Raw genomic sequence first — 57,671 nt, forward strand, 5'->3', positions numbered from 1 at the left:
TTGGCTGAGCGGGGCGCGATTCTGCACCGGCTGGCCGATCTAATCATCGAGCATCGCGACGAGCTGGCCCTCGCGGACACCACCGATATGGGAAAGCCGATCACCGACACACGAGGCAACGACGTGCCGCGGTCTGCGCAGAACTTCCGTTTCTTCGCAGACCATGCGCGGCTCTCAGCCGGTGAAGCACTGCCGATGGACACCGGTCACCATGCCTACACCAGATTCGAGCCGGCGGGTGTCGTCGCCGCGATCGCACCGTGGAACTTCCCGCTGATGCTTGAGACGTGGAAGGTCGCGCCGGCCCTCGCGTGGGGAAACACGGTCGTCCTCAAACCTGCCGAGGACACTCCCGCGTCGGCGACCATCCTGGCGAGACTTGCCCTGCAGGCCGGGATGCCCGATGGCGTCCTGAATGTCGTGCACGGATATGGTCCCGATTCTGTGGGATCCGCGCTCACCGGCGATCCCCGCGTTGACAGGATCACCTTCACCGGCGAAACCGGTACCGGCAGAACCATCGCGGCGGCGGCGGCGGCCCACCTGACCCCGGTAAGCCTGGAACTGGGCGGAAAGGGTGCCAACCTGGTCTTCGCCGACGCCGACCTCGACAGCGCGGTGAGCTGGTCGATCCGGGCCATCTTCTCCAATGCCGGGCAGGTGTGCCTCGCCGGTAGCCGCCTGTACGTCCAGCGGCAGGTCTACGACGAGTTCTTGGCACGTTTTGTGAGAGCCTCCGAATCGCTGATTGCTGGAGATCCGAAAGCCGTTGACACCCAGGTTGGACCGCTGGCCTCGCAAGAACACTGGAAGAAGGTCCGCTCCTACGTCGAGGGGATCCCCGCCGAAGGGGGCACCATGCGCACGGGTGGTCAGGGCGAGGGGTGGCTCATCCACCCGACGGTCGTAACCGACCTGCCTGCAACCGCGCGCCTCTGCCGTGAAGAGATCTTCGGCCCCGTCGCGGTCGTCGCGCCGTTCGACACCGAGGCAGACGGCATTGCTGCAGCCAACGACACACCCTACGGGCTAAACGCGATGTTGTTCACCGAGAACCTCTCGCGTGCCCACCGCGTGGCAGCCGCGCTGAACGCGGGCACCGTGTGGGTGAATTGCTTTTTCATTCGTGACCTGCGGGCGCCGTTCGGCGGGGTGGGTGATTCCGGAATCGGCCGTGAGGGTGGCACATTCAGCCGCGAATTCTTCACCGAGCCGAAGGCGGTGGTGATGGCGATCAGTGACGGTGGCACCGCCTAGGACGTCGCTGATGTAGTGACCTGCAGCGGTGCCGGAATTGGCGGTCCGTGCTCGCGACTTATGACACGGGGGGCTTGAAGTTGAACGGTGCAAATCAGCCGATCTCGGGCACCCGCCGCACGATCCGAAACACCCCGTCATGGCCCCACCGTGCTCGGCCGGCAGACGGATACTGCCCGCAGACAACCGATCGCCGACCAGCAGCAGCACTTCATCAAATCGACCCAGCTGGTATCCGTCTAAGTGCCTTGCATGTGATCCTCGTCGCCCATCCGCGCCAAACCTGCTCCCGCCCAACGAAACTCAGTCACTAGAACGGAACCGTCCTAGGTCACCTCAGCGCAAACCGCGGTGCTTCTGCTCCAGTTCCGCCCACCGGCGGCCGGTCTCCTCACCGCCAGCGACCATGTCGGGCGGAGCATCGGTGTAAGGCGGCCGACTGGGCCCGCAGTCGATCAAGCCCGCTCCGCGGAACCGGCCACGCCCGACCGGAATGCTGTAATCCATGAAGCGCGACATGTCACCGCCGAACTGCGGGGCCAACGCCCAGTTCACCTGCTCGGAAATGCGATCCGCCTGTGCCCAGTCCTCGGACAGCACGGCGCGCGACAGCGCAGCCAACGGGGACGGTGCACAGGCCACGTTCCCCGACCAGCAAGCCGTGGCCCTAGCGGGAAAGCGCTTGGCAACGCGGACCCAGTCGCTGTCGAGGGGCAGCACGGCAACCTTGTCGCCGAAGGCCTCGATGTCGCCCTCCAGTGTCGGTCCGCCTGCGTGCTTGGTCGCCACGACCTCGGGCGCATCGGCAAGTTGCCGGTAGGCCTCGACGCTAATCTTTCCTTTGAACGCGGCGGGGTTGTCATAGATGACGACCGGTACCCCGGGCAACGCCTCGGTGATATCGCGATAGAAGCGCACGATGCCGGCGTCGTCGAGCGGCAGCCACATCGGACGACCTACGAACAGTCCGTCGGCGCCCACATCGATCGCTTCGCGACCTCGTGCGATGGTGTCGCGGGTGTTCAACGTCGTCACGCCGGCGAAGAAGGGCACCCGACCCCGGATCGTCTCGGCGACGCAGGACGAGAACTGAAGCCATTCTTGATGAGTCAGCGATGCGCACTCGCCGAAGGTTCCGGTGGACATCACGAGCTCGATCCCGGCCTCGACGACCTGCTCGACCATTTTCTCGGTCTCAGCGACATTGACGCTGTTCAGGCAGCGCCAGTCATCGGCGTCGCTGGTCGCAGGCGTCGGAACGATGCCCACGATCCCTCTGATGTCTGCACGGGTGATCGTCATGGTCATACCCTCTTATTCGCCGGGGATGCCAGATCGCCTGGCACCGCGGGATACGGCTGGGTACCGAACGAGTGACGCGGCTCCTCGCGGTACATTCCGAGCACCTCGAGCATGGGAGCGTCGGTTGCGGAGAAGAGCACGGCGTCGACCTCGGAGGACCGGTTCATGTGGGCGTGCCACATCCAGTTGGGCACTACAAACGAGTCGCCGGCAGACCATTGAATTTCCTCGTCACCGACAACTGTGGTGCCTTCGCCTTCGACGACGTAGTAGACCGCACTGGAAGTGTGGCGGTGGCGTTCGGTGCACAGACCCGGACGGAGCAGCTGTGCGAAGCAGTCGATAGTGGGCAGTGTCGGGCCCCCGCTGATCGGGTGGGCGTAGTGCAGGATGACGCCGTCGAACGGGCTTCCGCTACTGTGGCGATGCGTGTCCAAGGCGGCCCGAACCTCGCTCCACGCGTAACGGAACGGAATCCGTTCACCCTGTCGAGCTTCCCACGCGGGGCGTATGTGGGAGGCGCGACTGCTGGTGAAGGCAGCAGCGTCTTCGTGCAACGGCTGCGTGCGCCCACCGAACGGTTCGAAGAACATCTGCCGCAGGTAACCCATGAGCGGTACGTCGAGGATGTCGACCCAGACGCCGCGTTTGTCGCTTTCGTTGTGGTGATCGTGCCAGGAATAGGCCGGCGTGATGATCAGGTCACCGTCCTCCATCGCAAGTTTCTCTCCGTCGACCGCGGTGAACAGGTCGGGGCTACCGTCCACGACGAAGCGCAAGGCGTTGATGGAATGCCGGTGCGCCGGGGCGATCTCGCCAGGCAGGGTGATCTGCATACCCATCGCCAAGGTCTGCGTCGTGCCGTTGACGTCAGGAGCCGGGTTGATGAAAGTGAAGTTCCTGCGGGCAGTTTCGCCGGACACCGCCGTGCACATCTCGGTCAGGGCGCGATCCGCGAGTTCCCATGACCACCGGAACGGCACACCCGCCGGGACGGGACCGTCGGTGAGCTGGACCAGCTGCGCATCGTACTGCCACTGGCCACGGAGGTGCAGTTCGTCAAGCTTCCTGTCGAACTGTGCCAGATCTGAAGCGGGCTCCTGTGTAGTCGTCATAATCCCTTGTCCTCGTGAAGAAACCGTGGCTGTTAGAGACAGGTCGCGATCGACCGCGCCGCTGGTCAACCGAAGGGTCCCGGCGGCCTCGAGCGTCGATGCCTCGGGTCGGCGGGACCACTCCCGGTGATGATGACGCAGCGCTGACGCTAGCACCGGCCGCAGCCGTCCACAAGACACTTAGTATGGTTTGTGTCTAAACAGTACTTCTCGTACTACGCCTTTTATGCAGGCGGTAGCTTCTGGCAGGCCGTCGACCGGGGGATCGTGATCCGTTTCAAAAAGAAACGCCTAATGCTGTGGATCCCACCTCTTCCTCTGCAGGGCGGGAATACACTCTGCGAAGCGGGAAGACGAGGAGGACCCTGATGGCGGCGAACGGCGACATGCTTGCGCGTATCTTCGATGCGACCACTACGACGTTGGCACGCAGTGGCGCCAAAGCGCTTTCGATGACCGACGTCAGCGCTGAAGCGGGGATCCCCCGCGGAACGCTGTATCACTATTTCGGTAGGAAGCAGGACCTACTGTATGCGGTCGGCGTACGAGTCGTGAAGCTGTTCGAAGGGGCGGTAGTCAACGCCGTCGAAGAGCGGCCCGAACTCGACGTTCGTGTCCGGGCGGTCGTAGAGGCAATGATCGACGTCGGCCGGGCGCATCCGGAAATCATGCAGGTGATTGCCCTTGAACCGGGCTTCGGAGTGGACTTCTTGCAGCAGATCTTCCCGGAATTCGTCGGCGTGCTGGAAGAGCTACTGGCGCCGGCGCTGAGCTTGACCCTTGGCGTGCGGTCCATGGGTATGACCAGTGGTCAACTCTGTGAACTCATCCTTCGAATCGTAATGTCGGCGTACGTCTTTCCGACTCGCGATGTGGCCGACCTGCCGCGCGCGATCCTGGCAATGCCATATCTGGCCCGGTGGACTCCCGACCAGTACCTGGTTTGAAACCTGAGGCGACCCCAAGCGTCGCCACGTCACTCGCCCGCGTCGGCGCGGCGCACCGTGATGGCGCTGTCAGGACACGCCTCCGCACCTCGGCAAGCCTGCGCCTCGAGTTCAGTCGGCACGCTCTCAGGTGCCACCGCGTATCCGGCGTCATCGATCGAGTAGACGTCGGGACCTTCGGCGGCACACAGGGTGTAGCCGCAGCACTTCGACCGGTCGACAGTGATCAGAAGGGGTAGCTGGCTGTCTGCCATGATGATCGGCTCCTCCGGTGGGCTGGGACGTGAAAACTACCCGAGGCAATTTCCAGCATTAGACATACTATACAGATGGTGTCTTAATCGCATATTGTCTCTCACGTGCGAGTGCGCGATCGCCATAGGAGCGCGGGCCAGCTGACCCGAAACAGCCTGCCACGGAATTGAATTCAGTGTCATCCGCCCCGGACCGCTACGTACGGGTCTGGGTGCTTTCCCTGTGGAGTGACCGCTGTGTGCGGCGTCGGCGCAGAAGGCAACCCAGTCAGCATGGCGGTGACCTCGTTCGTCTCGCTGTCGCTGGATCCGCCGTGGGGTGGCAGTCTGCCTGCCGAGCGCGTCCTTCTCCGGAGGATGCCTGCGTTCGGTATCGGGCACGGGCGACCGCTTCAGCGACATCGACCGGGAGCCTACGGGCGATGGGGTCGCGTTCGTGCCAGGTGCCTGGGGTGTGGGTGGAATGGAGGGTGTTCGATGAGGTTGCGGGCGGCGACCAACACCATCGCCGCGTTGAAGATTCATCGGCTGCACCTCAAGCCCGGCATTGCCCCACAGGTGTTACGCGGCAGCGAATTTCGTCGGCTCGAGGTGGCCGTGAGCACCAAGGTCGCGTCGGGCCCACTCGGACGGTCCGATCAGATCACCGGTGCGCGTCGGCTCCCGTGCGAAGGAACTTCAGCCAAGACCTTGACCACACGGTGACGATGAACACATAATACAAGTAATGTTCAAATAGGACTTTTCATTCAAGTAGGCCGACGCGAGAACAAGCAGGCTGGCGAAGCCCTAACCATGGTCAATTGGAGGACCCCACATGACAGCCCTCGAGGCCGAGACCACCACCGTGCTGGACGCCGTTCGGGCGCTCGTTCCCGAGATCGCCCAGCGCGCGGATGAGATCGAGGCGGCCAAGCTGATCCCAGCCGATTTAATCCAACGGCTCACGGATGCAGGGGCTTTCAGGATGTTTGTGCCTCGCCAGTACGGCGGCGAAGAGATGACCCTCCTCGAGGCCATGGCTGTCATCGAAGAGGTCGCGAAGGCCGACGCCTCGGCCGGGTGGACCGTGATGATTGGTGCTGACTTCGCGCCGGTATTCGGCCGTTTTCCCCAGAACGTCCTCGACGGAGAAATTTATCCAGAAGGACCCGACACCATGGCCCGCGGGGCGTTCGCGCCCAAGGGTGTGGCGATCCGCACCGACGGTGGCTATCTCGTCAACGGTCAGTGGCCCCTCGCCAGCGGTAGTTATGAGCACCAGTGGATGATGGGCAGCTGCATCGTGCTGCAGCAGGGCGCGCCGGTCATGACCGACGCGGGTGTGCCCGAGATGGTGCTCGCGATGGTGCCTGCAGAGCAGGCTGATTTCGTTCAGACATGGGATTCTGTTGGATTGCGCGGGACGAGCAGCAATGACTTTGTGCTCAAGGATGTATTCGTTCCCGATGAGCATGTCGGTAACTTCTTCGGACCGGCCACCGTCGACACCACGCTGTTCCGGTTGCCTATCCGCTTGGCGCTCGGCCCGACCCATGTCGCGGTGGTCGTGGGAATCGCCGAGGGTGCTCTGAGCGACCTTCGTCAGTTGGCCAAGACGAAACGACCCGCGTTCAACCCCACGATGCGACTGGCTGAAGACCCCGTATTCCAGTACCGGCTAGGGCAACTCGACGTCCGGTTGGGTTCGGTTCGTGCGCTGGCCGAGAAAGAGGTCCGGCTGATGTGGGACGCAGCGTCGGCAGGCGAACCCATCTCGCCGCTGCAGGCCACCCGCCAGCGCGCAATGGTGGCACGGGCCCACACCGAGTGTGTCGAGATCGTCAACGAGGCGTTCGGACTTGCAGGCAGCACCGCCATGTACAACAAGTCGATTTTGCAGCGACGCCTTCGCGACGTGCGGACGGCGGCGCAACACGCCGCCGCCAGTGGAGAGATCTACACGATCGTCGGGGCGCTGCTCGCGGGAGAGGACGTCCCGCCGGCCGCCTTGGCCTAGCGGTGGGACATCCGACACGATGACAACAGACGCGATGACGCCGCAGGACGTGACGCTCCACTGGGAGCTCAGCCGCCTGAACAACGCTTTCGTCTACTTTATGGACAATGGTGAATTCGATTCAATGATCCGGCTTTTCACCTCTGACGCGGTGTTTGACCGGGCCGGAATCGTCCATCACGGCCATGAGGAGATGCGTCAGGGGATGCGTGATCGGCCGAAGGTGACCACTCGTCACTTGTTGACGAACTTTTATTTGACCAAGGCCGACGACGACTCCGCGGAGGCGGTGGTCTGCGCCATGGTTTATCACGGTCCGCTCGCGAATGACGGCGAACCGGTGGTCTACGCCACTGACAACGGACGAGTCATCGAGTTTCACGACACGTACGCCAAAACCCCGGAGGGCTGGCGCATCTCGTCACGGATCGCGCGCCCGATCTTCACTCCCGAGGTATGGCCGTGACCGGCAGGACAACGGAAGCGAGTCCCATGGCTGAGAACCAGCATGATGTGTTGGCCACCGTCGAACGGTTCGTCGCCGCGCTGACGACTGGCGATGCCGCCAATCTCGACGCGCTGTTCACGGACGACGCGGTGATTTGGCACAACTACGACCAGGTCGAACAGCCGGCCAGGCAGGCGCTTGCCGCATTGGCCGGGCTGGCGGCACTTGCGCCCCGGTATGAGATTGCAGGTCGCGACTTGGTCGGCGACGCCTGCGTTCAACGCCACGCGGTCCACCTCACGCTGCCCGGAGGCCAGCAGGCCTCCATCCCCGCCATCCAGCGAATCTCCGTGGTGCACGGTCAAATTCGGCGGATCGACGAATACATGGATTCGGCCCAAATGGCGGCCGCAATGCAAGCATTACAAGCCAGCCCGCAGACCCCGGTGTGACCGGACCTATATCCCAACCACGAGAAGGACGCTCCCGATGCCCGCAATCACAGACAAGTTCACCGGTGAACCTGTCCTGAAGCTCCAGCGCCTGGGTCACGGCACCCTCGAGACCATGGATCTGGCCAGGGCGCGTCGCTTCTATGAGGAAGTGCTGGGCTTGGAGGTGATTCAGCCGAGCAGCAGGTCGATGATGATCCGGCTGGGAACCAACCACGCCTACGCCGTGGTGGAGACCGGCAAGGCGAGCACGATGACCATGCTGGCACACAACGGGCTCGACGTCGGCAGCGTGGAAGAGGTCTACGCCGCGCACGAAAAGCTGCTCGAGATCAAAGACCAGTGGGGAATCAAGCAGATCACCGAGCCCCGTCACATGCACGGCGACACGTCCTTTTACTTCACCGATCCCGATGGCAACTGGTGGGAGATCGTGGCGGTCCGCGAGAATGGCTACGCTGCAGACTTCGCCGATCGGGACCGGGATCTCACCGGTCTGCACGAGTTCGACGGCGAGACGGGAAACGTGAACTTCAGCCACACCCACGATCCCGACTTCCGCGGACGGGTCCGTCAGGTCATCGAAGCCAAAGCCGCACCCGAGAGCACCGCATAATGGGCCGGTTGGACGGTAAGGTCGCCGTCGTCACGGGCGCCGGCAAGGGAATCGGCTGCGGTATCGCTCGCCGGTTCGCCCGCGAAGGCGCCAAAGTCGTGGTCGCCGAACTGGATTCGGATGCGGGCAAGCAGGTGGTCGGGGACCTCGTTGAGCTCGGTGGCCAAGGGTTGTTCGTGCAGACCGATGTGTCCCGAAAGACCGATATCGAGGGCGCCATCGCTGCCGCCCAGGAGTCCTTCGGCGGCTTGGACATTCTGGTGAACAACGCCATCGCTCTGACGCCGGACGTCCCTTTGGAGTACAAGACGGACGAAATGCTCGAGCAGACGATGAAAGTCGGGCTCTGGAGCGTCTGGTGGGGCATGCAGACCGCGTTCCCACTGTTGAAGGACCGCGGCGGAGGCCGCATCATCAACTTCTATTCGATCGACGCGGACGACGGCCACTGGGTGCACGCTGATTACAACACCGCGAAGGGTGGCGTGCAGGCGCTGACACGGACCGCCGGGTTCCAATGGGCCCGGCACAACATCTGTGTCAACGCCATCGCTCCGATAGCCGCATCGGCCGCATTCGAAAAGATGGTGGCCGACAACCCAGAACTGGGTGCGGCGATTCCAACGATGATTCCGATGGGACGCATGGGTGATCCGGAAGAGGACATCGCCCCGGTGGTGGCTTTCCTGGCCAGCGACGAAGCCCGCTTCATCACCGGGGCCACGATCCCGGTTGACGGCGGCCTGCACGTGCCTCGGGTGAACACCAAACCACCGGATCCCTCGGTGTTCGACTCTGCGCCGGCCAGTGGGCAATAACTAAGGAATAGGAGCAAAAATGACTATAGATGAGGTGAAACACGCTCCGACCGGACCTGTTCTTTCGGACGGGACCCCGCTGTCGGAGCTGATCGACAAAGACTTCCGGGAGGTATCGCTTCGGGTTCTGACCGACCCCGAGCTTTACCAACTGGAGCTGAAACAGCTGTTTGCCAAGGCGTGGACGGTCGTGGCGCACGAGGACGAAGTCCCAAATGTCGACGACTACGTACTTCGGTATGTCGGCGAAGATCAGGTGATCGTCAGCCGGGCGGCGGATAACACCTTCACGGTGGCGCTCAACGTGTGCGCACACCGGGCTGCCAAGGTGTGCCGGTTCGAGGCCGGCAACGCCAAGACATTCCAATGTGCCTACCACGGTTGGGTTTACAAGTCCGACGGCAGCTTCGTCGGCGCACCCATCGCTCGGGAGGACATGCACGGGCTGTTGCGGCCCAAGTCTGAGCTTGGTCTGACCAAGGGTCGGGCAGAGACCTACTGCGGCATGATCTTCGTCACCTTCGACGAGAACGCCCCGACCCTGCGCGAGTACCTCGGCCCGATGACCTGGTACTGGGACCTGATGTTCGACCGCACGCCCGGTGGTATGACGGTGCTCGGCCACCCGCAGCGGTTCATCATCAAGGCGAACTGGAAGAGCGCCGCCGAGCAGTTCGCCGGAGACATCTTCCACACGCTGTCGCTGCACCGTTCGATGCAGGAACTGCAACTGCTCTCCACCGAGGGCGAGTCACAGGAGCCGGCAATGGCCGGCGTCAGCGCCAGCCACAAAGGCCATTTCGTGCGGTGCTTCGATCTGACCAACGAGCACTACGTCAATGCCCTCAAGGGCAAAAATCTTGCGGACATGTCGCCGCTGGAGCGGCTGCACCTGGTTCCCCCGCCGGGGATGTCACCGGAGATGGTAAAGGGGCTGCCAGATCGATTCGACGATGGGCAACTGAAGATCCTTGCGGGGTACACCCCGCAGGTCGGTCAGCTGTGGCCGAATACGGCTGCGCTTTGCATGCCGTTCCAATTCCCCGACGGCACCCCGTCGGCCTTCCTCAGCTGGCGGGTCTGGGTACCCAGGGGACCGGAACACTTCGAGCTGTTCCATTGGAGTTTGGTCGAACGCGACGCGCCTGAGGAGCTCCGCGACACCGTGAACCTGATGACGGCGGCCACCTTTGGTATCAGCGGTTTCGTCGAGGCCGACGACACCGACACGTGGCCCATGCAGACTTATGCCTCCAAGGGTGCGCTTGGAGCCCAGCAGAAGCTGCGTTACCAGGCGATCACCGGCGAAAACAAGCCCAGTGATTGGCCGGGTCCGGCGCAGGTCTATGCCGGGTTCCCGAAGGATGACACGCAGTGGAATTTCTGGCTGCGCTACAGCGAGTTCATGGAAGGGAGAGCGTGGTGACCACGGAAGCAACTCGAGAACGGGTGGTGCCCGCCGCACGGGCAACAATGGGGACCGTCGACTACCCGACGCCTAAGGGCAAGCGGATCAAGGTCACCGACCCGCGGCACCTTGAGATCGTCGCGTGGCTGGAAGACGAGTCGACCCTTCTCGACGAGGACGACCTGACCGGCTGGCTGGCGCTGCTCGCGCCCGACATCATCTACCGGGCACCGGTGCGGACCACCCGCGATCACCGGACCAAGGGGGTGTTCGAGGCGGAGATGTACCACTTCAACGAGAACATCATGACCCTGATGTTGAAGCTGATGCGATTGACCCAGACCGACAGCGCCTGGTCGGAGAATCCGCTGTCCCGGACGCAGCGGATCGTGCACAAGGTGCGGTCATACGAGACCGAAAAGGCAGGCGAATACGAGGTCTTCAGCTCCATCGTGCTCATCCGGTCGCGCTATGACGAGCCGGCACTGGAGTTCCTGCCGGCCCGCCGGGTCGACACCATCCGGACGGGTGACGAGTGGAAGCTCGCAGCGCGGACGGTCTATTTCGAGCAGGCCACGCTGGGGGTGCAGAACCTGGCCGTCTATTTGTAGTCCGTTACCCGTATCCGGTCCTCAGTAAAGCTGACTACCTATCGAGATGTTGGCTGAGTGTCTACCTGCATGGCCGGCACTCTGACGTCAAAGGTGTGAATTGTCTTCTGCAACAGACGAGATGCCCGGTTATTTGCCTGGCATTTGGGCAATCGATCCAGCGCGGTCCGGTCTCACCTTCTCGGTCGGCCACCTCGGGGTGCACACCGTGCGTGGGACGCTCAGCGTGTCAGGCCGGATCGTCATGGCCGAAGATCCGCTCGATTCGGCGGTTGACGCGACGATCGACCTCGGCTCGGTCAACACCGGAAGCAAGGGCCGGGACGAGGCGATCCGGTCGGCGCACCTACTCGACGTATCCAGCCGGCCCACGGCGACCTACCGGTCCCAGCGGCTGGATCTCGCCGAACCTCCCGGTGAATTCCTGCTACATGGAGATCTGGAATTGCTGGGTGTCACGCGGGAAGTACCGATGCGGATCCGGCTGCAGCGCTCCACCTCTGGTGGTTCGCACCAGCCGGTCATCACCGCGGCGGGCGAGTTCACCCGCCGCGACTTCGGGTTGATATATCAGGCCCGGCCGCGCTTCCTCGATCGCGCGATCTCGTCGAGTGTGGGCGTTAAGGTACGGCTCGAGGCGGCGTCAGCCGCCGCGACCGAAGGGATAGGACGCTGAAAATCGCAAGGATTCATCGAGGGGGCGCCGACGTCTGGGGTCTGGTGGACGTCGATGCCGGTACCGTGCAGCCGATTCGGGGTGGTATCGAGGAGTGGGGTTCGGCGGCTGCCGATGGTGCGGCGCATTTCGAGAAGGTCGGTCCTCCGTTAGCGATGACCGACGTTCGCTGGCGACCACCAATCACCCCTACGTCTACGATCATCGGGGTCGGTATGAACTACTGGTCGCACCTGGAGAAGCTGGGTGTCACCGAGCGTCCGAAGACCACCTTGGGGTTCCTCAAACCCCAAGTGGCGATCATCGGCCACGGAGACGTCCTGGCGAATCCTTCGATCACGGAGCAACTGGACTTCGAGGTCGAACTTGTTGCGGTGATGGCGAAGTCGATGAGTCACCTCGGCGAGCAGCCAACCAGCGCGGTGCTCGGCTACACAGTCGGCAACGATGTCAGTGCCCGTGACGCGGCCACGCCTCTGAGTGGTGGGCTGGACCTGTTTTCCATCAAGGCACTCGGAGGGGCGACGCCGGTGGGGCCGTGGATCACCACCAGGGACGAGTTCGGCGGGTCAGGCCAGATTGATGTCGCCATATCGTTACGCGTCAATGGTGAACTGCGCCAGCATGACCGCACCGGCAAGATGATCTTCAGCATCGACGAATGCCTTGAGTACATCATCGAAAGGATGCCGCTCACCGCCGGTGATATCGTGTTTACTGGCACGACCGACGGGGTGGGGTTCGAGGACGGCCGATTCCTTGGTGAGGGCGACGTGGTTGAGGCGGAAGTCGAAGGAGTCGGCGTACTGCGCAACGTCGTTGGCGCCAGATTAGGTTGAGATCTCAGCCCACGGCTCGTCGCTGTGAACGGAAGCGCGACTTTCTGGGTTTGAGTCCACCTGACTCACCGAGCACGACGAGAATGTCGCGGAACCTCCGATAGTCGCGCGAAGGCATGAAGTAGTGCGAAAACGCCATCCGCACGATTAAGTCCGCAATCTCATTCAGTTCGGCCGATCCATTGAGTACGGCAGGGCTGTCGACCAGTGCAGGCTCCAACGCATCGCTCAGAACACCGGAGAGCTGAGGCGCAACCCGCTTGATATAGTCCACAACGAATCCCGGTTCAAGTTCTCCGATCTGCATTGTGGCAGGGTTCTCCAACCAAAATCGCAGCATGACGTCAATGACGATCAGCAAGCGGTCAGCTGGCCGCGGGTTCGCCTCGATCGCGGCGTCGAGGACCGCCTGCAGTCGCGTGACGAAATGGTCGCCCAACGACCGAAGGAGTTCGTCCTTATTCTTGAAATACCGGTATAGCGTCCCGGTAGATACGCCGGCTTCGTGCGCGATATCGCTCATTGCTAGCTTCTTGGGGCCTTGCCGAGCAATCGCCTTCAGGGCACCGTCGAAGATACGGGCCTCGGTACCTGCCCTGGACGCCAAGGAAAAAGCCTTTCAGGAATGAAGCAGCTGCCGCTGCCGACCAACATTTAAACGATTATATCGCAGCTCGATTATTTGAAGCGGGTGTCACGGGCCAGGCCGTGAGCACCTCGCGCAGCCAGCGCAGCTCGATCAGGCCGAAGGCCGGCCGGCGGCGCTAGCCGTTGGACTGCGGACCAGCACCTGCACCCGCCACACGACGTCGCCGGCATAAGCGTTGCTGCCGGTGGAATGGGTCCAGTCTCGTTCCAGATAACGGTGTAGTGACGGAACAAGCGCGCGATAGCAAGGTTATCTTGCGCGCCAATGGTTTCACACACCGTTCAGGGTCGGCTCGGCGGCCCGCGCGGTCCCCGTCGAGGTGACTGAGGAGGAGCCCGAACCGGCAACTGATCCAGCGGAGTTCGAACCTCATCGCGGCGTTGCAGTGCTAAGCGCAGCTCAAAGCCCACCAGCTCGGGCAGGCCACCAAGCGGGGCTGGTGGGCCGCAATCCGCGGCCTCTCGCGGACGACCGGGGAACCGGCACAGTGCTCGCCCCGGCGGCGTCCCCGGTAGTTACAGCCTCTATGGCTCGCCGCTTGTCCTCGGCCCCGCGCATGCAGTCAATTACGGTCGAGTCCAACGCGCCTTGGCCAAAACCTGTTGTACACACCGAGATTCACCGCGGAGCACCCAGTTCCTGGCCGCCGTATGATGGCGGGACATATGCGCCCGTACCGCAAAGCCGCAGTCGGTGGCCAGCCGCGCAAAGCACCGCTATGTGCACGATATGTGATCGGCGCACCCAGCGGTTCTCGTGGTAGAGGGCGACGAACACCATGTCGCAGTCGGCGTCACCGAGGATGTCCATACGTTCGATCTGGTAGTCCGCGTACCTCGATAGCACCGCTTGGGTTGCCGGTACGGTGCGGGGAAACCGCGATTTCGCCAACGCGCCACTGGAATTGGGCCGGTGCGGCACATCTACCTGGGCGTCCAGCACCGCACAATCCCCACCGCGCGGATTGGGAGGCAGTTCCAGAATCGGGTCGGCGAAATCCGAGCGTCTCCCCAATCCGTCGCCCCCTCACGCAGACAACCGGTCGGTGACGGCCTGCTCGAAAACCCCAGTCTGGCGCAGAACCGCCAGACTGATCTAGGACCACTCCACCCCCTGATGGATGCTTGACAAAGTTTTGTTATGAAAATAAAGTTCTGCTACCAGACTCTACGAATCGGGGAGGGTTCTCGTGGTCCCAAGCTCACTGCAGAGGCTGCCGATCGGCGGCATGAAGACGGTGCCGTCGGCCCCAAACATTTCAGCTTCTCGGCTTTGGTAGACCGCCATGTTCTGAGCGTGGCGGTGGGAATCAGGTTGGTAGGCGGTTTGCGGGTGGGGATGAGTCGGCTGCCGAACAGTCACCTTGGGGGCCCTGCGGTCATCTTCAAGCACCGGCTGCCTACGACAAGTACGGCAAGTTGAACCTTGTGGATGTCATTGGAATGCGAGGGGACGGACGAGATCCGCTGTGGCCGCCCATCGGTACAGGTATCACCATGGCGTGTGATGTGAACGGAGGCCGGTGTTGATCTCGCCGAATACCTTCGCCAAACCGGTTCGCTCCGTGGGAGACTTTTTTGCCCTGGCGCTTGACACATTGTTGCAGATACCGCGGCGCCCGTTTGCTGGGCGCGAATTCCTTTTGCAAAGCTGGTTCGTTGCCAGGGTATCAATAGCGCCGACGATGATGTTGTCAATTCCTTTCACCGTGCTCACGGTGTTCACAATAAATATTCTGTTGATCGAGTTCGGTGCTGGAGACTTTTCTGGCAGCGGCGCGGCACTGGCCACGGTCACGCAGATTGGCCCGCTTGTCACGGTGCTGGTGGTTGCCGGTGCCGGCGCAACAGCGATGTGCGCCGACCTGGGTGCACGCACTATTCGTGAGGAACTCGACGCGCTGCGCGTGCTCGGCATTAACCCGATCGGATCGTTGGTAGTGCCCCGCGTGCTCGCGGCCACCTTCGTCTCGTTGCTGTTATCCGGCGTGGTAATCGTAACCGGCCTCGTTGGTGGGTTCGAGTTCTCCGTCTTTGTCCAGCACGTTACGCCCGGGTCCTTCGCCGCAGGATTGACGTTGCTCACCGGCGCGCGGGAGTTGGTCATCGCGCTAGTCAAGGCTGGGCTGTTCGGTCTGACCGCCAGTCTCATCGCGTGCTACAAGGGCATCTCGGTGGGCAGGGGGGCGGCCGCCGTCGGTAATGCGGTGAACGAAACGGTGGTCTTTTCCTTTATGTCGTTATTCTTCATCGACGTCGTCGTGACCGCGGTGGGCGTGAAGGCGACATCATGAGTAGCCGCACGATTGCCAGCCAGCTATTTCCGCGATTGAGCTACACACTGGATGGCTGGGTTGCGGGCTGGCGGCGCATCGGCGCGCAAGCGCGTTTTTACGCGAGAACTCTGGGCGCGATCCGGGACGCCTTGTCCTCCTATAAGCACGAGACTTTGCGCATGATCGCCGAGATGGGCTTAGGCGCCGGCGCGCTGGCGGTCATTGGCGGCACCGTGGGAATCGTTGGCTTTCTGACACTATCGGGGGGCTCCCTCGTCACGATTCAGGGCTACAGCTCATTGAGCGGTATTGGTGTGGAGGCGTTGACTGGTTTCGTTTCCGCCTACGTTAACGGCCGTATCGTCACGCCGCTAACCGCGGTAATCGGCCTGTCCGCCACCATCGGGGCCGGCACCACCGCGCAACTGGGTGCAATGCGGATTAACGAGGAAATCGACGCCCTCGAGGTGATGGGCATCCGCTCGATTGCTTATTTGGTTTCCACCCGGGTAATTGCGGGCGTGGTAGTAGTGATCCCGTTGTATTGCATAGGGCTCTGGATGTCCTTCTATGCTGCCCGGTTCGCCACAACCTCCGTGTACGGGCAACCGACGGGCGTCTACGACCACTATTTTTCGACATTTCTACAGCCCACCGACATCATCTGGTCGCTTCTGCAGGCAGTCCTGATGGGCCTCGTGGTGATGCTGGTGCATACCTACTACGGCTATACCGCTTCCGGTGGGCCCGCCGGGGTGGGCGAAGCCGTGGGTAGAGCGGTGCGTAGCTCAATGGTCTCCGCGGTATTAGTAATTTTATTCTCCTCGCTTGCCATTTACGGCAAGACCGGCAATTTCCACTTCTCGGGTGGATAGCCCTGATTATGCCCAACATCGTTAAGGGATAGCGCAATGAAACCTTCGTCTTCAGCAGACGATGCTCACCTGGGGCGCTGGGCGACCATCTCTTGCGGAGTCATCGTTGCGCTGATCACCTTAGCGACCGCATTGTTCAATGGGACATTCCGTTCCTTCGTTCCGCTGACATTGACCTCTGATCGCTCCGGCCTTGTCATGGAGCCCGGCGGCAAGGTGATGCTACGTGGCGTACAAGTAGGCCGCGTCGCCTCGGTAACCGGCGGGACCGAACCAGTCAGTCTGCAGTTAGAGATCGACCCCGATCAGGTCAGAAATATTCCGGCAAATATCGAAGCCCAGATCAAAGCCTCAACGTTGTTTGGCTCCAAGTACGTCGATCTGGTCTACCCCGAGAATCCCAGCACCAAGCACATAGCCGCAGGCGCGCTCCTGCGATCCCGCAATGTCAGCACCGAGGTCAACACCGTTTTCCAGAACCTCGCCTTAGTGCTCAAACAAATCGACCCCGCCAAGCTCAACGCGACTCTGACCGCGTGGGCAATCGGTCTGCGCGGTGAGGGCCAGACCATCGGGCAGGCCATCACCGACGCCAATCAGGTGCTGCTGGCGCTGAATCCGCGCATGGGCACTGTGCAGCAAGACCTCCGATCGCTGAGCGGTTTCAGCGACGCCTACAGCGCCGCCGGACAAGACATCCTGAGGACGCTCGCGGCCGTGAGTACCACGAGCGCGACCGTCACAAGCCATACATCGGCACTCGACGCCTTGCTGCTGAATGCGATTGGTCTGTCGCAGTCCGGTACCGATCTAATCGCGCCCAACCAGAGCAACTTCGTCCGTGGAATCAACCTGCTTGAACCAACGACAAACCTACTGATGAAATACAACCCCGAGTACACCTGCATGCTTCTCGGCGCCACCTGGTATGTAGACAACGGTGGCCGGGACGCGCTGGGTGGTTCCAATGGTTACTCGATGATTGTGGATGCCGCCTTGCTGCTCGGCGACGACCCATACAAGTACCCGCAAAACCTGCCAATTGTGGCCGCAAAAGGCGGACCCGGCGGCAAGCCGAGTTGCGGGTCACTGCCCGACCCCAGCAAAAACTATCCGGTCCGTCAACTAATTACAGACACTGGTTGGGGTACCGGACTCGACATCCGGCCGAACCCCGGCATCGGCCATCCCTGCTATGCGGACTACCTGCCGGTGACGCGCGCCGTGCCGCAGCCGCCCAGCATTCGCGAGTGCATCCCGGGTCCGGCACCGGGGCCGATCCCGTACTCCGGCGCTCCACCGTACGGTGCAGCGCAATACGGACCGGACGGGACACCGCTCAACCCACCGCCACCCGGGCCGCAACACAGTCCGTCCGACACGTCGGGAACACATCCATGAGAGACAACCTGGGAAGCGCCGTCTGGCGGCTCGCCATCTTCGCAACGGTCTGTCTGCTAAGCCTCTTTGCGCTCTTCGCGGTGTTCGCGCAGCTGCGATTCCAGAAGGACAAGACCTATCATGCCGAGTTCACCAACGTGGCCGGCTTGAAAAGCGGCGACTTCGTGCGCATCGCCGGCGTCGAGGTCGGCAAGGTCAAAAACATTTCAATCGAGCAAAACGCGTTCGCAGTGGTCGAGTTCTCCGCCGACGAGTCGGTCGTGCTGACCCAGGGCACCAAAGCGGTGATCCGTTGGAGCAATCTAGTCGGCGACCGGTTCCTGGCTCTCGAGGAGGGTGCCGGCGACGTCAAACCACTCAAACCGGGGCAGACTATCCCGCTGGCGAGGACCGCCCCGGCGCTGGATCTCGACGCGCTGATTGGGGGCTTCCACCCGTTGTTCGAGGCGCTAGACCCCGCACAAGTCAATGCGCTTACCGGCCAGTTGATCTCGACTTTCCAGGGTCAGGGCGCGACTGTCAGCTCATTTCTGGCGCAGACTGCCACGCTGACGAGCACCCTTGCCGACCGCGACGAGCTGATCGGGCACGTGATCGCCAATCTCAACACCGTGCTGGCCTCCCTCGGCGATCAGCACGACCAGTTCGCTAAGGCGGTCGATTCGTTGCAAGAGCTCATGAAGGGGCTCGCGGCCCGCAAATCAGACATCAGTAACGGCGTGGCCCACATCAACGCAGCATCTGGTTCGATCGCCGACCTGCTTCGACAGGCTCGCCCGGCCCTGCAGAACACCATCCATCAGGCTGACCGAGTCAGCGGGATCGTCCTCGCTGATCACGATTATTTCGACGACCTCCTCAACACACTCCCCGACGCCTATCAGGCGTTGGACAGGCAGGGGCTCTATGGCGACTACTTCTCCTTCTATCTGTGCGATCTGCTGCTCAAGGTCAACGGGAAAGGCGGCCAACCCGTCTACATCAAGCTGGCTGGCCAGTCTTCGGGAAGGTGCACGCCGAAATGAAATCCTTCGCCGAACGTAACTCCTTCGTCGTTGGTATCGTCGGCTGCGCCGTGACGGCTGCGGCGGTGCTGGCGGCAACCGAGTACGACAAGCTGCCGTTCTTCTCCGGCGGCGGCCAGTATGCGGCCTACCTTGCCGAGGCCGGCGGCCTCAAGACAGGGGCCGCCGTACAAGTCTTCGGTGCCCGGGTGGGTCAGGTGTCGCGCATCGACCTTGACGGACCCCGGGTGCTGGTGAAATTCACCGTTGCGAAAAACATCCGGCTTGGAGACCGCACCGAGGCAGCGGTCAAGACCAAAAGCGTCCTGGGCACCAAGGTCTTTGAGGTCACCCCCCGCGGGGACGGCCGGCTGTCTGAACCGATTCCCCTCAATCGGACAACGCCGGCCTATCAATTACCTGACGCGCTTGGTGATTTGGCAGACACGATCAGCGGCTTGAACACCAATCAGTTATCCGGTTCGATGGCAACGCTGGCGCAGACATTCTCCGACACCCCGCCGGATCTCAAGGCAGCAGTTCAGGGCGTCGCCCGGCTCTCACAAACCCTCGACATGCGGGACGGGCAGCTGCGCAACTTACTGGCCAACACCAACAAAGTCACGGGCGTGCTGGCCGACCGCGCCGCCCAGATAGCCAGTTTGATCGCCAACACCAACGCCTTGCTGATCGAGCTAAAGAACCAGAGCAGCGCACTGGATTCGATCTCCTACAACGTCTCAGCACTGTCAAAGCAGCTGTCTGAGTTCATCGCGGAGAACCACGCCCAGTTGCGCCCGGCGCTGGACAAGCTCAACGGCGTGCTGACGATTGTCGACAATCGCAAAGATCGGGTGCAGAAGTCGATTCGAATGCTTAACGCCTACGTGATGTCGTTGGGTGAGGCGGTCGCCTCGGGCCCATTCTTCAAAGGCTATGTGGTCAACCTGCTTCCGGGACAGTTCGTGCAACCATTCATCGACGCCGCATTCTCCGATCTTGGTCTGGACCCCAGCGTCTTGCTGCCTTCGCAGCGCACCGAGCCGCCGCTGGGCCAGCCGGGGACGCCTCCTCTGCCGGTTCCGTATCCGCGCACCGGCCAGGGCGGGGATCCCAAACTGACGCTGCCCGATGCGATCACGGGCAAACCTGGCGACCCTCGCTACCCCTACCGGCCGCCGTTGCCCCAGCCTCCCCCTGGGGGGCCGCCGCCCGGCCCGCCGGCTGGTTATGAGCCCGCGCCCGATCGTCCTTCTGCGCCGGTCCCGCGACCGTCCAGCGGAGGGCCAACAGGCGGACCATCGCCCGTGCCCGTCGGGCCGCCCGGGGAGGCAGGACGGTGAGGGCACCGCGCAAGGCTAAGACGGGCCTGGCCGTCGTCCTGAGTCTGTTGCTCATCGGCGGCCTTATGACCGTTCAGCGCGCGTCTGATCAGATCGACCGGACGAACATCATCGGGTACTTCGCTAACAGCAACGGTGTGTTTGCCGGCGACGAGGTGCTGATCCTGGGTGTACCGGTAGGGAAAATAGCGAAAATCGAACCGCAACCCCAACGGGTGAAGATAACTTTCTGGTACGACCGCAAATACAAGGTGCCCGCGAACGTCAAGGCCGTGATCGTGTCCCCGGCGCTGGTTACTTCGCGGGCTATTCAGCTCACGCCTGCCTACGCGGCGGGGCCGGCCCTGCGCAACAACGCGGTGATTCCGGAGGAACGCACCGCCGTCCCCGTTGAATGGGACGACTTGCGCACACAGCTCGACAAGCTCACGCAGACGCTGCAGCCGACTCAACCAGGCGGCGTCGCTCCGCTGGGATCGTTAATCAATACAGCCGCGGACAACCTGCGCGGCCAGGGCACCGACATCCGCGACACGGTGATCAAATTATCGCAAGCCTTCTCGGTACTCGGGGACCACAGCAGCGACATTTTCGGCACCGTAAAGAGCTTGGCGACAATCGTCTCGGCCCTTCAAAGCAGTTCGGATTCGATGAGCCAGCTGAATCGGAACCTGGCATTTGTGACCGGATTGCTTGCTAATGATCCCGATGAAGTAGCCGCGGCGATCAGGGACCTCGATACCGCCGCCGGCGACGTCCAGCGTTTCGTGGCAGAAAACCGCGCGGCCATCGGCGTTACGTCAGACAAACTGGCATCTCTTTCCGGGACGGTCACCGACAGCCTCGACGACATCAAGCAGACCCTGCACGTCCTGCCGACAGCACTGGCGAACTACACCAACATTTGGCAGCCCACGCAAGGGGCGATAACCGGTGCGCTGGCGGTCAACAACTTCGCCGATCCAATCTCCTTTCTGTGCGGAGCCGTACAGGCGGCGTCGCGGCTGAATAGTCAGCAGGCCGCGAAGCTATGCGTGCAGTACTTGGCCCCGATCGTGAAGAACCGTCAGTACAATTTTCCCCCGCTGGGGGAGAACCTGTTCGTCGGCGAAAGCGCTCGTCCGAACGAGGTTACGTACAGCGAGGACCGCTTGCGTCCGGACTACGTGCCGCCAAGTCCGGATGCCCCGGAAACCACGGCGGCTCCGGCCGGGCAACCAGCGCCGGCCCACACCGCCCCGCCCTCGCCCGCCGAGGTGGTGGCAACCACCAACCCCGCCCAGGGGCTTTCCGGCATGATGGTCCCCCCAGAAGGGGGATCATGAGACGGTCCCGCTGGGTGGGCGTCACCGCAGGCCTGCTGGTGGCGCTCGCCGGCAGCCTATTATCGGGCTGCGGCTGGCGAGGCCTGAACTCCATCCTATTACCCGGCACTGCAGGCGGCGGCCCTGGCTCCTACGAGGTGAAGGCGCAAATGCCGGACGTCGTCAATGTCCAGCCGAACTCCCGCGTCCAGGTAGGCGACGTGACGGTCGGCACTGTCACTAACGTTGAACGTGAGGGCTGGCATGCACTGCTCACCATGCGGCTCGACGGCAACGTCAAACTCCCCGCCAACGCCACCGCCAAGATCGGTCAGACCAGCCTCCTCGGCTCGCTGGAGGTCGAACTCGCAGCGCCCACCAATGTCCCGGCCGAAGGCAGGCTGCGAAACGGGTCCCTAATTCCGCTCTCGGCCGCGGGCGAATACCCGACGACCGAGCAGACGCTGGCTGCATTGTCGCTAGTCCTCAACGGTGGGGGCCTGGGCCAGGTTCAAGACATCACCAAGACGTTAAGCACGGCGTTTGCGGGACGTGAGAAGGATCTGAAGAACCTGATCCAACAACTGGACCAGTTCATCGGTCATCTCAACGAGCAAACCGACGACATCATCAAAGCCACCGACAGCGTAAATAACCTCGCGGGACAGTTCGCCGAACAGAAACCCGTCGTTGACCGATTGCTAAGCACCCTTCCCGACGCGCTGGCGGTGCTCAAAGACGAGCGGGCAAAACTGGCCGACGCGGCCGACCAGCTGGGCAAGTTCAGCGCGCTGGCCGCCGACTCCGTCAATCAGACCAAAGATGCGCTCGTCCAGGAGTTGAAGGACCTCGGCCCGGTACTCGAATCGCTGGCTAACGCGGGTCCCTCCCTCACCCGCTCGCTGAGCTTTTTTACGGTGTTTCCATGGGTTAAAGAGCCGCTCACCAACTGGCTCCGGGGTGACTATGCCAACCTCACACTCATTGTTGACCTGACGCTGAGCCGGATTGATTCGGCGCTATTTACCGGCACCCGATTTGAGGGGAACTTGACCGAACTGGAATTGCAGTGGGGTCGCACCATTGGACAGCAGCCCAGTCCGTACACCAAGGGCAACCCACTCATCATTCCCTATCACCTGGATCAAGGACCGTAACATGCGTTTGGGCCTTCAAATCTGGATAAAGCTGAGCATTTTTGCTGCGGTGTCGGGCATCGCCGCCGCGGTGACAGTCTTCGGCTACATCAAGGTCGAGAACTTGATACCCGGTCTTGGGCAGTACAAGGTGACCGTCCAACTCTCACAAGCTGGGGGTCTATATAAGAGGGCGAACGTCACCTACCGCGGCACCTACGTCGGCCGGGTCAAGGACGTACGGATAACCCCCACCGGCGTCGACGCCGTGCTCCTCCTCAAATCAGGGCTCGACATCCCCTCCGATCTCGACGCGCAAGTCCACAGCCAATCGTCCGTCGGCGAACAATACGTTTCACTGCTGCCGCGCAACGGCAATTCCCGGCCACTGCGTGACGGTGACGTGATACCGGAGAACCACACGTCGGTGCCCCCGGACATCAACACACTGCTCAATGCGACCAACCGAGCCTTGGAGGCGATCCCGCGCGACAACCTGAAAACGGTGATCGACGAGAGCTACACCGCCGTCGGTGGACTCGGCCCGGAACTTTCCCGCATCGTCAAAGGATCCACCGCCCTGGCCACGGACGCGAGGAAAAACGTGGACTCTCTCACCGCCTTGATCGACCAATCACAGCCGGTGCTCGACTCACAGGCCGGCACCTCGCCCTCGATCCTGGCATGGTCAAAGCATCTCGCCACCATCACCGACCAGCTGCAAGGCCATGACGCAGCCGTCGCCGGTGTACTCGAAAAGGGCGGCCCGGCCGCCAACGAAGTACGTCAACTTTTCGACCGGCTGCGGCCCACCCTACCGATCATGCTCGCCAACTTGGTCAGCATCGGTCAGGTGGCCGTCACCTACCGGAACGACATCGAGCAGTTGTTAGTACTGCTGCCCCAGGCGACCGCGGTTCAGGCCGGCGGCGACGTACCCAATATGGGCACCAAACAGGCTTACCGGGGCTATTATCTCGACTTCAATCTGAACCTGAACCTGCCCCCACTATGTACCACCGGCTTCCTGCCGGCTCAGCAGCACCGAGTGCCCGAAGTAGATTACCCGGATCGCCCGGCAGGTGACCTGTATTGCCGGGCCCCCCAGGACTCGCCCTTGGCCGTGCGCGGCGTGCGCAATGTGCCCTGCGAGACGGTTCCGGGTAAACGCGCACCCACGGTCAAGATGTGTGAAAGCAACGAACATTATGTGCCGCTTAACGACGGCTTCAACTGGAAAGGTGACCCGAACGCCACCCTATCGGGCCAAGGCATCCCGCAGCTGCCACCCGGCTCACCGCCAGCGGTTGCGGGCCCGCCCGCCTCGGCGCCGCCGCCGATCGCCGCCGCCCAGTACGACCCGGCCACCGGCACCTACATCGGGCCCGACGGGCATCAATACACGCAATCCGATCTAGCCCAAACCGCGCCCAAGGATAAGACATGGCAAACAATGCTGATGCCGCCGGGCAGCTGACGAATATGACGCGCAGAACCACGACGACGGACGGAGCACGGTATGCGTGAGGCGGTTGACTTCCACGCGTCCCCGGGCGGCGACGTCGTCGACGCGGATGGGGACACCATCGAGTCTGATATAGACCCCACGGAGAACGCATCTACACCACGCTCCGCAGAATCGGTGTTCCACCTGCGGCCGACAATTCGCGTCTGTCTGACTATCGTCGTTGCCTTGTCTGTGTTGGTTGGATGGTTGGGATTTCGCAGCTACCAGACGCATCAGGCGCAGATCCAGCGAAACCAATTTCTGCAAGTGGCCAGGCAGGGCGCGCTGAACCTAACTACGATCGACTGGCGGCATGCTGACACCGATGTACAGCGCATCCTGGATGGGGCGACAGGACAGTTACACGACGATTTCGCCAAACGGTCGAAGCCGTTTATCGAGGTCGTCAAGCAAGCCAAAGCCATCACGGTCGGTACCATCAGCTCGGCAGGGCTGGAGTCGGAGACGGCCGACACCGCCCAGGTGCTGGTGGCCATGACTGTGCAAACGTCAGACGCCGCTGCGTCTGATCAGGCGCCACGAGCATGGCGAATGCGGATCTTCGTGCAGAAGACCGACGGTCAGGTCAAAGTCTCCAACGTCGAGTTCGTGCCATGAAGTTTCCGAAGTTGCTCCGCCGCGCGGACGATCACACCAATGTCGCCTCATCGGAGGAAGCGCCTGCCACGCCGGGCCCGACGGCGATCGCCGGGGACAAGCCGGACACCGATGTTGCGACTACCGAGGTCGACGAGTCAGGCGACCGTCAAAGTTCGACACCTGCGAAGCATCACATCCGCTGGGCGCGGGCGATCGTGTACGCACTACTGCCCGGCCTCGCGCTGTCGCTGGCCGTGGCCGCAGGCTTCCTGAAGTGGCAGGGCGGCTCCGCGCGCACCGCTCAGTTGGCCGCCACGGAATCCGTGCGTACCGCCACCGAAAGCACCATCGCTCTGCTGTCGTATCGGGCCGACAGCGTGGAAAAGGACCTCGAGGCCGCCCGGAGCAGACTCACCGGCAAGTTCCTTAACGCCTACACGTCACTGACCCACGACGTAGTCATCCCGGGAGCCAAGCAGAAGCACATCTCTGCGTCGGCCACGGTGCCGGCCGCAGCGCCGATAGAGGCGACCGGCAGCCATGCCGTCGTTTTGCTGTTCGTAAACCAGACCGTCACCATCGGCCAAGATTCGCCGACCAACAGCGCCTCCAGCGTCCGAGTCACGCTCGACAAAGTCGACGGTCGGTGGCTGATCGCTGAGTTCGATCCCATCTGAGCCCACGGTGATGCTGCACCAATCGTTTTCCTGCGGATCCGCCACCAATATGAGAATCTCATTAGTCGCGCTGGGCTCCCGAGCGAGGCTCCGTCAGGCCGCGGCGCGAGTCGCGAGCCAGTGGGTGCAGGAGTCGCTGCGCCAGATCGGCTTCGCTATGTAGTGGGCCCAGGGGGCGAGGCACTCTACATCGACCGTCATGATTTTCCGAGCGGACGAATTTGGGAGCGAGGGGCGTCGGAGTCAGCGCAAACTACCGATAGTCTGACTCGGCCTCGGAGATAAGCGCCCGGGTCATTTACCCCCCTCGGGCCAAACTCGTTGATACGCAGTGTGTTAGGCCCCGGCTGACACCGACACGACGCGTAATGTCCTAAAGCGCTGTCACAGCGACACTTTCGTGTCACCCAACGTGTCATCTTAACAATTGGAATCCTTCGGCGGGCACGATTTAGCGAAATCGTTGTCCCGGCGGCCGTTGCGATACGAAACCAAGCCAGGTCGCGCATTGAAATTCAACACAACCCTCTGGTTTTAGGATCCGCCACGAAGATGAGAACAATATGTCCGCCATTTCCATGAGAATTCTAGAGACCTGCATGTCAGGGCATCGCCGTCCGCCACGCAGCTTGAGAACCTACAGCCGCGAAAGGTGGGGCCAGAACCGACGTCCTGACCCCACCCGAGAGACGCGTTACTCCTTCACCGCATCGGCCAAGTACTGCTCGTACACGTCATCGGCGCTCTTGGCCTTGGTCACAACTTCCTCGACGGGGGCCAGCGGGTAATCGTTGTCGGCGAGCCAGCGCAGATACTCGCTGCTGCCCACGTGGTGGCCCCACCAGCCTGTGTTATTGCGCCAGGCGTCTTTGGGGGTCCGCGATTCCAGAGCGCCGAGCACCAGGGCCAGCGTGAGCACCTGGGCGCGCCCGTCGCCATTGGCGGGCAGATCGGCCACGAGCTTGGCCACGGCTTGGCCGCTGTCCACACCGAGCAGTTCGGCGGTGGTGTCCAGCGCGTTGTTGTTGGTGAGCAACGCGTTGTCACGAGCCAAGCAGTCAGCGACGAACATGGCCGCACCCTTAGGTGGGGTCTTACGCGCCAACAACTTTTTGACGAACTCTCGCCGCACACCGAGAGCGGCATCCCCGAGTTTGTTGAGCGCTAACACTTTCCGGCGCTCCCGCTTCTCGGTCTCGGCCTTGTCAAGCGCGGCTTGCTGACGTGCGGCCTGGCGAGCCTCGTCGTCCAAGTCGATCGCGTCGCCGGTGTCGGTGTCCACCAGTCCGGCCTGCCGCGCGAACCAGCTCTGCGGGGTCAGTGCTGCGGAACGGTAGTCGAGGCAGTAGTAATCGGGGGTGAACACCTCCTTGTCGGTGACCGTGTTGGCGTGGCGCAGCCCCTCGGCGGGTGTGGCGTCTGGCTGATCCTCGGTGTCCCAGTCCACGCTCTGTTCGTCCACGACCTCGCCGGTTTCCACGTCGCACAGGGCGGTGTCGTCGACGAGAAACACGGCCCAGTGGGCGGGGTTGGTGACAGCGGTGTCGTCGGCTTCGTCACCTTCGGCGGTCACCAGGTGGTGCAGCGGTATACAGGCCGGGTCCCACGACTCCGGGCGCTGCTCGAGGATGGTGAACCCCTTATCGGCGAAAGGCTGGGCGGCGTGGGCTCGGGCCTGGGCGGTGTCGCGTTCTTGCCGGAGCTGGGCGACCGTGTGCTCGAACCAGGTCCCCCCCGCCGACCTCATTAGCCGGTCCACCGCGCCGGGTATGTCCTCGAACTCGGTGATCGCAGCGGCTTCGGTCAGGCTGAGTTGACCGCTGGCCAGGGCGTCCATGGCGGTGGCCGACCGTGCTGCTGTGTGAGCAGCCTTTACGGCGTCCTTGCCGACAGATAACCGCTTGGCCACTTTGGCCACCGACAGCCCTGCATCGATCATCTGCTGGATGCCGCGTGCCCGCTGGGCGTCGGTGAGATCGCGCTTCTGATCGTTCGTCACGATCTGGTGCACGATGCGGTCGATGGTCTCCTGGCTGGCATCGGAGGCGGTGGACGGCAGCACGTAGACCGGAACGCTGGTCAAGCCGACCTCGCGGGCGGCAAGGGTGCGCCGCTGCCCGTTGCGGACCCGGATGACCTCGGTCCGCTCGGGGTCACGCACAGCCGTGATCGGCACCAGGACTCCGTTTTCGGCGATGTTAGCGATGAACGCCTTGCTCAATCCTGCGTCGTCGCGGACGTTGTCACCGATGTCGAGCAGCGTCGGGTCGAGGTGTTCCAGCGTCCCGATGGTCTGGTCGACGGCGGCGGCGTTGCTGTCGGTGTTGGTTGTGTCGGTCATGGTTGAACCTTTCTGTGTGCGGCAGGCGTTCACATGGCCGCCTGCTCTTTTTGCCTTCTGGCAATTGAGATTTGGCCCGGTATAGGGGCGCGGAGTGCAAGGTCCGGGCGCGCAGTTGGCCGCCGCGAGCGAAGCGCGCGTGTCGGGTAACTGCGCGAGCCTTGCGCCCGGAGCGAAGCGGAGGCCGTGGCCTTGGCGCGCAGCGAACCGCCGGGCAACAATCGAAAAAGCCAGAAAGGCAGACGAATATCGGCTTGGGCCGGGACGGTCCAAGCTGTTCAGTAGCGCCGCAGGCGCTTCAACTTCACTTCGACGCTACGATCGCGGAAATGGGACTTCGGCAGACCCGGCGTGGATGGGAGGAACCCCGCCCATCACGATGCCCCGAATGCGCCGCGGAGCTCGGCCCCAACCAGGTGCTTGTCGGAGTAGCGCACTGCCGCTGCGGACGGATGCACCGTTCCCACTCTTGTCGGCGCTGCGAGCACACGATTTACACTCCGCCCCTGGGTGATTCATGCCTGTTGCAGTCGCTTGACGACCGTCGATGAGAGACCAGGCCCATACGCCAAGTGTCTTGGTCTTGTCCAGGCGACCTCGGGAGCTGCGCGCGTTGGTAGGGTGGGAAGACCTGCGCCGGCATCGCCGGTCATACGCGACACGCCGAACCAGCTAAGCAGTCTTTTGCTGATAACCGTCAATTGATCGGAGCCACCGCGATATGGGCACCCCCGTTTGCTGAACGTAGGCAAACCAGTGCGAGTACCAGCCTGGGAATGCGCGGAATGTCCTGGGTGCCTACCTTTGCCGGCTTCGCCGGCTGAGCTGCGAAGACCCTGAAACGCACCGGCAGTTTCGTGCGGCCGGGCTCAAGGGTCACGAACTGAAATTGCCGCTGAGCTGTAGCGTTGAGGTAGCTAACCGGCCAGAGGCGGGGGGACTTGACCCCCTAAGTCCCGTTTTCACCGCAGACCCAGAGCTCACGGGCCGCGAAATCGAAGGTCAGTTGCCCGCGCCCGGTACCTGGGTAGAAGCGCGGGTCGCAAACGGGCGCGCCTAGTACACCGCGTTTTCACCGAAATTCCACCGGATTTTCGGCTGTAGCGAATTCCACGATGGCGGCCCTACCCGACCGGGGCAGCCGCGACGATTTGCCCATAACGCCTGCCGACGCGGCACGGCGCTGGCTGTTTATGCATCTGGACAGCGGTTATACGGGCGGCCGGCGGTTTTCTGCGGACGCTGAGAAGAGGTGGACCGCCTATCGTCAGGAACAGGCATCGACTCCAGAGCAAAGGACACCCATCGTGAGCGCACCGTTTGACCATCCGCTCGATATCCGGACCGACGAGCTGATCAGCGAGTTCATCAGCGCGATGGATTCGGCCGGCATCGCCGAGCAACCACACATCTTCGGTACCTTCCCGACTGATGGTGGCGACTGGCTTCAACCGATGCACGACGTCACCGCCGAGGGCTGGTATGTCCCCACCACATTTGGGCCGGCGCCGGGATACGTCATAACCCGAACCGCAACGATGTACCCCCTGTCGCAGCCAAGGGAACTCGCGCAGACCGCCGTCGCGCGGGAACCTGAACTTGCACTGCCAAGTGTGAGCAAAAATCCGGGCCTCGCGGAGTGGACCCTGTTTCTACACAACTGCATCCAAGAAGCTGCCCGGGACATCATCGACCGCGCCCTGTGCGCAGAGAACATCGACGATAGAGCTGGAATCATGACCGTCGAGTTCATCTCTCAGATGCGCGCTCGTGAAATCGCGCCCACCCGACAGCTTTCGTACACCTCGGCCAGGAGCTGCTGGACGGGGGCATGTGCGAGACCGACCTGGAAGCAGAAACAATCAGCGGAGTGGAGACTGATGGCTGGCTACTGGAACCGCCGCGTGATGCAGAGCTTTTCGACTACACCAACGAGCCGGTGCACCGCGCTAGCCGCTCCTACGTGATTACTCCTCGAGCTGAAAGATTCCTGCTACGCCAACCCAGCTCGCTGGCCAAGTCTGGTGCGGGGGTTCCTATAGTTTGCGTTCCGAGCGCTAGCAGGCATCCCTCGGTCGGCCCGCTGAACTTCGATGTTCGGGAAGATCGAGCAGAGATTTTCGATGAAATCGAGGACTACATCGCAGTCATCTGCCATGCGCTGAACCGGCTTGACGGCATAATCGACGAGTCGGAGATCGGGTGAAGCATCACGGGGCGGTGTTTCAAGTGGAAGGTCAGGTCAGCACATCGGGGCCGAGATAGCGAATGACCGGGGTTGCGCCGTCAAGGTCCCACAGGATCAGGTAATCACGGTCGGGGTCGGGGATGGTGATCGCCCATAGCCGGCCGGGCCGGATGAGGCGCCGGCGGACCGCCGCGGCAGCAGAATCGGCTTCGATGCGGTCGAGCCATTCGTCAATCCGCGCCGCTAAGGCGGGGTGGGCGTCGTAGAGCCGCACCAATTCGTCGTGAGGCTCCGGGTCCATCTCCAGCACATTCAGATCCTACCCCAATACCCCGTTGCCCCTAAGCCCCAATTGAACATCTGGGGCAAGGCGGGTTATCATTGACTATGTGGAACCCGTGGTGATTGAAGTGGATAGTCGGCGCCGAATCAGTCTGGGCAAACTAGGCCACCACGACAAGTATCTGGCGACCGAGCAGGCCGATGGAACGATCGTGTTGGAACCAGCGGTCATCTTGAGTGCAGCCGAACACGCTTATCTACGAAATCCATCGCTGCAGCGGCAAATTGAAGACAATCGAGCCCATCCCGAGCGGCGGCGCGGGAGGCCCTCTCGCGCTTAGGTTCTCTCCCAACTGCTTACCGCTTGCAGTCATCACCACTGCCCGCTATGAGAGAAGGCGGAGGCAGTCAAGCAGATAATGAGACCTCAAAGTTGCCGGGCGGCACGGGTGGTCGAAGGACAGTGGTAACTGCGTTTTGGGATGCCCCTATCGTCGCCCGGGCTTTCCGTACAAACCACCTGCCTGGCGGCTCAGAGTTGGTAGCTACCGCCCTGAATGGAGATGTGCGATCCAGTCAAAACCGCACCATCCCAACGGGTTTTCTCAATCAGAATGTCAGTAAGGCGGGCACCCGTCAGGTTGGCACCACGAAAATCGACGTTGTAAAGGGTTGCGCCATCCATGTCGGCTCCGGTGAGGTTCGCACCGCGGAAGTCGGTCGTTTGGGACCCGTTTAACTGGCATTGTCGCAGCTTCGCGTTCGTTAAATTCGCCCCCCGAAAATCAGCGCCACCGAGCGCGGTTTTGTAGAAATCCGCTCCTACGAGAACTGCGCCGAGCCATACCGAGTTACCGGCCTCGGCTTCGGAAAGGCGCATTCCGCAGGCTCGCGCGGCGGGCGCGGTCACGTGCGCCAAGTTTGCCCCCAGGGCGTCGAAACCATCGAGTTCTGCTCCGGTGAGGTCCGCCCCCGCGAGGACTGCCCCCAAGGATGCGGAAGCACCTATTAGCCGTGCTCCTACCAGCTTTGCCTTCTCGAAACTCGCCGTGCCAAGCCTGGCTCCGGTCAGGTCCGCGCCGGCTAGGTGACACCCGTCGAAGTCCACCGGCTGGGCTTGGCTGAAGTCAGCACCCCGCAGATCCGCGCGCGTGTAATCGGTTAGTCTGCGCAACAACAATGCCAACACCTGCGCGGCACCGCTGCGGACATGGTCTGAAACTCGGTAAGCCCCATCGCCTCGGACTACCGCACAGCACAGGTCTGTTGCGGCCCGAAGCACAGACGTTGTGGCCCCTTCGGGGCCGACCAGCTCAAACAGCGCTTGGAGTCCACGGCTGTGTGACTTTGACTCTTGTGCGCGCAAATCGTCGACGACGGCCTGAAAATCACGATCGGTGTACATATCCGCATTGTCGTGCAAGAGTGCGACACGGCGGTGGTTTACCCGTCCGGCCGCCCGGTGCGCCGCCGGTAGAGCCGCCGGGTCGGTGCAATTGTTGCACTCCGTCGTCAACACGAATCCGTTGATGCGCCAGCACTATTCGTCACAGTGACGAATAGTGCTGGCCTCGTCGGCCTGGTTCGTCGACAGGGCCAGCGCCGCGGAAGTGCACCGCTCACACTGGCGGGCCGCTCATGGTTGGCGGTAGATGTGTGCGCGGTGCTCGATGCGACCGATCAACAGGACCCGGTCGTCTTCGAGAATCCGGAATGCGACGCGGTAATCGCCGCGCCGGGCGACGCGCCAGCCAGCGAATTCGAAGCTCAACGGTTTGGATAGCCGGTTCGGGTCGGTGGGCAGTGTGCCTGTGATGAATTCGGCGATCGCTTTGGCGACTTTCAGCGGTAGACGGTCGAGTGCCCGGATCGCGGTAGGCGAGAAGTGAACGGACCAGGACGCTTCTTCGCAGCTCACCTGAGTCCGTATCGCCGGCGGATCTCCTCGCCAGTGACGGTATTGCCGGCAGCGTAGTCGGCATCGGCCTGCGCGAGGTCTTCGGCAAAACCGGGTGTTCGCAGTGCGTGCAGCGTCTCGTTGAGTGAATCCAGATCGTCGGCAGACATCAGGACCGCGGCGGCGCGCCCGTGTCGGGTGATCTGAATGATTTCGTGGGTGGTGTCGGCCTCGTCGACGAGCGCGGAGAGCTTGTCCTTGGCCTCCGAGAGCGGTACGTTCTTCATGGTAAAACTATAGCCTAATTATTAGCCGCCACCTAGCCTAACAGTTAGCCGATAATGTACGGATGGTCAACCAATTGCCGCCGGAGAACCGGCGGGTTATCGGCTCGGGCGCACGTCAGATGACGGAGTAGCCGAGCCGTTCCGCGGTGCCGGCGAGCCGCGAGACCAAGGCGGGATGTGTCAGTGGCAGGGAGATGGTCGGCCGTTGGGGCATGGCGGTGGCGCCGGGCAAGAAGAGGGCTGCGCACGGGTGGCCGGCGAATCGGCTGTTGTAGCGAACGCCGTCGAGATCGGGGAACGCTTCGACGATGGCGCGCGCCCACCGTTGTGTGATCGGGTGCGGAGCGGTCGACATCGCGAAGGTTCCTCCGGCCCTGGTTGCCCAGGCCCCGTCACTGTCGACGGCCAGATCGAGCAGGGACAACGTCCGGGTGAAGGCAAGCCCGGTCAGGTACGGACGGACGCGAGCACGGTCGATTGTGCGATCGCCTTGGAAGGCCTCGGCGATCGCTGCATCGAGTGTGCCTGCCCCATACCACACCGCGCAGTCGGCGTGTTCCCGAGCGGGCTCGGGATGCGGATCGAAGCGCAGCACTGGGCCGTAGTGGCGGAATTCGTTCCACGCCAACACAAAATCGCCTTCGGTGCGGTGCACTCGCCACCAGGTCTCCGACGAAGAGACGATGCGAAGCTCCGCGTCGCGGATGCCGATCTTGCGCAGCTGCGATCCAGGCGGCGGATCAGGCAAGGTTAAATGAGGCCAGGTGGGGCCAGGCGTCATCGGCTGGCCCAGTCGGCCGCCTCAACAAGGCGCAAGACCGGGTCGACGTCGCCGCCGCTTTGAAGCCACTCCAACGGGTGTACCGGGCGACTCTGCAGCGCCAGATCCGGATGGGGGGTACGCAGGAACCCCGCGACTGCCACCGGATGCAAGTTGGGTGCCAGTGCGACGAATACCCGGTCCAAACCCCGAATCTGCTTGTGGGGCAGGCCTGTCTGCGGGTCAGTCTCGAACTGCAGCGCCGGAAATACCCAGGCACCATTGTCATTGATCGCCCAGAGCGTCCTGGCGAGCCGGCGCTGGCGCACGCGCGATTCGTTGACGTTCAACGCTATCGCCACTTCGCGGGCCGAGTGGGCGGTGTTGACGAGCAGTGCCACGTGGGCCACCGTGTCGGCGGCAACCCGCGCGTATGCATCCGGGTCTTCCGTGAAACCGGCGTCATCGAGGAGGCGCGCCTCATCCGGGGAAAGCTCGGCAGCCCAGGGCCGGATGGCCGGGAGTGTCTTGAGCGCGGCGAGCATGTCGTCGCGGCGGAGACGGAACTTCTGATACAACAAGACGTCGAGCTCGTCAGCAGTCATCACTCACACACCTCCACAGGACTAACGTTACTTAACAATGTACGCTATCGTTAGCCACCGGGCAAGGCCGGCTCGGCGTCCGTGAGCAAACCGACTCCCGGACAAGCATGACTGACGTGGGAGGGGTGGGGGCCGGCGATCACCTTGACAGGGCATGACATGTCGCCGACGGCCGACTTGCGTCCTGTCGGTGTGCCAACGGTTGTCGATCGCACGGTGACGCGGCGTGCGCCTATCGGCGACCGAGTTATGGAATGCACTGTGTTGTCGATGGTTTCGCTGAACTACCACCACAGCGGAATACGTCACTGTGACGAAAGACGGTCGGTACCAGCTAGTTCGATGATACCCACCCCAATGTGCCAGCGGCGACGATGGTCTGGTGCGCAGCGACCGGCGACCCGCTTCGCGGTGAATCTCTAGAAGCCGGTGTCGATCTTCTCCTGAGCGAACCCTGGTGTTGCGGCGGCTTGCCCCCGGCGGCGGGTGTAGGTGCGGGCACCTCACCGTGTCGGCGTCCAGCACCAATCATGCTTGTCTAGCAACGCGTTTTACGCGCTATCATGGATAATCTACATTATCCATGAATAGGGCCGCGGGCCGGCTCATTACTTGCTGAGGCATGACTGGTGCCTCCGGAGACAGGCCGGCGTCGTTCGCAGCACTCCTCGCTCACCGCGGCGCACGTAAGCGACGCACAATACGAAGGTTGGGTCTGGGTCCGAATCCGCAACCAACCGATTCGCGCTCCACACCCGATCACGCAACAGCGGTCACCCGCCATCGTCGAAGCCTTCCCCGAACTCGAGCCGTCGGGGGCTTCGAGTTCGCCGTCGCGCAGACGGACGAAAGTCGACGCCCGCGGCGCGTACCAGCGGGTCGGCGAACGGGTCGTTGATCAGCGGCTCGGGTTCGATGCTGGCCAATACGCGCGGTGCAGCCACTATCGTCGCCGCCGCCCGCACGCTGGAAGCTAGATCCCGACTGTCGCTGTCGCTGCGTGCCATGGTGCTCCTAGTTCAGGTCGGCCCTGAGATAGACCACTTCGGCGAACGAGGCATCTGCAGCATCGATCGGTGGCAGCCCGCTCTCGGCTAGCATGTCCGCGTTGCTGCGGACAGCGGTCTCCCACGCACGGGTGGCGAAAAAGGCAGCCACGTCCGACCGACCGCCGAAATACAGCAGTTCAGCAAAGTCGAGATCGAAACCGAGTTCTCGCCACCAATTGGACTGGTTCCCCGTGCGCCGCCGGAATTCGTCCTCATCGAGGTCATCGGCGTTGGTGGGATGCCAGTGGGTGGCGAAGCGGCTGCCAGACACGCTGAGCTTTACCACCTGGTCGAGCAGCCGGTCCTGAGCGTCGGCAGGCAGGTAGCCGAGCAGCCCTTCGGCGATCCAGGCGCTCGGCAGCGCTGGATCGAAACCGGTCCGTTGCAGTGCCGCCGGCCAGTCGTCGCGCAAGTCGATCGCCACCGTGCGCCGATCCGCCATTGGCTGTGCGCCCAGTTCGGCTAGCGTCGCGGTCTTGAATTCAATCACCTGCGGCTGGTCGACTTCGAACACGATGGTGCCGGGCGCCCACGGCAACCGGTAGGCGCGGGCATCCAATCCTGAGGCCACGATGACGGCTTGCCGGATGCCGTCCCGGGCGGCGTTGAGAAAGAAGTCGTCGAAATACTTGGTGCGCACCGCCATCCAGTCGATCATCGCCCGCATGCCTTTTGCCGCGTCGGCGCGGAGGCCTTGGAGCTCACCGGTGGCGAGTTTGGTGCAAAAATCAATCCCCACCCGGCGGACCAGCGGCTCGGCGAATGGATCGTTGATCACGGCGTCGAAGCTCTGCCGGCCGCCGCTCGTGCGGCAGCCGCAACGGTGGCTGTGGCCCCGACGCTGGTCGCCAGGTCCCACGTGTCGCCGTCGAACCGCGCGCTGCCTGCCATCGCTACTCCTGAACATCTGGGTACTTAGCCAACGTAATGATCTACCGAAACTGTACGCCTCGCTGCTGACCGCCGCTGCCGACGCTGTTATTCTCGCGAGATTCGGGCCAGTCACGACCGGCACTGGCGGCGTGGGTTCGTCCGGTCACCCGGCGCTCGACTTTCGTCTGATCCTTTAAGCCCGCTGCGGCTCGGTCCATCAGATCCCGGGCGATGACCGCGATTTCGGCTTCCTGGGCCTTCTAAGTGCCCATGCAGTGGCTACCGTGCGGTCAGTGTCAGGGTGAGGTGCCGCTTGTTGCGGTGGTTGGATCCTGATCACCTGATGTTTGGCTCGTACCGTCGGTGCCGCCTTCGGGTTGGCGTGCATACGTTTTGTCGGCATCAGGTGTGAAGGACCGGCCGGCGTGACTTGATAGGAGCGTGGCATCCGCCCCCACTGAGGTTTGTCCGCCGACCGGCCCAACCGTCACCTCACAGTGAAGGAGGCAACCACCATGGTTGTTGTTGGAGCCGATGTACACAAGCGCACCCACACGTTTGTCGCGGTCGACGAGGTCGGGCGCAAGATCGGCGAGAAGGTCGTCAAAGCCGTGACCGCGGGCCATGGCGAGGCGGTGATGTGGGCTCGGGAGCGCTTCGGCGCCGATGTGGTGTGGGCGATCGAGGATTGCCGGCATCTGTCGGCCCGGTTGGAGCGTGACCTGATGGGCTTTGGTCAGTCGGTGGTGCGGGTGCCGCCGAAGCTGATGGCCCAAACTCGGGCTAGCGCGCGTACGCGGGGCAAGTCTGACCCGATCGATGCGCTTGCCGTTGCGCGGGGATTCTTGCGTGAACCCGATCTGCCGGTCGCCTCGCATGACGAGGTGTCACGTGAGTTGAAGTTATTAGTGGATCGCCGGGAAGTCCTTGTGGCGCAACGCACGGCGACGATTAACCGGTTGTTGTGGCGGGTGCACGAACTTGATCCCGAACGCGCCCCGAAGTCGCGTTCGTTGGATCTGGCCAAGCACCGCCGCATCCTGGGTGACTGGCTAGACACCGTGCCCGGGTTGGTAGCCGAGTTGGCTCGTGACGAGCTGGCTGATATCAGCCGGCTCACCGAAACGATCAACGCCTTGGCCAAGCGGATCGGACAGCGAGTTCGCCACGTCGCCCCGGTGCTGCTTTCTCTTCCGGGCTGCGGGGAGCTGACCGCGGCCAAACTAGTCGGCGAGACCGCCGGCGTGACCCGGTTTAAAAGCGCGGCTGCCTTCGCACGTCATGCCGGAGTGGCGCCTGTCCCGGTGTGGTCGGGAAACACTGCCGGCCGGGTCCGGATGACCCGATCGGGCAACCGCCAACTCAACGCCGCCCTGCACCGGATCGCCGTCACCCAGATCCGCCTCGACGGCCTCGGACAGGCCTACTACCGCAAGCGGCTCACCGAGCGTGATTCCACCGCTGAAGCTTTACGTTGCCTCAAACACCGCATTAGCCGCGTCGTCTTTCATCACCTGCGAACCGACGAACAAAACCGTCAACAGCCTTGCCACCCGGCAGCGGCTTGACATAGGAGAAACGTGTGGCGCCACAGCGCCACGCCGCACGGCACGGGCGAGATCCGCAGGTGCGTCCACGTCGCTGCCAGCCAGGCGTCGTCGTGGCGATTACGTACCCAGACCCTCGACAAGTCATAGGGGTCGTGGTGCACTTCCACCGCCAGTTGTGGGCATCGACATTGTGCGCGCCGTCGCAGACGCTCCCGACTCGGCATCGCCGATTGATGCCGTCGCTGCCCTGTCGGCCTCGAAGCCAGACTCTCGTACTTTGAGCCCATCACCCAGTCGGCGGCGCGCCAATGCCAGGCTGTTATTACTGCCAACACGGGGCTTCAGGAGCGGGACTAAGCAAGTATTCCGGCCTCGCCGCAGGGATAGCCGATGCGTTGTGCTAACGCGGCGTGGGCGGCCTAACCGCGAATCTGACTGCAATGGCAGGAGTCGCGGTTTTCGAGGTCGCCGTCGAAGGAAGGCTGGATCGACAGCACCGATGGCCGCGACCTTGCAAAACACATCCGCGAGTCATGCCGCAAACTCAAGGCGCTGGCCTCGGGTGGCTGACCTGCGCAATGGGCCTATACCGGCATGTCGGCCTAGAAACGCAGCCGCTGGCACGACGTCGATGGATGCAACTCGACCTGCGTGGCGCCGCCGAGCAAAGCGACTCCCGCCCCGATCATTTAATTCTGCGGCCACTAACGACGGTCAAGGTTAGCAATACGATGGAAATGAATATGCGCGGTTACCGGTTAATATCACTGTTTTCACCTGAACTAACGTGATCTAGCCCTCTTCCGGTACCGGCGGGCACCTCGCGGCGGACCGATTCGATCAGCTTGGTCATGGCTTTCTTGCCGCGACGCGGCAGAACGTGCATCTGCCACGTAGCGTCGAGGCGAAAATGCAGCCGATGCGTGACCGTAACGGTTCGAGCGAACCCCAATAATGGGGTGCGTCAGGATATTTCATCCTGGATGTATCCGGCGTGAGCTGGTGGAGGTATCACGTCGCTGATCCTGCACGGGCGCCGAGGGTGGCTTGCATGTCGGGTTTCATCGCCGACAACTGCGCACCCCAGTAACCCCAGCTGTGTACGCCGTTGTGGTCGATGTTGAACGTGGCGTTATGACCGCCGGCCCCGGTGTAGGCGTTCTGGAAAGCGATGTTGCTTTGCAAAATAACCTCTTCGATCACCTGGCCGGGCAGGCTTCCCTGGCCGATGGATTCCGACGGTGTCCCGTTGCCGCTGTAGATCCACGATCGGGTGTTGTTGCCGGCCAGGCGCCCGGCCTGCACGGTGGGGTCGTTGCGCTGCCAGCCGGGGCCACCGGTCGGCCCCCACATGTCCTGGGGGTTGAAGCCGCCCTCGTCGTTCATAGCGAAACCGATGTAGGTCGGACCGCTGCCCTGGGAGGGATTCAGCAAGGCCGACAGCGCGCCGGCGTAGGCGAACTGCCCTGGGTGATAGGCCGCCAAGATCAGCGCCGAGGAGCCCGACATAGATACCCCCACCACGGCATTGCGGCTGGACCGAACACCTCTGCTTGAAAGGTATGCAGGCAGCTCGCTGGTCAAAAACGTTTCCCACTTGTAGGTTTGGCCATTTGCCGAGCCGTACCAATCGGCGTAGAAGCTCGAGCGCCCGCCGACCGGCGCGACCACCGATATGCCCGAACCGGCGTAGTCGTTGAATGCGTTGGTTTCGATGTCCCAGCCGCTGCGGTCGTCACGGGCACGCAGACCGTCGAGCAAATACACCGCCGGCGCTCCACCGCTTTGAAATTCCACGGTGATGTTGTGGCCCATCGATGGCGAGGGCACCTGCAGGAATTCGGGTCCAGCCGCCCGAGCCGGCAGCGCAGTGCCGATGGACCCGATCACTGCCGCCAGCACAGCAGCTGCGGTCGCCACGCTCGTTGGTCGCCATCCACGCTGTAGGTCGGTACCCATGGTTACCCTTTCGTCGGGCGGGCGTTTGGCCCGTCAGCCTTTCGCACCGGTCAGATGGCTCAAGCGGCCGCAGCCGATAGTGCCGATTCAACGGTCGGATAGTTCGATAGCAGCGGACGCAGACCGCCGGCCGCCACGATTCGCGCCACGATCGGCTGGTTGCTGACCAGACAGGTGGTGATCCCGCGGCGTCGACAACGTCGTGCCTGTTGGCCTAGCAAGGAAAGTGCGCCACACGATAGGAAACGCAGGTTGCAAACGTCGACCACGAACGGTCCCGGCGCGATGGCGGTCGGACCGATCTTGTTCATCAGATTGTCCCAGATGTCCTCGGTGCCGGCGTCGACCTCGCCGCCCACTGAATGATGACCGCCGAGCCGTTGCGCTCGCTGGTGATCCGTAGTGGCGCGCGCTCATGCGCCAGCCTCCGATGCGGCTCGGCGTCCTGCGCGACTGACGGATGCGACATGTGAAAGACAGGGCTCATAGCGCGCTCTTTTCCTCGCGCGGTGCCCCCCAGCGCCGTGATGAATGACGGGCCGCCCTGCAGTCTGAAGACAGACCTGATCTGACCATTAGAGCAGAACTAGTGCCGTCGTGTCATCATGGCGACGGCACTAATTCGGAACAGAAAATGTTCCCCAGATAGCCGTGGAGGCGACACGGCAAGTGAGCCGAGGGCGCGGGCCTTTGGAGATGGTGGCACCACCGCGGGCGCGCGTTTGGGTGACTTCGGTGTTTAGGTGATTGCTTAAGGGGTTTTGGCCGCGTGAATGCAGGTCGGATAGCCCGGTAGTGTTGTGTCGCAACGTTTGTCGTGCTGCAGTGCCGGCGGGTGTGATCATTGGTGGCCCGGCCGCGGCAGCGGGGTGTGCTGATGTCGAGGTGGTGTTTACTCGCAGCACGGGTGGACCGCCCGGGGTTCAGAGGCAACAGCACCGATGCGGCCAGAATTGCAGCAGCTTTGACGCGCGTGATCGGATTCATCGTCTCGCCACCTTCACCGTTCGTCCACAATTGACGGTCCTAGGAAATGCCCGCCATCCCCACTTCAAACACGCATTTCGGCCGCGACTGACCTACTCCTTACCCCCTGGGGTCTTATCCGACTAACACGCGATCACACTCGACGCCTACAGCGAAGACCTCAGCGTTTCGCTGACGCCAACATCCGGAAAAGAGCCTGCCGACGAGAGCTTGCGCTTGGCTTATTGGGCTTGTTCCAGCGCCTGGGTCAAATGCTGCCCGTCTGGGTTCTCATCGAAATAGGCGCAGCAGTAGGTCACCGTCGAAGACAGCAACGACCCGGCCCTAGCCTGCGCCGAAAACTTATAACGGGCAACCAGGTTTGGTTCCAATCCCCAGGGGAAGCTCCTTGACTGGCCCAGAAACGTGAAGGCGCCGCGAAGGAGTAGTCCCATGGATAGTGTCCCGTCAATTGGTGGACTTCGGATCTTGGCGTTGGTCCACGCATCGCGATCAACGAGTCATGTTGAACGCTAGGCGATTTGGTGTTGTTTGGCAAGTGCTGCAGCAGCGTGTTTAGCGGCGATCACGGTGCGTAGCTCGTCCATGGAGACATCGGAGAGATAACGCCGGGTGACCTGCCATTCGTCGTGAGATTCGATGACCACCGCGGTGGCCAGGCGCAGGAACGCCGCGGGGTTGGGGAAGATCTCCACGACATCAGCCCGACGCTTGATCTCCTTGTTCAACCTATCCGTTAACCGGCTCTCCGGGGACACGGTTCGGGCTGCAGCGTGAGGTTCACGCACAAGCGCTGAGCACGGATGGATGCTGTCTGCATCTCGGTGGGGGAAGGCGGAGCGGCGATGCGGGTACTCAAGAGCGACAGCGGATATGTCCTGGAGGGCGACTGGGACGGGCAGGACGCGGTGAACGCGTTTCTCAACCATTTGGCGGGACGGGGGTTCAGCGCGGCCACGGTGCGGGCCTACGCATTCGACGTCGCCAATTTGAGCCGGTTCCTCGTCCAGCAAGCGGTCGGGCTCGCCGCGGTCGATGCGCCGTTGGTGTTCGACTGGATCGACTGGCAAGGCGTCCGCCGAACGGACCAGCCCACCGGCGGTCACCGCTCGTCGACCCCGCCGGCAGCTTCGACGGTGAACCGCCGGGTCGCGGCAGTGCGCGCGTTATTCGAGTATCTGGTGATGACCGGTGTCTGCACCGACAATCCGGTGCCGTCGCCGCGGCGGGGACAGGGGCTGCGCCAGTCGCAGCGGGGGTTGCTCGGTCATCTGGGTCCCGGGCGTGCACGCAGTGGCGGTAGGTTGGTGCGTCAGCCGCAGCGTCTTCCGGAATCGTTGTCCACCAACGATGTCGACGCGTTCCTGGCGACACTGGCAACGCACCGGGACCGGGCGATGGTGCTGGTGATGCTACTCGGAGGGCTGCGTTCGGCCGAGGCGCGTGGCCTGCTGCTCGCCGACGTCGATATGGGCCGGCGCCGGCTTCGGGTGATCGGCAAGGGCGGCAAGGAACGTCATGTCCCGGTCGATGCGGCGTTCTTCACCGAGCTCGCCGCCTACCTGCGATGGGAGCGGCCGCCGGGGTTGGCGACGCCGCAGTGCTTCGTAGTGCTGCGCGGCCCGACGACCGGTGCACCGGTCAGCGAGGCCGGGCTGCGCAGCCTGTTCCGTCGGCACCGGGAGACCTCTGGCGCCACAAGAGTCCGCCCGCACCGTTTACGGCATACCTACGGCACCGAATTGTCGGCGGCCGGAATCGATCTGCTGGCGTTGCGGGCGTTGATGGGGCATGTCTCGCCGGAGACCACGGCCCGCTACGTGCATTTGTCGATCGAGCAGCTCGCCGCCGAATACGGTGCTGCTCGTGCGACGTTGGCCGGAGCCCGGCAGTGACCACGGTGTTGGTCGGCCAACCCGTAGGCGCCGACGAGGTGGTGGCGGATTATCTCGACCACGTCGCCACCCTGGGTTTGAGCGGGCGGGCGGTACGCGACCGGATTCGGATCGCTCGCGACTTCACCGCACGCCACCGCGACCTGCACGCCTGGATGACGCTGCCGGCAGCCGAGCGGATCGCCGAGATACGGGACACCGGGGCGTGGCCGCTGATCTGTCACACGATCGGCACCGGCCGGTTACGGCTGGACGTCGAGCTGGCCGCGGTCAAACAGTTGACCGGGCTGGGCCGCGCAGTGGAGGACCGGGATCCGAGCGGATTCGCCGCGTTGCGGAATGCGGGAATTCGGTTGGGCTGGAGGAGTTCCTGGGTCGAGACGGTCCTCGGCGAATGTCTGGCGGTAGTGCTGGCACACCACGGCGGAATGGTCGCCGACCTGACCGGCGACGCGCTCGACGACTTCGACGCCGCGCTGTCACGTACCGTGGTGCCGCCATCGTCGCGGCGGGCATACAGGGGGCGGCTGGCCAGCCTGCGGCAGCTGTTGTTCGAGACCGCGGTCATCGACACCGCGCCGAAACGCCGGCGGTGGGCCCGTAGCCTCGAGCAGCGCTTCACCGAGGTGGAGATGCCCGACCCGATCCGTCAGACGTTGCTGCGCTACATCGGCGTGCGCGCGGCGGTGCTGCGGCCCAAATCGGTCGAGTCGCTGATCAACGACCTGCTGCCCTTCGCCGAATACCTCACCGCTCACCATCCCGACGTCATCAGCCTGCGTGAACTCGACCGGAGCTGCATCGAGGGCTACCTGAAATGGAATCGCACCCGGGGCTGGCGTGGTCAGCGCGCCGCCGCGGGCGCCGGGCGCACCGTCTCGGCCGCGGTGGCCCAGTCGGCAGTGCTCAGTCTGCGCAACCTGCTCGACGACATCACCGCCTGGGGCTGGGCGCAGGCCCCACCACGGCGGTTGGTATTCGCCGCCGACGTCCCCAAACTCGACCAGCCGTTGCCACGCGCGCTAGCACCCGATGTGGACGCGGCAGTGATGAACGCCGTTGCCCACCTGCAGGATCCGTTCGCCCGCATCGGCCTGACCGTGCTGCGTGGTGCCGGCCTGCGGGCGGGGGAACTGCTCGACCTCGAACTGGGCAGCATCATCGACTACGGACCGGCCGGAACCTGGCTGAAGGTGCCACTGGGCAAGCTCGCCACCGAACGCATGGTCCCGCTCTCCGCCGCGACCCTCGCCGCGCTCGACGAGTGGGTCGCCCTCCGCGGCACGCACCGGCCGCTGCCGCACCCACGCACCGGCGTGCTCACCGACTTTCTGTTCACCCGGCACGGACGCCGCCTGGGCTACACCCGGCTGCGCAACGGGCTGCTCACCGCCGCTGAATCCGCCGGGTTGCACCGTCCCGACGGCGGCGTCCTGATGGTCACTCCACATCAGTTGCGCCACACCTGGGCCACCGAACTCGCCAACGCCGGGATGAGTCTGCAGGCCTTGATGTCCTTACTCGGGCACGTCACTCCACAAATGACGATCCGCTACGCCACCCTGGCCTCGCCCACCCTGCGCGCGGCCTACGACGAAGCGATGGGCAAGATGCGCCGCCAGTTCACCCTCACCCCGGTCGGCAAACCGATCCTGCCCGACAAGGTCGGCTGGCTGCACAGTGAAATGCTGAAAACCCGCGTTGCACACGGATACTGCGCTCGCCACGAATCCGCGGGCGCGTGCCCTTATGCCAACATCTGCGAAACCTGCGACAACTACGTCACCGCCCCCGAATTCCGCGACACGCTCACCGACCAACTCGCCGACGTCCAGGCCCTCAGAACCGACGCCGAGTGCCGCGGCTGGACCGACGAAGCCGCCCGCCACGACCGCGTCGCCCACGCCCTTACCGACCACCTCCAGCGCCTCGATCGATGAACATCCCACCCCGACGGGTTGACCCGCCCCCGAGGGCCGGATAAGCTCGATCGGATTGTTCGACCAGATTTTCTGCCAATGCGCCTTCGGGAACGCGGTGAATGCCAACACGTCGGTCTTGGCCTCGGCCATCATCGTCGCCACTTTCGGGAACGAGGCGGCCAGGGTGTCGGCGACGCGGTCCCATTGTGCGGCGACCTCGCCGGGGTCGGTGTGGGCGAAGATGGTCTTGACCGCCGCGGTCACCGCCGGGGCGTGTTTGGCCGATACGGCGGTGTGCAGGTTGCGCATGAAATGCACCCGGCAACGCTGCCACGACGAGCCGGTGAACTGTTGGGCGACAGCGGCTTTCAATCCTGCGTGGGCGTCGGAGATGACCAGGTGAACGCCAGTCAGACCGCGAGAGCGCAGCGAGGTCAGGAATTCACGCCAGAACTCGTAGGACTCGCTGTCCCCGACGGCGGTGCCCAGGACTTCGCGGGTGCCGTCGATGGACACCCCGGTGGCCACCACCAGGGCCTGAGAGACCACGTGAGCCCCAATACGGACCTTGCAGAACGTCGCATCGCAGAACACGTACGGGAACTCGGTGTGGGACAGGCTACGGGTGCGAAACGCCTCGATCTCCTTGTCCAGGCCAGCGCAGATCCGCGAGACCTCGGACTTGGACACCCCGGCTTGCACGCCCATCGCCGACACCAGGTCATCGACGCTGCGCGTCGACACTCCGTGCACGTAAGCCTCCATGATCACCGCGTGCAAGGCCCGGTCGATGCGGCGGCGCCGCTCCAGCAGCGACGGGAAGAACGACCCGGCACGCAGCTTGGGGACCTGCACCTCGATGTCGCCGGCCGTCGTGGACACCGTCTTGGGCCGGTGCCCGTTACGGTGCGTACCGCGACCGTCGGTGCGCTCATAGCGGCCGGCGCCGATCCTCTCAGTGGCTTCGGCCTCGATCAGCGCCTGCAGCCCGGCGCGGATCAGCTCGGCGAACACCGCCCCGACATCAGCCGATTTCAACGCATCGAGCTGGGCCAGCAGAGCAGAATGGTCCTGGGTCATCGCGTGGTGTGTCCTTTTCCTGAGTCACTTTGGTAGGTAACTCACTGACCACTACGCGATGGCCCCACCCCAACACCGGCAACGACACACCCGGCAAAGGCCCGGCACCGTCACACCCCGATTCCGAAACCCCACCACCCCAGGGGACTTACCCGTCCCATGACCCTGCTCGATGACCGACCCGCCGTGGTAGCCCCGGCGAAGTGCACTCCACCGGAGTTCGGGTCGCCGACAACCATCAACAACTGGGCGCCAGCCCCCAATCCGGTGCTACTCGAGGAGGACATCGAACGGCTGGCCCGTGTCGAGGCCAACAAGCAGCAAATCTATCGAAGCAACTCCTGTTGCTCGCCGAGCAGAGGCATGTTGCTGGAGGTCTCGGAATCTCCCACCACCACCGGTGGCATTGTGTTCGCCGCGATCGCTTGGCTTTTGCTGTTCGCCGCCATCGCCTGGCCGTTCGTGCTCGCGGGTTCTGCAACATAGCCTTCGCCCGTATCTATCCGATCGCGATTGGACTGGCGTCCGCAACGCGGTGCAAACCGGCCTGCACAAAATGTTGAACGATGGCTGGATGCCTGCCTCGGCAAGCCGCTCGCTGAACAGGATAGACGTGAACTGGGAACGTCGATCAGTTTGGTGGACAACATGTTTCAAATCCATAACCCCGATCCGAGGCAGGTCCCAGTGCCGACTGCAGAACCACGCCCTCGGACAGCGATTCGGCGAGCACACCTGATATTTCGTCTCGGTGTACGGCGCCTATTCGTTGTTCTATGTCCGCACGAATTTGCGTTTTGGCGACTGAACCTCCTCCCACAGGAGAGGCGCGAGAACTGCCTTCCTCAACAGTGGCCTCGTGTCTGCCGGCCGGCACCGAGGACTTGGCAGCCATTCCCTGAGCTGAGCAGTCATGGATTCGTTGATAACCTACATCGCTCTCGCTACGTAGCCGTGGCTGTCTTTGCCTGACACCGCCTTGACCGGCGTTTTGGCCGCATGTTCGCTGACCTCAAGTTTGCTCACGGACGGCTGCGACGGCCCCGGCCGCATCAGTCACTGGACATGGCCACACCGGCGCTACGGTTCACTCCAGCAGCCCCAACCTCGCCGGCAACGGTGTCAGCGCCACGGGGTGGCGACGAGAGCACCGGGGACGGTTGGTCAGCCGGCCGGTGTGCGCCAACGACATCGTGTGCGTGTCCTGGCAACAAGTTAGCGTCGGACGCCACTATGCTCGAGCCCGCTGCGATGTCCACGTTGATGGTGATCTGCTGCGGTTTTGGATTGGCAAGGATCTGGTCAAAACCGCGGCGCGTATCAGCCACGGCGAGATACGATACAAGCGGACCCTGCGCACCAGTGCACCAGCCTAACCAACAAACAGAGTGTCAAGGATCGAACGACACAGAAACGTCAAGAATCAACCGCCTCTGAACACCGGTCAAGTCGGCCCGCAGCTGGGTGTAATCGTGCAGCCGCCGCACCGGCGCGGGCGGCACGAACGATGGCCGCAGCGTGGCCTTCTCGCTGAACGTGGCCAGCCACACCGCGTCCAACTTGTCGTTCTTCACGTCGCGGATGTTGACCAGCCTGCTCGAATTTCACTTCGCTGGTCCTCTCCCCACCGATATTTCATTGGAGGTTTCCTGGGACCTCGGTCGAGGAACCAAAATTCTGACCGGCTGCTCGAAGCAACAGGACGTGACGCGCGAGGCCGGGCCCGGCGCCAGGCTAAACCACAGGCTCACAAACCAGAGTGAAACGGCGTCGGGTGGGCACCCCGACCACATTTTCACGCCTGCGAGGCGTCGCCGAAGGCAATCAGGGGGCTGAACCGCCTTACCCAGTGGGTCGGGTGAGGCTGGGAATGATGAAGTCAACGAGGAGTTGCACGGTGCGACCGGTGGGGGGTCGGCTAGGGATGATGGACCGGAACATTAGGTAGCCGGGCAGTAGGTCCCAAAGTTCGTCGTTAATGGCCGCGCCGGCCATATCACCGCGGTCGACGGCCTGCTTCAGGATGTGCTGGATCAAGGCTTTCCACTGTTCGAGGAACTGATGCCGTATCGCCTCGTTGAACGCGGCGTTACGCGACACCTCGACAAGCACCGCGCGGATGGTGCTGGCGTGCTGGCGGGTGTGTTGGCTCACCAACTCCCCAAGTGCCAGCAAATCTCCCCGCAGTGTGCCGGTATCGGGCGGGACCACCACCTGGCGGGTCTCCTCGGTGAATGCGGTCAGCACCAATTCGGCTTTCGACGGCCATCGCCGGTACACCGTCGCTTTGCTGGCGCGGGCGGTGGCCGCCACCGCGTCCACCGTCAACCGGTCATACCCGTGCTGCTGTAGCAGGCCCATCGTCGCCGCAAGCAACTCGGCCTCCCGCGGCGACCACCGTGAGGAGTCCGCGGGACCATCGGCGATCCGGGACACAGCGCCCACGATAGAACCGTCGTAGTAGTACAGTCCAGTACCGTACCTTCTAGTTCTAAACCTGAATGAGGTTGTTGACAGTCTGGGCTGCTGATGGAAGGAGTGACCCCTTGTTTGCTGCGCAATCTCCTTCTTGGGAAGGTGCATTTCATAGCGAGCAAATACGACCCGGAGACGCGGGCCAAGGCCGTCCGTCTGGCGCTGGAGCATCGTGATGACTATCCGAGTGAGTGGGCGGCGATCACCGCGGTATCCAAGCGGTTGGGGATGACCGCTGAGACGTTGCGCAGTTGGATCGCTCAGCATTAGGTCGGCCGCGGTGATCGTGCCGGGGTGACCACCGAGGCAGCGAGAGAGATCCGGGCCTTGCGACGTCGTAACGTCGAGCTCGAGCAGACCGCCGAAATATTCAAGGCTGCACATCTTTCTTCGTGCGGGAGAGCGACCCGCGCAACCGCCGCTGACCGGTTCGGTCTGCGAGTTCATCGCCGTCCATCGGGACCGGTTCGGGGTTGCTCCGATCTGTCTCGTGCTCTCTGAGCACAGCGTGCCGATCGCTCCGCGAACGTTTCACGCTTGGGCCACGCGAGCGCCTTCGAAACAAGCCCTGTGGGATGCCACGATCATCGAGATCCTGGCTGGCTATTACGAGCCCCACCAGCACGGCTGGCGTAAGTCCGAGTCACTGTACGGGTCGTTAAAGATGTTGACAGTTGAGATCGGTGACTGGTCGCGGTTCACCGGGTCCTCGATCGGCGCCTACGTCCTACTGGTGCCCTGCGAGTAGTCATCGGGCAGCTCGCGTGCCCAGGGGTCATCACCAAAGCGGGCAGCACGCATGTCCGACGGCTACTGATCGAATCGGCCTGGCATCACCGCAAGTCCTGCAGCACCTCCGGGCCCACCCTGCGGGCCAGCTGGGCGCCAAGGTCGATCCGGCCCTGCGGGCTCGCGGCCACGCCGGTAACCGACGCCTCAACACGCGGTGGCGCAGTTCACCGAACGCGGCATGAACCCACTAGTGGCCAACGTCGCGATCGACCGCGAATTTGCCGACTGGTGCTGGTCGCTGGCCACCATGCGATAAGTCGCCACATCAAATACTTGACTGGCCCTGGTAGCCCGGCGTTGGCGCGGTGCGTGAGCAAACCTGCAAAGAACCTATGAGCCACAAGGCGATTCGAATGACGACTGCCTATGACGGCCGCCTGTAGACAGCAGTACCGTTCACATCCAAATCATCGTCCTGCGGTACCCAACCCGCGCATATCAGCCTGACACCACCGTCGTGAGCAACGGCCGCCAACGGGTGGCGGACGGGTTTTCTGATCTTCGTTGCGGATCCTAGAACCGACGGTTGTCCCGGGACGCTTGGGAATCCCGCTGGAGCGATCGCTTGGGGCCTACGGCGTCCGTGTCGAATGGTCAACTATCGCTTCGCGCTCTTCGTTGGTGTCGGTACTGTCGCGGCGTCGGCGGCGGTGGGGCTGAGGATGCCCGGGATGACGAAGTTGCGCAGCGTCGCGCGCCTGTCCATGCGGGTATGGTGCTGGCTTCCGGCGAGATGATCCATCAGCAACATCTGCGCAACCCGCACCAGCCAGTCGGCGACTGCGTCGGGGTCGAGTTGCTCTCGCAGTTCGCCGTTTGCCTTCGCCGCGTCGACGTATGGTCGCAGCGCCTCGCGGATGCGGTCACGGAAGGCGGTGGATGCCGCGGCGGCCACTGTCATGGTGAGGCTTTCCGGCGAAAACAACACACGCAGCCAGCGTGATTTCTCCACCGCTGCGATCGCACCGTCGAGCGCATCAAGTAGCCGCTTGCCGAATGGGCCATTGCCGTTCATCGACCGCTCGGCGCCCTGGATCACGCCGGCCGAATCGCGCAGTATCACGAACGCCAGCACGTCGTCACGTGAGCCGAAGTAGCGGTACACGGTCGTACGATGCACTGACGCTTCCCTGGCGATGTCGTCGACCGTGGTGCGGCTGACGCCGTGACGCTCATAGCAGGCCTCGGCCGCATCGAGCAGGCGGCTGCGAGCCTCGTCGTCGTCAGTCGGCGGGCGATCGCCCCAAGTGCCGGCGCGCGTGCCGCCTTTAACGACTCGGAGTCGGCTCGGCGTCACAATTCGGCCTGGACGTATGGTGTGCCGCGCAAGTATTTCCAGCGCCGGCGCTGGGCATCGTTTGGCATCTGGCTTCGGATCTCCTCAGTCGGACCGGTGTCCCCGCATTAACGGTAGCGAACACCGCGTCGTCGACGGGTTTGATCGCTTAATCCGGCGAGGATTGCGCGCAGCGCCGCCGCGTGGACATCGCCGGTATGCGACACACAGCGAATTATGTTGTATGTTGCGTACGTGATGCTGACCGCCGCGCAGCGGGACCGTCGACGCTGCTTCAGGGGCTGGGTGGCTGCCAAAGATTTCGGGCCGGCCCGGCCAGAGGCTTTATCCGGCGCTCGTGCCGGACATGGTGAACGACCATGACGCGATCCACTGACGCCGAGCACCACAGTGCGGTCCTGGCTGGGGTTGCTCGGTTCGCACTGACGCATAAGGCCGTGGTGATCGGCGCGTGGCTGGGTCTTGCGATTGTGTTGGCGTTGGCGTTTCCGCAGTTGGAGTCCGTCGTCAGGCAGCAATCGGTGGATCCGGTTCCTCGGGATGTCGCCTCGTTTCAGTCGCTGGACCGGATGGGGAGAGCTTTCGGCGAGGTTGGCTCGACGACGACGGTGGTCGTCGCGATGGAAAACTCCGGTGGCCTGACTCCGCCAGTGCGACAGCGCTATTCGGCGATGGTTGAGAGGTTGCGTGCGGACTCCGGCCAAGTGGAACTGGTCCGGGACCTGCTGGCCGATCCAGCGACTGCGCGGCAGGCGACAAGCGATGACGGTAAAGCCTGGTACCTGCCGGTCGGGGTCGCAGGCACTCTGGGCAGCCCCCGGGCGGCCGAATCGGTGCAGTCGGTTCGCGATATCGCGACTGAAGCCTTCCGTGGCACCGGAACCGTCGCCGAAGTTACCGGTCCACCCGCCACGATGAGCGATCAGATCGTCGCCGCCAACAGCGATCTGTTGATTATCTCGCTGGCCACCGCCGGTCTGATCGCCGCGATCCTGTTACTGGTTTATCGCTCGGTGTTCACCGCACTGCTTCCGCTACTTGTCATTGGTCTGAGTTTGGCGGTCGGACGAGGCATTCTGGCGGGCCTCGGTGAAATCGGAATGCCGGTGTCGCAGTTCACGATCGCATTCATGACCGTCATCCTTTTGGGTGCCGGTACCGATTACTCGGTCTTTCTGATCAGCCGGTATCACGAGCAACGACGACAAAGCGTCGCGGTGGACCTCGCAGTCGTGCTCGCCACCGCAACGATCGGCCGGGTGATCCTCGCCTCGGCCGCGACGGTCGCGTTGGCCATGGTGGCCATGGCATTCGCAAAATTGAACATCTTCGCCACATCGGGGCCTGCGTGCGCCATTGCCGTGCTGGTCGGCTTTGTCGCCTCGGTGACGTTGCTGCCGCCGGTGCTGGTATTGGCCGCTAAACGCGGCGTTGGCGAACCCCGCGCGGATCGGACGCGAGCTTACTGGAACCGCATCGCCGTGACTGTGGTACGCAGACCGGTGCCATTGTTAGCGATCAGTTTGCTGATTTTGGTGGCGCTGGGCTCGATTTGTCTCACCATGCGGATCAGTTATGACGACCGCAAGGCGCAACCGGCCGACACCGCCAGCAACAAAGGTTATCGGTTGCTGGACAGGCATTTCCCCAGGGACACAACGATGACCGAGTTTTTACTTGTGGAGTCCCCGAAAGATATGCGTACCGGCACTGGTCTCGCCGATCTGGAAGAGATGGCCTCGCGTGTCTCGCAGATCTCGGGCGTCACGGAGGTAGTCGGCGTTACCCGGCCAACCGGCAGACGTCTCGAGCAAGCGGAATTAGCTTGGCAGAATGGCCAAATTGGCGAGAAGCTCACCGATGCCGCGGTCGACGCTGAGGGCCGCAAAGGTCAGCTGAAGCAACTCACCGACGGGGCGGACCGGTTGGCCGACGGACTGACCCAGCTCGATACCAGCATCCAATCAGCTCTCGGCCCGATGACGGGTCTGCTCGACCAGGTGCAACGGGCCGGTGGTCAGATCGAGAGCTATCGCGCTCTGCTCACCCAGCTGAACGCGATGGGGCCCAACATTGATCGCCTTGTTCAGGACCGCGCGAGTTTACGGCCGTTGGCGTTGCGGGCAGCCGAAACCATCGCGGCGATCGAACCTTTGGCCGCGACGCTGGACAGCGCACCATGGTGCGCCGAGACTCCGCAGTGCGTCACGTTACGTGCACACGTTCAGACGCTCGTTTCGCTGCGCAACGGTGGCTTCTTCGATCAGATCGCCGACCTGGGTGATCAGCTGAGCACCCAGACGGGCGACATGCCCGTCGAGCCGACGATAGCGCAGATACAAGCTGCGACGGAGACCCTTGGCCGCAGCATGAAAGGCGCCGGGGGCCCAAATGCCGGTCTTGCGGGCCAGATCCGGCTGCTGCAAAGCGGCATCGGACGACTCGCCTCGGGTGCGCGGGCGTTGGCTGTCGGGGTTCACACGCTGGCCGACAGCAACATCCAGCTAGTCACCGGTATGAGTCAGATAGCGGCACAGCTGCAGGAATCGGCCCGCGGCTCCGAGGGAGCGAATTCATCCGCCGGCTTTTATATGCCGCCGAATACGCTGTTGGACAAGCGATTTGGTGACGTTGCTCGCCAGTTTGTATCAAGGGACGGCGAGACCGTTCGGTTCGAAATCAAGTCGCAGTATGATCCCTACTCCGCTGAGGCGATGGCGCTCGTTCATAAGGTTGCTGACGTCGCGGCCGCGGCGACGCCGAACACGTCGCTGGCCGGTGCCAAGGTTTCGATGGTCGGTTTTCCCGCGGTCAATGCCGACATCCAGCACTTACTCATCGACGACTTCGTCCGGCTCGCGATCGCCACCTTGATCATCGTGGGATTGATACTGGTTGTGCTTCTTCGGGCGATCCTGGCGCCGCTGTATCTGCTCGTCACCGTTGTGCTCAATTACGCCGCCGCAATGGGCCTGGGCGTTGCGATATTCCGGTACGGCCTGCACCATGACATCACCTGGCCGGTGCCGCTGTTGTCGTTCATCATCCTCGTCGCAGTGGGCGCCGACTACAACATGCTGCTCATCTCGCGGCTCCGCGAAGAGTCGGCCAACAACATTCGGGTCGGAGTGCTGCGGACTGTGGCCAGCACCGGCTCGGTGATAACCTCCGCAGGCTTGATCTTTTCGGCGAGCATGTTCGGGTTGATGGTCGGCTCCATTGCGACGATGGTTCAGATGGGTTTCATCATCGGATGCGGATTGCTCTTGGATACGTTCGTCGTCCGGACTCTCATGGTGCCCGCCATCGCCACGTTGCTCCGCGAGGCGAGCTGGTGGCCTGGGTACGGCCCGCAGACGTCGCGGCGAAGGGCAACCGGTCGATGGAAAGCTATCCGGTTGGGATTGCGCCGCTTTCGCCCGGCGGGAAGAAACTTCGCCTGAGTATCAGCTGAAGCCGCTGGTGATCGCGGCCATGTCGAAGTAATCCCGCCATGCCGCGATCCGTCCGTCCCGGATCTCGAAGACTCCCGCGACCGGAAGATGTATTTCACCGCCGTCCTTGCGTCGCAGCACATCCGTACGTTCGTTCATCACTAGCTCGCCGTTGCTGAGCTGCCGATGAATTCGGAAGTCGATGCCGTCGACTGCGGCGGTGAACCCCTCGATGAACTCCTTGATCGCAGTGCGCCCGTGTAGCGGCTGCATCGGAATGTTGTGGTATACCGCGTCTTCGGTGAAATAGCCGGCCAACTGCTCCGCGTCGGGCGTTGCCCAGAGGTTGCAGAATTCAGTGACCAGGTCGTCGGCTGATGATGTCATAGCTCGATGAAACCCGTTGAGGCAACGTAAATCAAGCTGCGCCGCGGCTTATTTGATGATTTCGGCCGGATAAGCACCAGACGACAGGCGCCTCTTTCCTCGCCGGTCGGGCGGCGCTGACGGACGGTCGGGCATCGGAGCAAGACGCAGTGGGCAACGTACGACATTGTGCGTTGGATGTTGCATAGCTTATGGTGGACTCATGCCGTCGGCGCAAACGTTAGACATCGATAACATCGATTTCGCATTCGATGATCAGCCCGACCTGCACGCCGTGCTCGCGCGGCTGCGGGAACGCAAGCCCTACGCGATCGTCCGGTTTGCCGGAGTGCCGGCGGTTTTGCTGTTGACCGACGAGCTGGTCCGGGCTGCCTTCAGGGACGAGGCCGCGTTTCCCGCTGCACCTGTCTATGCAATGACCACCGAACCGGTATTCGGCAGAACGGTCTTAAGCATGTCCGGCGCAGAACACCGCGCCAACCGGATGATGGTCTCCGCGCCGTTGCGGCGTAATCGTGTCCAGGGGTACATACAGCCGGTGATCGAACCGGTCATCAATGAGTTGATCGACCGATTCATCGACCGAGGAAGGGTCGACCTGGTCGCTGACTTCACCCACCGATATTCACTGCTGATCATCAGCCGCCTGCTCGGCATTCCCGTAGACGACGAAGCCAAAATTCATCGCTGGGCGCAAGCGATGATCCACTATCCGTTCGATCCCGACTGGGCCACCCGGTCGGCCCGGGAGTTCACCGAATATGTGGCCCCGTTGATCGCCGAGCGCCGGCGCGAGCCGAGCGATGACATGATCTCGATGCTGGTCACGGCCAGCACCGACGACGGCCAAACCCTGACCGACGAAGAGATTCTTACGTTCTTGCGGATGTTGTTCCCCCTGGGAGCCGATACCACCATGCTCGCCCTGGGCAATATCTTGTCCGCGCTGCTCAACCACCCCGAGCAGCTCGACCTACTGCGATCCGATCTCGAAAGGCACACCCAACCGGCGGTCTGGGAAGGATTGCGCTGGGAGCCCGCGGTCGGAATGCTCCCCCGGGCATGTCCCGAGGCGACCACGTGGCACGGGATCGAGATCCCAGCGTTAACGCCGATGATCTTCGCGATCAATGCGGCGCATCGAGACCCGGCTGTCTACGACCGGCCCGACGAATTCGATATCACCCGAAACGTCATGCCGACGGTGTCATTCGGGCAGGGCCCGCACAGCTGTATCGGCAATTGGCTGGCCAACGCCGAACTCGTTGCCGCAGTGACGTTGCTGACGCGGCGTTTGCCCCATCTCGCATTGGATCCCGCGAACGCCCGTTCGTCAACCGTCACCAGCCAAGTCGGCACCACGCTGCGCGGACCGGATGCTCTGCACGTCACCTTCACGTCGCCGTGACCGCGCCTCTGGTTGGTCACAGCAAGCCGGCACCCGCAGGTCCACGGTGACGACTTCTTCCGTTGCACGGCGACCGGCCCCAGCATCCGTCCCCAGGGCTTGACCGAGCGCAGTACCCCGCGGATGGCGAGCACCGCCACGCAGGATCCGCGGACGGCTACGTGTATCGGCAGTCGGATCTCGTTGCACCGGCGGTGCGCAAAACCTGGCAGGGCCTGATCTCAACGCTTCTGAATCTATGGTCCGGTAGCGTCCTAACCACACGTCAGTGGTTGAGGGACGATAGACCGAGACCAGCACGATGGACGGCGCGAGAACAGATCGAGGGAGGAAGTGCGGTGAGCAAGTCACCGGCACGAGAGTCCGAGAAGCTTGGGCGTCCACGCCACTTCGACGACGACACCGAGTGTCGCTTGCTGATGGACGCCGCAGTGCGGGTGATGGCGCGCAACGGCTTCGCCGGCATGTCCGTCGCTGATGTCTTGGCCGAGGCCGAACTGTCGACCACCAGTTTCTACCGCCACTTTCAGTCCAAGCACGCATTGCTGGCCGCGATCATCCAGCGGGACGGCGAGTCGGCGCGGCGGGCGTTGGAGCGCGCGATCGCAGCGGCCCCTGATCCTGTGGCGGCGCTCGAGGCCTGGCTCGACGGGCTGCTGGGCCAATTCTTCGAACCCAGGAAAGCCTCGCGCACAGCGCTTTTCACCACGTCGGAGGTTCACAGCGCCACTCAGGTGGCCGAGATCATGGAGATGCGCTGGTTGCTTTCCCAGCCGCTTGTCGGGGTGCTGCGCGCCGGCCACCGCGCCGGGGTGCTGCGCTCACCGAAGCCGGAACCGGACGCCGTGAGCATTTTCGCCATCGTCAGCAGCGCAGCGACCTCCCCGCACGGGCACCCCCACAACCGTAAAGCCGCACGGGCACAAGCGATACGGTTCATCTGGCCCGCATTGAGCATCACCGAAGCTGCGGCGGGCACCGGTAATCGGAGTCAGCGGTCACGCAAGCCGCGTCAGCAGCACACAGCCTGAAATCGGTCCCCCACCGTTAGACACCACCGCTACTTCAGGCCCGCCCGCGACCTGCCGTGTCCCGGCTTCCCCGCGCAGCTGCAGCACCGCCTCATGTAGATAGCCGTAGCCGTGCAGGCGGCCTCCCGATAGCTGCCCGCCGTTGGTGTTCAACGGCAGTTCGCCATCGAGCGCGATGCGCGTGCCGTCCTGGATGAACGGGCCGCTTTCGCCGTGACCGCAGAACCCGAGGGCCTCCAACCACGACATCGTCAACCAACTGAATCCGTCGTAGAGCTGCGCGACGTCGACATCGGCGGGTCGCAAATCGGTGCGCGACCACATGTGTTCGGCGGAAGTGCGCGCCGGCATGGTGGTCAAGTCCTCCCACTGCTCCCACGACGGTCGTCCCCGCAGCGCGGTCCCCACAGCTTCGACGCGCGCAACCGGGTGGTCGACGGCCGACGCGTGTTCGACGACAGACACCACAAGCGCGGTGGATCCGTCGACGGGAACATCGCAGTCATAGAGCCGAAACGGGGACGACACCATCCTCGATGCCAGATAGTCCTCGAGCGTCAACGGATCGCGGAACACCGCCTTCGGATTACGCGCGGCATTGCGGCGCCCATTCAACGCGATCTGCGCCATCTGCTCGTGAGTCGTTCCGAACTCATGAAAGTGCCGCTGTGCGTAGAGCGCGAGCCAATTCGCCGCCGAATACGCTCGAAAAGGGATCAGCCACTGCAGCGGGCCGCCCACTTCGCTGCCGCCGACGCCGATGCCCGGGCGATGCCCGCTGCCCTGTGCGGTCGATTCGGTAACGGTGCGATACACCAGGATATGACGGGCCAGGCCCATCGACACCGCCATCACCGCGCTGATGACCGCCTGCAACTGCCCGGGTCCCTCGGCGGCGCCGCTGTGCCAGTTGAGCGACAACCGCAGCGCATCCTGCACCTGGGGTGAACCGGGACCCGAGAACCCGGGGTATCCGTGGACGCCTCCCGGATAGGTGGCCAGCCCGTCAATATCGTCGACGGTCAGCCGCGCGTCCGCAATTGCTGCAAGGGCGGCATCGATGGTCAGGTCCAGACCGTCGCGCCCCAGCCGCCGGCCCACCTGGGATTGCCCGATGCCCGAAATGACCGCTCGGCGTTCGGCTTCGGTCATGATGTCGCCGGGCGAAACATCGGAAGATGCACCGGTGGGTGATCCTCGAAGACCACCTCCACCGGCATGCCGACGCGGGCGTCGTCGGCGGCGACGTCGACCAGATTGGTCAGCAACCGAAGGTCGGGCTGCTCATCCATCGCGACCACACCGATGATGTACACCTCGCTAGTGCTGTCCCACGGCTGATGGTTCACGGTGTACGAGTACAGCTTTCCCCTCCCAGAGACGGCGGCCGGTGCGGTATCTCGGCCGCCGCACCGCGGGCAGTACGGCGCAGGCGGATGGATGAAATACCAACACGCCGAACAGCGCAGGAAGCGCAGACGGCCGTCGGCGCCGGATCTCCAAAAGAACGCGCTGGGGTCGTCCATGGAAGGCAACACGCGGGGTGGTCGGAGCATGGTCTCCATCCTGTCGGTGTTGACTGTGCACTTGTGCTCGAGAGACTATAAAAATAGCATTTGTAAACAACGCGGTGGTTGGATCGTCGAATCTGTCGACCAG

Annotated in this window: 49 protein-coding genes and 9 pseudogenes (1 of these 58 only partly in view); 33 read left to right on the plus strand and 25 right to left on the minus strand. The window is 63.1% G+C overall.

From position 1 onward, the window contains the following. Positions 1-1,257 carry the 3' portion of an aldehyde dehydrogenase gene (locus U8D42_RS28435; RefSeq protein WP_009953930.1) on the plus strand. Its footprint begins 198 nt before the window's first position, so 1,257 of the gene's 1,455 nt are visible here — the last part of the coding sequence; its start codon lies beyond the left edge, outside the window; it ends in the stop codon at positions 1,255-1,257. 336 nt (positions 1,258-1,593) lie between these two features. Here U8D42_RS28435 and U8D42_RS28440 read toward each other — a convergent pair whose 3' ends face one another. Both U8D42_RS28440 and U8D42_RS28445 read right to left on the minus strand, forming a co-directional pair. Then, positions 1,594-2,565 (minus strand): dihydrodipicolinate synthase family protein, encoded by a 972-nt coding sequence (locus tag U8D42_RS28440; protein WP_009953931.1) that lies wholly within the window; start codon positions 2,563-2,565, stop codon positions 1,594-1,596. Next, on the minus strand, positions 2,562-3,743 hold the full coding sequence (locus tag U8D42_RS28445; RefSeq protein ID WP_225323275.1) for a cupin domain-containing protein: 1,182 nt from the start codon (positions 3,741-3,743) through the stop codon (positions 2,562-2,564). Before U8D42_RS28445 ends, U8D42_RS28440 begins: the two co-directional genes overlap by 4 nt. A 299-nt stretch (positions 3,744-4,042) precedes the next feature. On the opposite strand from U8D42_RS28445, the gene U8D42_RS28450 reads away from it, so the two are divergent. Next, positions 4,043-4,621 carry a TetR/AcrR family transcriptional regulator gene (locus U8D42_RS28450; RefSeq protein WP_009953934.1) on the plus strand — a complete coding sequence of 193 codons (579 nt, stop codon included), beginning with the start codon at positions 4,043-4,045 and terminating at the stop codon, positions 4,619-4,621. Positions 4,622-4,650: 29 nt separating this feature from the next. Here U8D42_RS28450 and U8D42_RS28455 read toward each other — a convergent pair whose 3' ends face one another. Further along, the gene (locus U8D42_RS28455) at positions 4,651-4,875 is read right to left on the minus strand and encodes a ferredoxin (RefSeq protein WP_009953936.1); all 225 of its coding nucleotides are present in this window, start codon (positions 4,873-4,875) and stop codon (positions 4,651-4,653) included. An 817-nt stretch (positions 4,876-5,692) separates the two neighbouring features. On the opposite strand from U8D42_RS28455, the gene U8D42_RS28460 reads away from it, so the two are divergent. The 9 genes from U8D42_RS28460 (at position 5,693) to U8D42_RS28500 (ending at position 12,742) form a co-directional block, all read left to right on the plus strand. Further along, positions 5,693-6,874, plus strand: a complete 1,182-nt coding sequence (locus tag U8D42_RS28460) for an acyl-CoA dehydrogenase family protein (RefSeq protein WP_009953938.1) — start codon at positions 5,693-5,695, stop codon at positions 6,872-6,874. 34 nt (positions 6,875-6,908) lie between these two features. Then, the gene (locus tag U8D42_RS28465) at positions 6,909-7,340 is read left to right on the plus strand and encodes a nuclear transport factor 2 family protein (protein WP_009953939.1); all 432 of its coding nucleotides are present in this window, start codon (positions 6,909-6,911) and stop codon (positions 7,338-7,340) included. 47 nt (positions 7,341-7,387) lie between these two features. Further along, positions 7,388-7,774: a nuclear transport factor 2 family protein gene (locus U8D42_RS28470; protein ID WP_236600350.1), complete on the plus strand. Its 387-nt coding sequence runs from the start codon at positions 7,388-7,390 to the stop codon at positions 7,772-7,774. Positions 7,775-7,811: 37 nt separating this feature from the next. Beyond that, positions 7,812-8,390, plus strand: coding sequence for a VOC family protein (locus U8D42_RS28475; protein ID WP_009953942.1), 579 nt, complete (start codon positions 7,812-7,814; stop codon positions 8,388-8,390). Next, positions 8,390-9,208: an SDR family NAD(P)-dependent oxidoreductase gene (locus U8D42_RS28480; protein ID WP_009953943.1), complete on the plus strand. Its 819-nt coding sequence runs from the start codon at positions 8,390-8,392 to the stop codon at positions 9,206-9,208. Before U8D42_RS28475 ends, U8D42_RS28480 begins: the two co-directional genes overlap by 1 nt. Before the next feature lie 19 nt (positions 9,209-9,227). Beyond that, positions 9,228-10,634, plus strand: coding sequence for an aromatic ring-hydroxylating oxygenase subunit alpha (locus U8D42_RS28485; RefSeq protein WP_225323276.1), 1,407 nt, complete (start codon positions 9,228-9,230; stop codon positions 10,632-10,634). After that, a complete protein-coding gene (locus tag U8D42_RS28490; protein WP_225323277.1) occupies positions 10,631-11,227 on the plus strand; it encodes an aromatic-ring-hydroxylating dioxygenase subunit beta in 597 nt (198 codons plus the stop codon). Before U8D42_RS28485 ends, U8D42_RS28490 begins: the two co-directional genes overlap by 4 nt. A gap of 121 nt (positions 11,228-11,348) precedes the next feature. Continuing rightward, positions 11,349-11,903 carry a YceI family protein gene (locus U8D42_RS28495; RefSeq protein ID WP_009953947.1) on the plus strand — a complete coding sequence of 185 codons (555 nt, stop codon included), beginning with the start codon at positions 11,349-11,351 and terminating at the stop codon, positions 11,901-11,903. Between the two features lie 44 nt (positions 11,904-11,947). After that, positions 11,948-12,742: a fumarylacetoacetate hydrolase family protein gene (locus U8D42_RS28500; protein ID WP_014379563.1), complete on the plus strand. Its 795-nt coding sequence runs from the start codon at positions 11,948-11,950 to the stop codon at positions 12,740-12,742. A gap of 4 nt (positions 12,743-12,746) precedes the next feature. Here U8D42_RS28500 and U8D42_RS28505 read toward each other — a convergent pair whose 3' ends face one another. Together U8D42_RS28505 and U8D42_RS28510 are read right to left on the minus strand one after the other, a co-directional pair. After that, positions 12,747-13,349 carry a TetR/AcrR family transcriptional regulator gene (locus tag U8D42_RS28505; protein ID WP_225323278.1) on the minus strand — a complete coding sequence of 201 codons (603 nt, stop codon included), beginning with the start codon at positions 13,347-13,349 and terminating at the stop codon, positions 12,747-12,749. Between the two features lie 660 nt (positions 13,350-14,009). Continuing rightward, entirely contained in the window at positions 14,010-14,333 is a 324-nt protein-coding gene (locus U8D42_RS28510) for an integrase (protein ID WP_014379564.1), read from the minus strand. Between the two features lie 580 nt (positions 14,334-14,913). On the opposite strand from U8D42_RS28510, the gene U8D42_RS28515 reads away from it, so the two are divergent. From U8D42_RS28515 to U8D42_RS28560, 10 genes are read left to right on the plus strand one after another with little or no spacing between them, the layout of a single operon-like run. After that, positions 14,914-15,684 (plus strand): MlaE family ABC transporter permease, encoded by a 771-nt coding sequence (locus U8D42_RS28515; protein ID WP_009953951.1) that lies wholly within the window; start codon positions 14,914-14,916, stop codon positions 15,682-15,684. After that, positions 15,681-16,541, plus strand: coding sequence for an ABC transporter permease (locus U8D42_RS28520; RefSeq protein WP_009953952.1), 861 nt, complete (start codon positions 15,681-15,683; stop codon positions 16,539-16,541). The genes U8D42_RS28515 and U8D42_RS28520 overlap by 4 nt, the downstream gene beginning before the upstream one ends. 36 nt (positions 16,542-16,577) lie before the next feature. Next, positions 16,578-17,942 carry an MCE family protein gene (locus U8D42_RS28525; protein WP_080552511.1) on the plus strand — a complete coding sequence of 455 codons (1,365 nt, stop codon included), beginning with the start codon at positions 16,578-16,580 and terminating at the stop codon, positions 17,940-17,942. Continuing rightward, on the plus strand, positions 17,939-18,967 hold the full coding sequence (locus U8D42_RS28530; RefSeq protein ID WP_009953955.1) for a virulence factor Mce family protein: 1,029 nt from the start codon (positions 17,939-17,941) through the stop codon (positions 18,965-18,967). Before U8D42_RS28525 ends, U8D42_RS28530 begins: the two co-directional genes overlap by 4 nt. Further along, complete coding sequence (locus U8D42_RS28535; RefSeq protein ID WP_014379567.1) at positions 18,964-20,289, plus strand: MCE family protein; 1,326 nt, start codon at positions 18,964-18,966, stop codon at positions 20,287-20,289. Before U8D42_RS28530 ends, U8D42_RS28535 begins: the two co-directional genes overlap by 4 nt. Next, the gene (locus U8D42_RS28540) at positions 20,286-21,614 is read left to right on the plus strand and encodes an MCE family protein (RefSeq protein ID WP_225323279.1); all 1,329 of its coding nucleotides are present in this window, start codon (positions 20,286-20,288) and stop codon (positions 21,612-21,614) included. Before U8D42_RS28535 ends, U8D42_RS28540 begins: the two co-directional genes overlap by 4 nt. Continuing rightward, positions 21,611-22,750 (plus strand): MCE family protein, encoded by a 1,140-nt coding sequence (locus tag U8D42_RS28545; protein WP_009953958.1) that lies wholly within the window; start codon positions 21,611-21,613, stop codon positions 22,748-22,750. The genes U8D42_RS28540 and U8D42_RS28545 overlap by 4 nt, the downstream gene beginning before the upstream one ends. 1 nt (position 22,751) lies before the next feature. Continuing rightward, positions 22,752-24,206 carry an MCE family protein gene (locus U8D42_RS28550; RefSeq protein ID WP_026071521.1) on the plus strand — a complete coding sequence of 485 codons (1,455 nt, stop codon included), beginning with the start codon at positions 22,752-22,754 and terminating at the stop codon, positions 24,204-24,206. Between the two features lie 42 nt (positions 24,207-24,248). Then, positions 24,249-24,854 (plus strand): hypothetical protein, encoded by a 606-nt coding sequence (locus U8D42_RS28555; RefSeq protein ID WP_009953960.1) that lies wholly within the window; start codon positions 24,249-24,251, stop codon positions 24,852-24,854. Continuing rightward, positions 24,851-25,513, plus strand: coding sequence for a hypothetical protein (locus tag U8D42_RS28560; protein ID WP_009953961.1), 663 nt, complete (start codon positions 24,851-24,853; stop codon positions 25,511-25,513). The genes U8D42_RS28555 and U8D42_RS28560 overlap by 4 nt, the downstream gene beginning before the upstream one ends. 694 nt (positions 25,514-26,207) lie before the next feature. Here the strand turns inward: U8D42_RS28560 and U8D42_RS28565 are convergent. Then, positions 26,208-27,854 (minus strand): ParB/RepB/Spo0J family partition protein, encoded by a 1,647-nt coding sequence (locus tag U8D42_RS28565; protein ID WP_047322052.1) that lies wholly within the window; start codon positions 27,852-27,854, stop codon positions 26,208-26,210. Between the two features lie 1,115 nt (positions 27,855-28,969). On the opposite strand from U8D42_RS28565, the gene U8D42_RS28570 reads away from it, so the two are divergent. After that, positions 28,970-29,821, plus strand: a complete 852-nt coding sequence (locus U8D42_RS28570; RefSeq protein ID WP_047322051.1) for a hypothetical protein — start codon at positions 28,970-28,972, stop codon at positions 29,819-29,821. A 270-nt stretch (positions 29,822-30,091) separates the two neighbouring features. On the opposite strand, the gene U8D42_RS28575 is transcribed toward U8D42_RS28570, so the two are convergent. Further along, positions 30,092-30,352 carry a hypothetical protein gene (locus U8D42_RS28575; RefSeq protein WP_047322050.1) on the minus strand — a complete coding sequence of 87 codons (261 nt, stop codon included), beginning with the start codon at positions 30,350-30,352 and terminating at the stop codon, positions 30,092-30,094. A gap of 79 nt (positions 30,353-30,431) precedes the next feature. Here U8D42_RS28575 and U8D42_RS28580 point away from each other — a divergent pair, with 79 nt between their 5' ends. After that, on the plus strand, positions 30,432-30,665 hold the full coding sequence (locus tag U8D42_RS28580) for a hypothetical protein (protein ID WP_047322049.1): 234 nt from the start codon (positions 30,432-30,434) through the stop codon (positions 30,663-30,665). Between the two features lie 191 nt (positions 30,666-30,856). On the opposite strand, the gene U8D42_RS28585 is transcribed toward U8D42_RS28580, so the two are convergent. From U8D42_RS28585 to U8D42_RS28615, 7 genes and pseudogenes are all read right to left on the minus strand, one after another. Next, the gene (locus U8D42_RS28585) at positions 30,857-31,729 is read right to left on the minus strand and encodes a pentapeptide repeat-containing protein (protein WP_082147492.1); all 873 of its coding nucleotides are present in this window, start codon (positions 31,727-31,729) and stop codon (positions 30,857-30,859) included. A gap of 231 nt (positions 31,730-31,960) precedes the next feature. Then, positions 31,961-32,242, minus strand: coding sequence for a type II toxin-antitoxin system RelE family toxin (locus U8D42_RS28590; RefSeq protein ID WP_052955269.1), 282 nt, complete (start codon positions 32,240-32,242; stop codon positions 31,961-31,963). Further along, entirely contained in the window at positions 32,239-32,508 is a 270-nt protein-coding gene (locus U8D42_RS28595; protein WP_047322047.1) for a type II toxin-antitoxin system Phd/YefM family antitoxin, read from the minus strand. The genes U8D42_RS28590 and U8D42_RS28595 overlap by 4 nt, the downstream gene beginning before the upstream one ends. Positions 32,509-32,623: 115 nt before the next feature. Further along, positions 32,624-33,289 carry an RES family NAD+ phosphorylase gene (locus U8D42_RS28600; RefSeq protein WP_047322046.1) on the minus strand — a complete coding sequence of 222 codons (666 nt, stop codon included), beginning with the start codon at positions 33,287-33,289 and terminating at the stop codon, positions 32,624-32,626. After that, positions 33,286-33,873 (minus strand): hypothetical protein, encoded by a 588-nt coding sequence (locus tag U8D42_RS28605; protein WP_047322045.1) that lies wholly within the window; start codon positions 33,871-33,873, stop codon positions 33,286-33,288. Before U8D42_RS28605 ends, U8D42_RS28600 begins: the two co-directional genes overlap by 4 nt. Positions 33,874-34,721: 848 nt before the next feature. Then, positions 34,722-34,880, minus strand: a pseudogene (locus tag U8D42_RS28610) (SAM-dependent methyltransferase); the annotation flags it as partial. A 7-nt stretch (positions 34,881-34,887) separates the two neighbouring features. Continuing rightward, positions 34,888-35,813: pseudogene (locus tag U8D42_RS28615) on the minus strand (SAM-dependent methyltransferase). A gap of 479 nt (positions 35,814-36,292) precedes the next feature. Here U8D42_RS28615 and U8D42_RS28620 point away from each other — a divergent pair. Next, the gene (locus U8D42_RS28620; RefSeq protein WP_192579510.1) at positions 36,293-37,363 is read left to right on the plus strand and encodes an IS110 family transposase; all 1,071 of its coding nucleotides are present in this window, start codon (positions 36,293-36,295) and stop codon (positions 37,361-37,363) included. A 993-nt stretch (positions 37,364-38,356) separates the two neighbouring features. Here U8D42_RS28620 and U8D42_RS28625 read toward each other — a convergent pair. The 3 genes and pseudogenes from U8D42_RS28625 to U8D42_RS28635 all read right to left on the minus strand — a co-directional run. Next, on the minus strand, positions 38,357-39,304 hold the full coding sequence (locus U8D42_RS28625) for an esterase family protein (RefSeq protein WP_047324133.1): 948 nt from the start codon (positions 39,302-39,304) through the stop codon (positions 38,357-38,359). A 59-nt stretch (positions 39,305-39,363) separates the two neighbouring features. After that, complete coding sequence (locus U8D42_RS28630) at positions 39,364-39,663, minus strand: anti-sigma factor antagonist (RefSeq protein WP_231614276.1); 300 nt, start codon at positions 39,661-39,663, stop codon at positions 39,364-39,366. Between the two features lie 1,140 nt (positions 39,664-40,803). Further along, positions 40,804-41,025: pseudogene (locus tag U8D42_RS28635) on the minus strand (transposase); the annotation flags it as partial. Between the two features lie 111 nt (positions 41,026-41,136). On the opposite strand from U8D42_RS28635, the gene U8D42_RS28640 reads away from it, so the two are divergent. Next, positions 41,137-42,186 carry a tyrosine-type recombinase/integrase gene (locus U8D42_RS28640; protein ID WP_007172498.1) on the plus strand — a complete coding sequence of 350 codons (1,050 nt, stop codon included), beginning with the start codon at positions 41,137-41,139 and terminating at the stop codon, positions 42,184-42,186. Then, positions 42,183-44,126, plus strand: coding sequence for a tyrosine-type recombinase/integrase (locus U8D42_RS28645; protein ID WP_007172497.1), 1,944 nt, complete (start codon positions 42,183-42,185; stop codon positions 44,124-44,126). Before U8D42_RS28640 ends, U8D42_RS28645 begins: the two co-directional genes overlap by 4 nt. A gap of 45 nt (positions 44,127-44,171) precedes the next feature. On the opposite strand, the pseudogene U8D42_RS28650 reads toward U8D42_RS28645, so the two are convergent. Continuing rightward, positions 44,172-45,188, minus strand: a pseudogene (locus U8D42_RS28650) (IS256 family transposase); the annotation flags it as partial. 159 nt (positions 45,189-45,347) lie between these two features. On the opposite strand from U8D42_RS28650, the gene U8D42_RS28655 reads away from it, so the two are divergent. Together U8D42_RS28655 and U8D42_RS28660 are read left to right on the plus strand one after the other, a co-directional pair. Next, entirely contained in the window at positions 45,348-45,674 is a 327-nt protein-coding gene (locus tag U8D42_RS28655; protein ID WP_047324131.1) for a hypothetical protein, read from the plus strand. A 558-nt stretch (positions 45,675-46,232) separates the two neighbouring features. After that, a pseudogene (locus U8D42_RS28660) lies at positions 46,233-46,564 on the plus strand (IS481 family transposase); the annotation flags it as partial. Positions 46,565-46,630: 66 nt separating this feature from the next. On the opposite strand, the pseudogene U8D42_RS28665 reads toward U8D42_RS28660, so the two are convergent. Both U8D42_RS28665 and U8D42_RS28670 read right to left on the minus strand, forming a co-directional pair. After that, positions 46,631-46,783 (minus strand): annotated as a pseudogene (locus U8D42_RS28665) (IS110 family transposase); the annotation flags it as partial. A gap of 247 nt (positions 46,784-47,030) precedes the next feature. Continuing rightward, complete coding sequence (locus U8D42_RS28670; RefSeq protein WP_082147681.1) at positions 47,031-47,636, minus strand: TetR/AcrR family transcriptional regulator; 606 nt, start codon at positions 47,634-47,636, stop codon at positions 47,031-47,033. Positions 47,637-47,774: 138 nt separating this feature from the next. On the opposite strand from U8D42_RS28670, the pseudogene U8D42_RS28675 reads away from it, so the two are divergent. Beyond that, a pseudogene (locus U8D42_RS28675) lies at positions 47,775-48,330 on the plus strand (transposase); the annotation flags it as partial. Further along, positions 48,331-48,711 (plus strand): annotated as a pseudogene (locus tag U8D42_RS28680) (transposase); the annotation flags it as partial. 342 nt (positions 48,712-49,053) lie between these two features. On the opposite strand, the gene U8D42_RS28685 reads toward U8D42_RS28680, so the two are convergent. Beyond that, a complete protein-coding gene (locus tag U8D42_RS28685; RefSeq protein ID WP_052955364.1) occupies positions 49,054-49,752 on the minus strand; it encodes a TetR/AcrR family transcriptional regulator in 699 nt (232 codons plus the stop codon). Between the two features lie 359 nt (positions 49,753-50,111). On the opposite strand from U8D42_RS28685, the gene U8D42_RS28690 reads away from it, so the two are divergent. Further along, positions 50,112-53,195: an RND family transporter gene (locus tag U8D42_RS28690; protein ID WP_082147679.1), complete on the plus strand. Its 3,084-nt coding sequence runs from the start codon at positions 50,112-50,114 to the stop codon at positions 53,193-53,195. 3 nt (positions 53,196-53,198) lie between these two features. Here the strand turns inward: U8D42_RS28690 and U8D42_RS28695 are convergent, their stop codons facing one another. Beyond that, entirely contained in the window at positions 53,199-53,573 is a 375-nt protein-coding gene (locus tag U8D42_RS28695) for a limonene-1,2-epoxide hydrolase family protein (protein ID WP_047324127.1), read from the minus strand. Between the two features lie 202 nt (positions 53,574-53,775). On the opposite strand from U8D42_RS28695, the gene U8D42_RS28700 reads away from it, so the two are divergent. Further along, positions 53,776-54,981 carry a cytochrome P450 gene (locus U8D42_RS28700; protein ID WP_047324126.1) on the plus strand — a complete coding sequence of 402 codons (1,206 nt, stop codon included), beginning with the start codon at positions 53,776-53,778 and terminating at the stop codon, positions 54,979-54,981. Positions 54,982-55,400: 419 nt separating this feature from the next. After that, positions 55,401-56,012, plus strand: a complete 612-nt coding sequence (locus U8D42_RS28705) for a TetR/AcrR family transcriptional regulator (protein ID WP_083179904.1) — start codon at positions 55,401-55,403, stop codon at positions 56,010-56,012. On the opposite strand, the gene U8D42_RS28710 is transcribed toward U8D42_RS28705, so the two are convergent. From U8D42_RS28710 to U8D42_RS28720, 3 genes and pseudogenes are all read right to left on the minus strand, one after another. Further along, the gene (locus tag U8D42_RS28710; protein ID WP_047324125.1) at positions 55,980-57,164 is read right to left on the minus strand and encodes a thiolase family protein; all 1,185 of its coding nucleotides are present in this window, start codon (positions 57,162-57,164) and stop codon (positions 55,980-55,982) included. The genes U8D42_RS28705 and U8D42_RS28710 overlap by 33 nt on opposite strands. Continuing rightward, on the minus strand, positions 57,161-57,361 hold the full coding sequence (locus tag U8D42_RS28715; protein ID WP_232527343.1) for a Zn-ribbon domain-containing OB-fold protein: 201 nt from the start codon (positions 57,359-57,361) through the stop codon (positions 57,161-57,163). Before U8D42_RS28715 ends, U8D42_RS28710 begins: the two co-directional genes overlap by 4 nt. A gap of 96 nt (positions 57,362-57,457) precedes the next feature. Then, positions 57,458-57,577, minus strand: a pseudogene (locus tag U8D42_RS28720) (DNA-binding protein); the annotation flags it as partial. Between the last annotated feature and the right edge of the window lie 94 nt (positions 57,578-57,671).

The organism is Mycobacterium europaeum, from assembly GCF_034555895.2.
Taxonomy (GTDB): Bacteria; Actinomycetota; Actinomycetes; order Mycobacteriales; family Mycobacteriaceae; genus Mycobacterium; species Mycobacterium europaeum.

Excerpts from the sequence above, each read along its gene's own strand:
- U8D42_RS28560 (WP_009953961.1), top strand. The coding sequence starts at position 24,851 with ATGAAGTTTCCGAAGTTGCTCCGCCGCGCGGACGATCACACCAATGTC.
- U8D42_RS28625 (WP_047324133.1), bottom strand. The coding sequence starts at position 39,304 with ATGGGTACCGACCTACAGCGTGGATGGCGACCAACGAGCGTGGCGACC.
- U8D42_RS28545 (WP_009953958.1), top strand. The coding sequence starts at position 21,611 with ATGAGACGGTCCCGCTGGGTGGGCGTCACCGCAGGCCTGCTGGTGGCG.
- U8D42_RS28485 (WP_225323276.1), top strand. The coding sequence starts at position 9,228 with ATGACTATAGATGAGGTGAAACACGCTCCGACCGGACCTGTTCTTTCG.
- U8D42_RS28530 (WP_009953955.1), top strand. The coding sequence starts at position 17,939 with ATGAGAGACAACCTGGGAAGCGCCGTCTGGCGGCTCGCCATCTTCGCA.
- U8D42_RS28600 (WP_047322046.1), bottom strand. The coding sequence starts at position 33,289 with ATGACGCCTGGCCCCACCTGGCCTCATTTAACCTTGCCTGATCCGCCG.
- U8D42_RS28495 (WP_009953947.1), top strand. The coding sequence starts at position 11,349 with ATGCCCGGTTATTTGCCTGGCATTTGGGCAATCGATCCAGCGCGGTCC.
- U8D42_RS28455 (WP_009953936.1), bottom strand. The coding sequence starts at position 4,875 with ATGGCAGACAGCCAGCTACCCCTTCTGATCACTGTCGACCGGTCGAAG.
- U8D42_RS28465 (WP_009953939.1), top strand. The coding sequence starts at position 6,909 with ATGACGCCGCAGGACGTGACGCTCCACTGGGAGCTCAGCCGCCTGAAC.
- U8D42_RS28640 (WP_007172498.1), top strand. The coding sequence starts at position 41,137 with ATGCGGGTACTCAAGAGCGACAGCGGATATGTCCTGGAGGGCGACTGG.
- U8D42_RS28595 (WP_047322047.1), bottom strand. The coding sequence starts at position 32,508 with ATGAAGAACGTACCGCTCTCGGAGGCCAAGGACAAGCTCTCCGCGCTC.
- U8D42_RS28480 (WP_009953943.1), top strand. The coding sequence starts at position 8,390 with ATGGGCCGGTTGGACGGTAAGGTCGCCGTCGTCACGGGCGCCGGCAAG.
- U8D42_RS28520 (WP_009953952.1), top strand. The coding sequence starts at position 15,681 with ATGAGTAGCCGCACGATTGCCAGCCAGCTATTTCCGCGATTGAGCTAC.
- U8D42_RS28605 (WP_047322045.1), bottom strand. The coding sequence starts at position 33,873 with ATGACTGCTGACGAGCTCGACGTCTTGTTGTATCAGAAGTTCCGTCTC.
- U8D42_RS28460 (WP_009953938.1), top strand. The coding sequence starts at position 5,693 with ATGACAGCCCTCGAGGCCGAGACCACCACCGTGCTGGACGCCGTTCGG.
- U8D42_RS28655 (WP_047324131.1), top strand. The coding sequence starts at position 45,348 with ATGACCCTGCTCGATGACCGACCCGCCGTGGTAGCCCCGGCGAAGTGC.
- U8D42_RS28550 (WP_026071521.1), top strand. The coding sequence starts at position 22,752 with ATGCGTTTGGGCCTTCAAATCTGGATAAAGCTGAGCATTTTTGCTGCG.
- U8D42_RS28525 (WP_080552511.1), top strand. The coding sequence starts at position 16,578 with ATGAAACCTTCGTCTTCAGCAGACGATGCTCACCTGGGGCGCTGGGCG.
- U8D42_RS28535 (WP_014379567.1), top strand. The coding sequence starts at position 18,964 with ATGAAATCCTTCGCCGAACGTAACTCCTTCGTCGTTGGTATCGTCGGC.
- U8D42_RS28710 (WP_047324125.1), bottom strand. The coding sequence starts at position 57,164 with ATGACCGAAGCCGAACGCCGAGCGGTCATTTCGGGCATCGGGCAATCC.
- U8D42_RS28695 (WP_047324127.1), bottom strand. The coding sequence starts at position 53,573 with ATGACATCATCAGCCGACGACCTGGTCACTGAATTCTGCAACCTCTGG.
- U8D42_RS28555 (WP_009953960.1), top strand. The coding sequence starts at position 24,249 with ATGCGTGAGGCGGTTGACTTCCACGCGTCCCCGGGCGGCGACGTCGTC.
- U8D42_RS28690 (WP_082147679.1), top strand. The coding sequence starts at position 50,112 with ATGACGCGATCCACTGACGCCGAGCACCACAGTGCGGTCCTGGCTGGG.
- U8D42_RS28450 (WP_009953934.1), top strand. The coding sequence starts at position 4,043 with ATGGCGGCGAACGGCGACATGCTTGCGCGTATCTTCGATGCGACCACT.
- U8D42_RS28700 (WP_047324126.1), top strand. The coding sequence starts at position 53,776 with ATGCCGTCGGCGCAAACGTTAGACATCGATAACATCGATTTCGCATTC.
- U8D42_RS28440 (WP_009953931.1), bottom strand. The coding sequence starts at position 2,565 with ATGACCATGACGATCACCCGTGCAGACATCAGAGGGATCGTGGGCATC.
- U8D42_RS28705 (WP_083179904.1), top strand. The coding sequence starts at position 55,401 with ATGGACGCCGCAGTGCGGGTGATGGCGCGCAACGGCTTCGCCGGCATG.
- U8D42_RS28565 (WP_047322052.1), bottom strand. The coding sequence starts at position 27,854 with ATGACCGACACAACCAACACCGACAGCAACGCCGCCGCCGTCGACCAG.
- U8D42_RS28570 (WP_047322051.1), top strand. The coding sequence starts at position 28,970 with ATGGCGGCCCTACCCGACCGGGGCAGCCGCGACGATTTGCCCATAACG.
- U8D42_RS28475 (WP_009953942.1), top strand. The coding sequence starts at position 7,812 with ATGCCCGCAATCACAGACAAGTTCACCGGTGAACCTGTCCTGAAGCTC.
- U8D42_RS28585 (WP_082147492.1), bottom strand. The coding sequence starts at position 31,729 with ATGTACACCGATCGTGATTTTCAGGCCGTCGTCGACGATTTGCGCGCA.